General features: G+C 73.1%; 48 protein-coding genes, 1 tRNA gene, 2 pseudogenes and 1 riboswitch (2 of these 52 cut by a window edge). Of the genes and pseudogenes, 25 read left to right on the top strand and 26 right to left on the bottom strand.

The genetic code is table 11. The features are described from left to right. Positions 1-339, bottom strand: partial view of a DedA family protein gene (locus ACIQZO_RS20905; RefSeq protein WP_403628079.1) — the 5' portion only. Its footprint begins 288 nt before the window's first position; the window shows 339 of its 627 coding nt (coding positions 1-339); it begins with the start codon at positions 337-339; the stop codon falls past the left edge of the window. Further along, a complete protein-coding gene (locus ACIQZO_RS20900; RefSeq protein WP_403628077.1) occupies positions 336-1,112 on the bottom strand; it encodes an MBL fold metallo-hydrolase in 777 nt (258 codons plus the stop codon). Before ACIQZO_RS20900 ends, ACIQZO_RS20905 begins: the two co-directional genes overlap by 4 nt. A gap of 189 nt (positions 1,113-1,301) precedes the next feature. Here ACIQZO_RS20900 and ACIQZO_RS20895 point away from each other — a divergent pair, with 189 nt between their 5' ends. From ACIQZO_RS20895 to ACIQZO_RS20875, 5 genes and pseudogenes are all read left to right on the top strand, one after another. Further along, positions 1,302-1,706, top strand: coding sequence for a hypothetical protein (locus ACIQZO_RS20895; RefSeq protein ID WP_403628075.1), 405 nt, complete (start codon positions 1,302-1,304; stop codon positions 1,704-1,706). Positions 1,707-1,852: 146 nt separating this feature from the next. Beyond that, the gene (locus ACIQZO_RS20890) at positions 1,853-4,084 is read left to right on the top strand and encodes a phage holin family protein (protein ID WP_403628073.1); all 2,232 of its coding nucleotides are present in this window, start codon (positions 1,853-1,855) and stop codon (positions 4,082-4,084) included. 75 nt (positions 4,085-4,159) lie between these two features. Then, complete coding sequence (locus ACIQZO_RS20885) at positions 4,160-5,545, top strand: amino acid permease (RefSeq protein ID WP_403628071.1); 1,386 nt, start codon at positions 4,160-4,162, stop codon at positions 5,543-5,545. Positions 5,546-5,585: 40 nt separating this feature from the next. After that, positions 5,586-6,026 carry an SRPBCC family protein gene (locus ACIQZO_RS20880; protein ID WP_403628069.1) on the top strand — a complete coding sequence of 147 codons (441 nt, stop codon included), beginning with the start codon at positions 5,586-5,588 and terminating at the stop codon, positions 6,024-6,026. After that, a pseudogene (locus tag ACIQZO_RS20875) lies at positions 5,965-6,525 on the top strand (hypothetical protein); the annotation flags it as partial. The gene ACIQZO_RS20880 and the pseudogene ACIQZO_RS20875, both read left to right, overlap by 62 nt. A 4-nt stretch (positions 6,526-6,529) precedes the next feature. Here ACIQZO_RS20875 and ACIQZO_RS20870 read toward each other — a convergent pair. Further along, positions 6,530-8,116, bottom strand: coding sequence for an RNA polymerase sigma factor (locus tag ACIQZO_RS20870; RefSeq protein WP_403628067.1), 1,587 nt, complete (start codon positions 8,114-8,116; stop codon positions 6,530-6,532). A 214-nt stretch (positions 8,117-8,330) separates the two neighbouring features. After that, positions 8,331-9,092: a methyltransferase domain-containing protein gene (locus tag ACIQZO_RS20865; RefSeq protein ID WP_403628065.1), complete on the bottom strand. Its 762-nt coding sequence runs from the start codon at positions 9,090-9,092 to the stop codon at positions 8,331-8,333. Positions 9,093-9,149: 57 nt separating this feature from the next. Continuing rightward, positions 9,150-9,250, top strand: a riboswitch (ZMP/ZTP riboswitch). A gap of 108 nt (positions 9,251-9,358) precedes the next feature. Between ACIQZO_RS20865 and ACIQZO_RS20860 the strand changes: the two genes are divergently transcribed. After that, a complete protein-coding gene (locus tag ACIQZO_RS20860; protein ID WP_403628182.1) occupies positions 9,359-10,204 on the top strand; it encodes a bifunctional 5,10-methylenetetrahydrofolate dehydrogenase/5,10-methenyltetrahydrofolate cyclohydrolase in 846 nt (281 codons plus the stop codon). A 68-nt stretch (positions 10,205-10,272) separates the two neighbouring features. Here the strand turns inward: ACIQZO_RS20860 and ACIQZO_RS20855 are convergent, their stop codons facing one another. The 4 genes from ACIQZO_RS20855 to ACIQZO_RS20840 are packed head-to-tail and all read right to left on the bottom strand — an operon-like array spanning position 10,273 to position 14,639. After that, a complete protein-coding gene (locus ACIQZO_RS20855) occupies positions 10,273-11,442 on the bottom strand; it encodes an MAB_1171c family putative transporter (RefSeq protein WP_403628063.1) in 1,170 nt (389 codons plus the stop codon). Next, positions 11,439-12,968, bottom strand: a complete 1,530-nt coding sequence (locus ACIQZO_RS20850; protein ID WP_403628061.1) for an NAD(P)/FAD-dependent oxidoreductase — start codon at positions 12,966-12,968, stop codon at positions 11,439-11,441. Before ACIQZO_RS20850 ends, ACIQZO_RS20855 begins: the two co-directional genes overlap by 4 nt. Before the next feature lie 16 nt (positions 12,969-12,984). Further along, the gene (locus tag ACIQZO_RS20845; protein WP_403628059.1) at positions 12,985-13,617 is read right to left on the bottom strand and encodes a toxin-antitoxin system, toxin component; all 633 of its coding nucleotides are present in this window, start codon (positions 13,615-13,617) and stop codon (positions 12,985-12,987) included. Then, on the bottom strand, positions 13,614-14,639 hold the full coding sequence (locus tag ACIQZO_RS20840; protein ID WP_403628057.1) for a hypothetical protein: 1,026 nt from the start codon (positions 14,637-14,639) through the stop codon (positions 13,614-13,616). Before ACIQZO_RS20840 ends, ACIQZO_RS20845 begins: the two co-directional genes overlap by 4 nt. Before the next feature lie 256 nt (positions 14,640-14,895). Between ACIQZO_RS20840 and ACIQZO_RS20835 the strand changes: the two genes are divergently transcribed. Continuing rightward, the gene (locus ACIQZO_RS20835; RefSeq protein WP_403628055.1) at positions 14,896-15,318 is read left to right on the top strand and encodes a hypothetical protein; all 423 of its coding nucleotides are present in this window, start codon (positions 14,896-14,898) and stop codon (positions 15,316-15,318) included. Here ACIQZO_RS20835 and ACIQZO_RS20830 read toward each other — a convergent pair. Beyond that, complete coding sequence (locus tag ACIQZO_RS20830; protein ID WP_403628053.1) at positions 15,304-16,089, bottom strand: helix-turn-helix domain-containing protein; 786 nt, start codon at positions 16,087-16,089, stop codon at positions 15,304-15,306. The two genes, ACIQZO_RS20835 and ACIQZO_RS20830, sit on opposite strands and share 15 nt — an antisense overlap. Before the next feature lie 388 nt (positions 16,090-16,477). On the opposite strand from ACIQZO_RS20830, the gene ACIQZO_RS20825 reads away from it, so the two are divergent. Next, complete coding sequence (locus ACIQZO_RS20825; protein ID WP_403628051.1) at positions 16,478-16,783, top strand: 4a-hydroxytetrahydrobiopterin dehydratase; 306 nt, start codon at positions 16,478-16,480, stop codon at positions 16,781-16,783. 29 nt (positions 16,784-16,812) lie between these two features. After that, on the top strand, positions 16,813-17,547 hold the full coding sequence (locus tag ACIQZO_RS20820; RefSeq protein ID WP_403628180.1) for a class I SAM-dependent methyltransferase: 735 nt from the start codon (positions 16,813-16,815) through the stop codon (positions 17,545-17,547). A gap of 32 nt (positions 17,548-17,579) precedes the next feature. Here the strand turns inward: ACIQZO_RS20820 and ACIQZO_RS20815 are convergent, their stop codons facing one another. The 6 genes from ACIQZO_RS20815 to ACIQZO_RS20790 form a co-directional block, all read right to left on the bottom strand. Then, positions 17,580-18,428 (bottom strand): aldo/keto reductase, encoded by an 849-nt coding sequence (locus tag ACIQZO_RS20815; RefSeq protein ID WP_403628049.1) that lies wholly within the window; start codon positions 18,426-18,428, stop codon positions 17,580-17,582. A 114-nt stretch (positions 18,429-18,542) separates the two neighbouring features. Continuing rightward, positions 18,543-19,319 carry an ABC transporter ATP-binding protein gene (locus tag ACIQZO_RS20810; protein ID WP_403628047.1) on the bottom strand — a complete coding sequence of 259 codons (777 nt, stop codon included), beginning with the start codon at positions 19,317-19,319 and terminating at the stop codon, positions 18,543-18,545. After that, a complete protein-coding gene (locus ACIQZO_RS20805) occupies positions 19,316-22,033 on the bottom strand; it encodes an ATP-binding cassette domain-containing protein (protein ID WP_403628045.1) in 2,718 nt (905 codons plus the stop codon). The genes ACIQZO_RS20810 and ACIQZO_RS20805 overlap by 4 nt, the downstream gene beginning before the upstream one ends. Positions 22,034-22,042: 9 nt before the next feature. Further along, positions 22,043-23,311 (bottom strand): ABC transporter substrate-binding protein, encoded by a 1,269-nt coding sequence (locus tag ACIQZO_RS20800; protein WP_403628043.1) that lies wholly within the window; start codon positions 23,309-23,311, stop codon positions 22,043-22,045. Between the two features lie 167 nt (positions 23,312-23,478). Further along, entirely contained in the window at positions 23,479-25,302 is a 1,824-nt protein-coding gene (locus tag ACIQZO_RS20795; RefSeq protein WP_403628041.1) for an AMP-dependent synthetase/ligase, read from the bottom strand. 103 nt (positions 25,303-25,405) lie between these two features. After that, entirely contained in the window at positions 25,406-26,263 is an 858-nt protein-coding gene (locus ACIQZO_RS20790) for a LysR substrate-binding domain-containing protein (protein ID WP_403628039.1), read from the bottom strand. 127 nt (positions 26,264-26,390) lie between these two features. Here ACIQZO_RS20790 and ACIQZO_RS20785 point away from each other — a divergent pair, with 127 nt between their 5' ends. Then, positions 26,391-27,431, top strand: coding sequence for a bile acid:sodium symporter family protein (locus ACIQZO_RS20785; RefSeq protein ID WP_403628037.1), 1,041 nt, complete (start codon positions 26,391-26,393; stop codon positions 27,429-27,431). Positions 27,432-27,440: 9 nt separating this feature from the next. Next, positions 27,441-27,872 carry a (2Fe-2S) ferredoxin domain-containing protein gene (locus ACIQZO_RS20780; protein ID WP_403628035.1) on the top strand — a complete coding sequence of 144 codons (432 nt, stop codon included), beginning with the start codon at positions 27,441-27,443 and terminating at the stop codon, positions 27,870-27,872. Positions 27,873-28,123: 251 nt separating this feature from the next. Here the strand turns inward: ACIQZO_RS20780 and fdhD are convergent, their stop codons facing one another. Next, positions 28,124-28,951 carry a formate dehydrogenase accessory sulfurtransferase FdhD gene (gene fdhD / locus ACIQZO_RS20775; protein ID WP_403628033.1) on the bottom strand — a complete coding sequence of 276 codons (828 nt, stop codon included), beginning with the start codon at positions 28,949-28,951 and terminating at the stop codon, positions 28,124-28,126. A gap of 217 nt (positions 28,952-29,168) precedes the next feature. Between fdhD and ACIQZO_RS20770 the strand changes: the two genes are divergently transcribed. Together ACIQZO_RS20770 and ACIQZO_RS20765 are read left to right on the top strand one after the other, a co-directional pair. Then, on the top strand, positions 29,169-30,110 hold the full coding sequence (locus ACIQZO_RS20770; protein WP_403628032.1) for a beta-ketoacyl-ACP synthase III: 942 nt from the start codon (positions 29,169-29,171) through the stop codon (positions 30,108-30,110). A gap of 381 nt (positions 30,111-30,491) precedes the next feature. After that, positions 30,492-30,576: transfer RNA gene (locus tag ACIQZO_RS20765), tRNA-Leu, on the top strand. Between the two features lie 522 nt (positions 30,577-31,098). Here the strand turns inward: ACIQZO_RS20765 and ACIQZO_RS20760 are convergent. Further along, positions 31,099-31,818: pseudogene (locus ACIQZO_RS20760) on the bottom strand (IclR family transcriptional regulator C-terminal domain-containing protein); the annotation flags it as partial. An 821-nt stretch (positions 31,819-32,639) separates the two neighbouring features. Continuing rightward, positions 32,640-33,188 carry a sigma factor-like helix-turn-helix DNA-binding protein gene (locus ACIQZO_RS20755; protein WP_403628030.1) on the bottom strand — a complete coding sequence of 183 codons (549 nt, stop codon included), beginning with the start codon at positions 33,186-33,188 and terminating at the stop codon, positions 32,640-32,642. 596 nt (positions 33,189-33,784) lie between these two features. On the opposite strand from ACIQZO_RS20755, the gene metG reads away from it, so the two are divergent. From metG to ACIQZO_RS20740, 3 genes are all read left to right on the top strand, one after another. After that, positions 33,785-35,533 carry a methionine--tRNA ligase gene (gene metG / locus ACIQZO_RS20750; protein WP_403628028.1) on the top strand — a complete coding sequence of 583 codons (1,749 nt, stop codon included), beginning with the start codon at positions 33,785-33,787 and terminating at the stop codon, positions 35,531-35,533. A 166-nt stretch (positions 35,534-35,699) separates the two neighbouring features. After that, a complete protein-coding gene (locus ACIQZO_RS20745) occupies positions 35,700-36,374 on the top strand; it encodes a hypothetical protein (RefSeq protein ID WP_403628026.1) in 675 nt (224 codons plus the stop codon). A 41-nt stretch (positions 36,375-36,415) separates the two neighbouring features. After that, positions 36,416-38,977 carry a bifunctional serine/threonine protein kinase/MFS transporter gene (locus tag ACIQZO_RS20740; protein ID WP_403628024.1) on the top strand — a complete coding sequence of 854 codons (2,562 nt, stop codon included), beginning with the start codon at positions 36,416-36,418 and terminating at the stop codon, positions 38,975-38,977. On the opposite strand, the gene ACIQZO_RS20735 is transcribed toward ACIQZO_RS20740, so the two are convergent. Together ACIQZO_RS20735 and ACIQZO_RS20730 are read right to left on the bottom strand one after the other, a co-directional pair. Next, positions 38,974-39,408 (bottom strand): sensor domain-containing protein, encoded by a 435-nt coding sequence (locus ACIQZO_RS20735; protein WP_403628023.1) that lies wholly within the window; start codon positions 39,406-39,408, stop codon positions 38,974-38,976. The two genes, ACIQZO_RS20740 and ACIQZO_RS20735, sit on opposite strands and share 4 nt — an antisense overlap. A gap of 247 nt (positions 39,409-39,655) precedes the next feature. Beyond that, entirely contained in the window at positions 39,656-41,335 is a 1,680-nt protein-coding gene (locus ACIQZO_RS20730) for a protein kinase (RefSeq protein WP_403628021.1), read from the bottom strand. Positions 41,336-41,449: 114 nt separating this feature from the next. On the opposite strand from ACIQZO_RS20730, the gene ACIQZO_RS20725 reads away from it, so the two are divergent. Together ACIQZO_RS20725 and ACIQZO_RS20720 are read left to right on the top strand one after the other, a co-directional pair. Then, positions 41,450-42,043: a hypothetical protein gene (locus ACIQZO_RS20725; protein WP_403628019.1), complete on the top strand. Its 594-nt coding sequence runs from the start codon at positions 41,450-41,452 to the stop codon at positions 42,041-42,043. A 72-nt stretch (positions 42,044-42,115) separates the two neighbouring features. After that, positions 42,116-42,898, top strand: a complete 783-nt coding sequence (locus ACIQZO_RS20720; protein ID WP_403628017.1) for a hypothetical protein — start codon at positions 42,116-42,118, stop codon at positions 42,896-42,898. Positions 42,899-42,990: 92 nt separating this feature from the next. On the opposite strand, the gene ACIQZO_RS20715 is transcribed toward ACIQZO_RS20720, so the two are convergent. The 3 genes from ACIQZO_RS20715 to ACIQZO_RS20705 form a co-directional block, all read right to left on the bottom strand. Next, on the bottom strand, positions 42,991-44,166 hold the full coding sequence (locus ACIQZO_RS20715; protein WP_403628015.1) for an MAB_1171c family putative transporter: 1,176 nt from the start codon (positions 44,164-44,166) through the stop codon (positions 42,991-42,993). Next, entirely contained in the window at positions 44,163-44,720 is a 558-nt protein-coding gene (locus tag ACIQZO_RS20710; RefSeq protein WP_403628013.1) for a toxin-antitoxin system, toxin component, read from the bottom strand. The genes ACIQZO_RS20715 and ACIQZO_RS20710 overlap by 4 nt, the downstream gene beginning before the upstream one ends. A gap of 64 nt (positions 44,721-44,784) precedes the next feature. After that, complete coding sequence (locus ACIQZO_RS20705) at positions 44,785-45,453, bottom strand: helix-turn-helix domain-containing protein (protein ID WP_403628011.1); 669 nt, start codon at positions 45,451-45,453, stop codon at positions 44,785-44,787. A gap of 334 nt (positions 45,454-45,787) precedes the next feature. On the opposite strand from ACIQZO_RS20705, the gene ACIQZO_RS20700 reads away from it, so the two are divergent. The 4 genes from ACIQZO_RS20700 (at position 45,788) to ACIQZO_RS20685 (ending at position 51,075) form a co-directional block, all read left to right on the top strand. Next, on the top strand, positions 45,788-46,657 hold the full coding sequence (locus tag ACIQZO_RS20700) for a helix-turn-helix domain-containing protein (RefSeq protein ID WP_403628009.1): 870 nt from the start codon (positions 45,788-45,790) through the stop codon (positions 46,655-46,657). A gap of 135 nt (positions 46,658-46,792) precedes the next feature. Then, the gene (locus ACIQZO_RS20695; RefSeq protein ID WP_403628007.1) at positions 46,793-48,175 is read left to right on the top strand and encodes a 6-phospho-beta-glucosidase; all 1,383 of its coding nucleotides are present in this window, start codon (positions 46,793-46,795) and stop codon (positions 48,173-48,175) included. Between the two features lie 150 nt (positions 48,176-48,325). Then, the gene (locus ACIQZO_RS20690; protein ID WP_403628179.1) at positions 48,326-50,308 is read left to right on the top strand and encodes an MDR family MFS transporter; all 1,983 of its coding nucleotides are present in this window, start codon (positions 48,326-48,328) and stop codon (positions 50,306-50,308) included. 104 nt (positions 50,309-50,412) lie between these two features. After that, entirely contained in the window at positions 50,413-51,075 is a 663-nt protein-coding gene (locus ACIQZO_RS20685) for a GPP34 family phosphoprotein (protein ID WP_403628005.1), read from the top strand. A 90-nt stretch (positions 51,076-51,165) separates the two neighbouring features. Here ACIQZO_RS20685 and ACIQZO_RS20680 read toward each other — a convergent pair whose 3' ends face one another. Together ACIQZO_RS20680 and ACIQZO_RS20675 are read right to left on the bottom strand one after the other, a co-directional pair. After that, on the bottom strand, positions 51,166-51,657 hold the full coding sequence (locus ACIQZO_RS20680) for an NUDIX hydrolase (RefSeq protein WP_403628003.1): 492 nt from the start codon (positions 51,655-51,657) through the stop codon (positions 51,166-51,168). Then, positions 51,654-52,271 carry a helix-turn-helix domain-containing protein gene (locus tag ACIQZO_RS20675; protein WP_403628001.1) on the bottom strand — a complete coding sequence of 206 codons (618 nt, stop codon included), beginning with the start codon at positions 52,269-52,271 and terminating at the stop codon, positions 51,654-51,656. The genes ACIQZO_RS20680 and ACIQZO_RS20675 overlap by 4 nt, the downstream gene beginning before the upstream one ends. Positions 52,272-52,337: 66 nt before the next feature. Between ACIQZO_RS20675 and ACIQZO_RS20670 the strand changes: the two genes are divergently transcribed. Both ACIQZO_RS20670 and ACIQZO_RS20665 read left to right on the top strand, forming a co-directional pair. Next, a complete protein-coding gene (locus tag ACIQZO_RS20670; RefSeq protein ID WP_403627999.1) occupies positions 52,338-53,312 on the top strand; it encodes an NAD(P)/FAD-dependent oxidoreductase in 975 nt (324 codons plus the stop codon). 108 nt (positions 53,313-53,420) lie between these two features. Continuing rightward, positions 53,421-54,821, top strand: a complete 1,401-nt coding sequence (locus ACIQZO_RS20665; RefSeq protein WP_403627997.1) for an NAD(P)/FAD-dependent oxidoreductase — start codon at positions 53,421-53,423, stop codon at positions 54,819-54,821. 16 nt (positions 54,822-54,837) lie between these two features. Here ACIQZO_RS20665 and ACIQZO_RS20660 read toward each other — a convergent pair whose 3' ends face one another. Next, entirely contained in the window at positions 54,838-56,028 is a 1,191-nt protein-coding gene (locus ACIQZO_RS20660) for an ATP-dependent DNA ligase (protein WP_403627995.1), read from the bottom strand. Positions 56,029-56,103: 75 nt separating this feature from the next. Here ACIQZO_RS20660 and ligD point away from each other — a divergent pair, with 75 nt between their 5' ends. Then, a protein-coding gene (ligD, locus tag ACIQZO_RS20655) for a non-homologous end-joining DNA ligase (RefSeq protein WP_403627993.1) crosses the window boundary here: on the top strand, positions 56,104-56,269 show its 5' end (the start). Its footprint extends 854 nt past the window's final position; the window shows 166 of its 1,020 coding nt (coding positions 1-166); it begins with the start codon at positions 56,104-56,106; its stop codon lies beyond the right edge, outside the window.

Raw genomic sequence — 56,269 nt, 5'->3', positions numbered from 1 at the left:
TTGCGCCTGCTCCAGCCGCTCCGGGGTGGCCCGGCCGCGCAGCGCCTCGAGCCAGCGCGAGCCGCCCCGCGAACGCACCCCGCGGTGTCCCAGCCAGTACAGCGCCATGTCGCCGGTGAACGCCGCCAGCGCCGACACCCCGAACACCATCAGGACTCCGTAGGGCGACTGGTGGTGGAACGCCACCACCGCCGCCGAACTCACCAGCGCACCCGTCGGGATGACGGGCACCAGCGCGCCCAGGGCCACCAGCAGGAACAGCGCCGGGTAGCCCACCGCCTGCCGGGTGGTCTCCGGCGGCACCTGGCCGGCCGCCGCCGCGAGCTCGCGCCAGGTCATGGCAGCCGCACCCGCTCGCCGTGCCGCGGCACCCGTACGGTCACCTTCGGTGCGAACGACCGCGCCAGCCGTTCGAACTCCTCGCCCGGCGCGTGGAATTCGTGCGGCCGCACCGCGTCCATGCCGAGCGGCCAGTACGTCCCGTAGTGCACCGGGACCGCCGCAGCGGGCGCGAGCCGCGCCAGCGCCTGGGCCGCCCGACCCGCGTCCAGGTGGCCCGGCCCCAGGTACGGACCCCAGCCGCCCACCGGCAGCAGGGCCACGTCCACCGGCCCGACCTCCTCGGCCATCGTGTCGAACAGTCCGGTGTCCCCGGCGAAGTAGGTCCGCTCCGCGCCCCGCACCACGTACCCGAGCGCCGGGCACAGGTGCGGTCCGAACGGCAGCCGCCGTCCGTCGTGCCGGGCGGGGACCGCCCGGACCCGTACCCCGTCCCGTACGTCGACCTCCTCGCCCGCCGCCAGCTCCGTCACCGCCAGAGCGCGCAGCCGGGCGACCCGGGCCAGCCCCGGCACCGCCCGGCGCGCCCCGCGCGGCACCAGCAGACGGGTGCCGGGCGCGAGCCGTGCCAGCGACGGGAGGTGCAGATGGTCGGAGTGCAGGTGCGAGACCAGCACCGCGTCCGCCACCACGGCCTCGGGCGGGGGCACCGCTCCGCGCCGCCGCCGCAGGTGCGCGAGCCGTCGCGCGAACAGCGGGTCCGTCAGGAGCCGGACCCCGGAGTCCTCGACGGTGCACGTGGCATGACCCCACCAGGTGATCTCCACCGGCACCCGGCCCTCCCTCCTTCGCGCCCCGCTCCCGAGCTTAGGGGTGTCCCACCGATCGGGCCGGGCGCACGGCGCGTTCCGGTCCGGCCCGCTCGGTGGGACGCCCCCTGGACTCTGCCCCGTGCGGACGCTCGGAACCGGATCCCGCCGCCCCCTCCTCTCCGGCGGCGGATCGGAGTAGGGTCCGGCGGCATGGAAGAGTTGCGCGTGGCCGCGATCGCCAGTCTGGCCCCGCTCGAGGACCTGGACGCCGACCCCTTCGCCGTGGACACCCGCAGCCAGCAGGCCATGTGCGCGCGCTGGGCCGCCGACCGGGGCTACGTCGTGACGAAGGAGTTGCTGGTCTACGGTCTGCGCGCCGACCACTGCGGGCTCTGGTCCGACATCGACACCGGGCAGGCCGACCTCTTCGTCGCCGCCAACGACCGGGTGCTGGCCCGCGCGCTGAGCTCCGTGGAGGAGTTCACCGCCGAGTGCGAGCGGCGCGGCGTACGGCTGGAGACCGCCGGGGGCGAGGAACCCCGGTACACCTCCGCGATGAAGGCCGAGGTGCACCGCCGGCTGTCCATGCCGACCGCCGGCTACGACGGCACCTGACGCGACCGGCTCCGGCCCTCCCCGGCCCGACGCGCACCGCCCCGACCTGCCCGCTTCGCACTGCTGTGCGCCGACCCCTTCGCCCGACCGGGTTCGCCCGGCTGTGCGAGCCTGGAGGCGGGACGGGGCTCGCGGGAGGTGGCGGCGTGGGGCGAGAACGGTGGCGGACCGCGGGCAGTGCCCTGGTGCGCGTCCTGCTGGTCTGGGCGGTGTCCACCCTCACGATGCTCGCGCTCGCCGGCATCCTGCCGGACTTCCGCCTCCAGTCCGACGACGGCGACAGCATCACGCAGATCGGGCTGACCGCCGCCTGGGCGGCCGGGGCCTTCGGCCTGCTGAGCGCGCTGGTCTGGCCGGTGCTGGTCCGGGCCCTGCTGCTGGTGCCCGCCCTGGTGCTCGGGCTGCTCGTCTTCTTCCTCAACGGCTCGCTCCTGCTGATAGCGATCGGCCTGACCCCGGACGGGCGCAGCGAGGTCGCCCCCGAAACGGCAGTGCTCGTCGCCGCCGTGATGTCCGCGGTGGCGTCGGCCACCTCCACCGCACTGGCCGTGCGCGACGACGAGGCCTACCGGCGCCGGCTCTACCGGCTCGCCGCCCGGCACCGCCGCAGACAGGGCGGTGAGGGCCCGCCCCGGGACACCGAGGCCCCGCCGGGGCTGCTCCTGCTCCAGCTGGACGGGGTGGGGTACGAGGTGCTGCGCCACGCGTGCGCCGCCGGGCTGATGCCGACGGTGGCCGGCTGGCTGGACCGCGGCCACCGCGCCCGGTCCTGGCGTACGGACTGGTCGAGCCAGACCGGCGCCAGCCAGCTCGGCATCCTGCACGGCTCCAACTTCGACGTGCCCGCCTTCCGCTGGTACGAGAAGCACACCGGCGAGGTGATGGTCTGCAACCGGCCGACCAGCGCCGCCGAGCTCCAGCGGCGGGCCATCGAGCGCACCGGGGACGGCGGACTGCTCACGCTGGACGGGGCGAGCCGGGGCAACCTGTTCAGCGGCGGCGCCGACCAGCTGGCGCTGGTGCTCTCGGTCTCGGCCCGGCGCGGGCGGGCGAACCGGTCCCGCGCGGGCTATTTCGCGTACTTCTCCGATCCGGCGAACGCCGTCCGCACGGCCGTGTCCTTCGTGGCCGAGGTGGTCCGCGAGATCGTCCAGTCCCTGAGGGCGCGGATCCGCGGGGAACGGCCGCGGGTCTCGCGCGGCGGGCTGTACCCGCTGATCCGGGCCTTCGCGACGGTGGTCGAGCGGGACGTGGTCGTCGCGGCGGTGATCGGCGACATGCTGGCCGGGCGCTCCGCGATCTACGCCGACCTGGTGGCCTACGACGAGGTCGCGCACCACTCGGGCCCGCTCGGCCGCGACACCGACCGGGTGCTGGAGCGCCTGGACCGGAGCATCGCGCTGATCGCCCGGGTCGCCGAGCACGCACCGCGCCGGTACCGGATCGTGCTGCTATCGGACCACGGCCAGAGCCCTGGGGAGACCTTCCTCAGCCGCTACGGGCTGACCCTGAAGGACCTGGTCCGGGCGGGCTGCGGGCTGCCGGTCTCCCGCCGGGCAGGGGGTACCCGCAGCGGGGCCGAGGCCCGCGCGGCCGTGCTCGCGGCGCTCCACCGGCCGGTGGAGGAGGGCGAGGACGCCCACCCGGGGCGGGGCTCCGAGCCGGTGGTGCTGGCCTCCGGCAACCTCGGGCTGATCTCCTTCCCGGACATCCCCGGCCGGGCTGCGCGGGCGCTCGTCGAACGCAGGCACCCCGCCCTGCTGACGACCCTGGCGAACCACCCGGGCGTGGGATTCCTGCTGGTGGACGGCGTGGTGCTGGGCCGGGACGGGGCCGTGGCCCGGCTGGACGTACCCGGGGAGGCGGAGGAACTGCTGGCCCCTTTCGGTCCGGGCGCGGCGGAGGCGGTCCGCCGGACCGACTCCTTCCCGCACGTGGCCGACGTGATGGTGAACTCGGCGTACTACCCGCGGACCGGCGCGGTGCACGCCTTCGAGGAGCAGATCGGCTCGCACGGCGGGTTGGGCGGGGAGCAGGGGCACCCGTTCCTGATGTGGCCCAAGGAGCTGTCGGACCCGGATCCGGATGCGAGCCCGGACCGGGATGCGGGCCCGGATGCGGATGCGGATGCGGACCTCGGGCGGGAGCTGGTCGGGGCGGAAGCGGTGCACGCCGTGCTGCGGCGCTGGCTGCGCGAGGCGGACGGGCCGCCGGTGCCGGTGGCTGCGCCGATGGGCGAGCCGGTGCCGGGCGGGGCAGCCCCGGGACGGCCGGCGACGGTCCCTGCCGAGCCTCCGCTGAAGGAACCTCCGCCCGGGGACGGAAAGAGCGGAAGCTTTCCTTCCGCAGGGGTGCCCGCACGGGACGAAATCCGCTGATTTTGTGCCGTCTTCGCAGTGGTCAACCATGTGTTGACCTGCCCAGCATGTGAGACATCCAGAGGCGCACCACCGATGACCAGCACCGTAACCCTGCCTGCCGAGACTTCCGCACCCCCCGAGCAGGGCCGGGACCGGCACGCGCGCCGCTTCGGCCTGCCCGTCGCGACCTGCCTGGTCATGGGCAACATCATCGGCGGCGGAATCTTCCTGCTCCCCGCCTCGGTGGCCCCCTTCGGCACCATCAGCCTCGTCGCCTTCGGCGTCCTCACCCTCGGCGCGATCGCCCTCGCCCTGGTCTTCGGCCGGCTCGCCGAGCGCCACCCGCAGACCGGCGGACCCTACGTCTACGCCCGCGCCGCCTTCGGCGACTTCGCCGGCTTCCTCGCGGCCTGGAGCTACTGGATCACCGCCTGGGTCTCCAACGCGGCCCTCGCCGTCGCCGCCGTCGGCTACCTCACGGTGCTCTTCCCCGCCGCCGGCGAGCACAAGTGGTCCATGTGCCTGGCCGCCCTCGCCGTCCAGTGGCTCCCGGCCCTCTCCAACCTGGCGGGCACCCGCTACGTCGGCGCGGTCCAGGTCGTCGCCACCGTCCTCAAGTTCGCGCCGCTGCTCCTGGTGGCCGTCGGCGGGCTGTTCTTCTTCGACCCCGCCAACCTCGGCCCCTTCCGGGCCACCGACCAGAGCGCGGTCGGCGCCGTCTCCGCCTCCGCGGCGATCCTGCTGTTCAGCTACCTCGGCGTCGAGTCCGCCACCGTCAGCGCCGGCGAGGTCCGCGACCCGGCCCGCAACGTCGGCCGGGCCACCGTCCTCGGCACCGTCGGCGCCGCCACCGTGTACCTGCTCGGCACCGTCGCCGTCTTCGGCCTGGTCGCCCACGACCGGCTGGTCTCCTCCACCGCCCCCTTCACCGACGCCGTCAACGCCATGTTCGGTGGGACCTGGGGCGGCACCGTGGTCGCCTGCGCCGCCGTGATCTCGATGCTCGGCGCCCTCAACGGCTGGACCCTGCTCAGCGCGCAGACCCCGTACGCCGCCGCCAAGGACGGGCTCTTCCCCAAGGCCTTCGGGACGAAGAAGCGCGGGGTCCCCGTCGTCGGCGTGATCGTCACCGTCGCCCTGGCCTCCGCCCTGACCGTCTACAACTACACGGCCGGTACCCAGGGCGTCTTCGAGAGCCTGGTGCTGATCACCACCTTCACCGCGACCGTCCCCTACCTGCTCGCCACCGCCGCCCAGATCTACTTCCTGCTCTCCGGGCAGCGCGAGCGGGTCCACCCCGGCCGCCTCGCGCGCGACGGCATCCTGGCCGCCCTCGCCTTCGGCTTCTCGATGTGGCTGGTCGCCGGCTCCGGCTACGCGGCCGTCTACCAGGGCGTGCTGTTCCTCTTCGCCGGCGTCCTCGTGTACGCCGCCATGTCCGCGAGGAAGCACCGCGCCGCCGCGGCCCGCGCGCAGTAGCGTGGAGGAGGGGGCCGGCAGGGGGCGCCGAAGGATCGACATGTCCGCGATGAGGAAGAGCATCGACATCGACCGCAGGCCCGAGGACGTCTACTCGTACCTGACGGACCCCACGCACCTGCCGGAGTGGCAGGACAGCGCCGTATCCGCCGTCCCGATCGGGGATCTCCCCGTCCACGTCGGTTCGAAGATCCTCGTCACCCGGCAGGTCGGCCGCCGCAGGGTCCCGACGACGATGGAGTTCGTGGAGCTCGACCCGCCGCGGAGCTGGCACGTGCACGGCATCGACGGGCCGGTACGGCCCGATGTGCGCGGCACCGTCGAACCCCTCGACGGCGGCACCCGCTCCCGCGTCACCCTGGACGTCGACTTCGAGGGCCACGGCCTGGGCCGGGCGCTGGTACCCCTCGTGGTCAGGCCCATGGTCCGCAAGGAGCTGCCGCGGGGCGAGGAGAAGCTCAAGCACCTCCTCGAGACCTGAGCGCCGCCGGGCGAGCGCCGCGATCGGCGCGCGCCCGGCGCGCCGGCAGGCCTCCACCCCGGACATCCCGCGGGCGGGCCGCTGGTTTCCGCCCGAGGAGACCGCCCGCTGCACCTTCGGGGTGGTGCTCGACACCTCGGGGTCGATGAACCGCGAGCTGCTCGGCAAGGCGCTGGGTGCCATCGCCTCGTACGCGCAGGCCCGCGACGTACCGGCGGCACGCGTCGTCTTCGGCGACGCGGCCCCGTACGACGCGGGCTACCTTCCGCCGACCGAGATCGCGGGCCGGGTACGGGTCCACGGGCGCGGCGGGACCGTGCTCCAGCCGGGCATCGACCTGCTCCAGCGGGCGCGGGACTTCCCGCCCGGAGCCCCGGTGCTGGTGATCACGGACGGGTGGACCGGCACCCTGCGGATCCGGCGCGAACACGCCTTCCTGATCCCGCAGGGTGCCTCCCTGCCGTTCACACCCAAGGGGCCGGTCTTCCGACTGGCCTGACCTCTTAGTCGAGGTAGTCGCGCAGCACCTGCGAACGCGACGGGTGGCGCAGCTTCGACATGGTCTTCGACTCGATCTGGCGGATGCGCTCACGGGTGACCCCGTACACGCGGCCGATCTCGTCCAGGGTCTTCGGCTGGCCGTCGTTGAGGCCGTAGCGCATGGAGACCACGCCCGCCTCGCGCTCCGAGAGCGTGCCCAGGATGGACTGGAGCTGCTCCTGGAGGAAGGTGAAGGAAACCGCGTCCGCCGGCACGACCGCCTCGGAGTCCTCGATGAGGTCACCGAACTCGCTGTCGCCCTCCTCACCCAGGGGGGTGTGCAGGGAGATCGGCTCACGGCCGTACTTCTGGACCTCGATGACCTTCTCGGGGGTCATGTCGAGTTCCTTGCCCAGCTCCTCCGGGGTGGGCTCACGGCCCAGGTCCTGGAGCATCTGGCGCTGCACTCGGGCGAGCTTGTTGATGATCTCGACCATGTGCACCGGAATGCGGATGGTGCGCGACTGGTCGGCCATGGCACGCGTGATCGCCTGGCGGATCCACCAGGTCGCATACGTGGAGAACTTGAAGCCCTTGGTGTAGTCGAACTTCTCCACGGCGCGGATCAGACCGACGTTGCCCTCCTGGATCAGGTCCAGGAAGAGCATGCCGCGGCCGGTGTAGCGCTTGGCGAGGGAGACCACGAGACGGAGGTTGGCCTCCAGCAGGTGGTTCTTCGCACGGCGGCCGTCCTCGACGAGGATCTCCAGCTCGCGCTTGAACGCGGGCTTGTGGTCCTCCTCCTCCTCGAGCTTGTACTCGGAGAAGAGACCCGCCTCGATGCGCTTGGCGAGCTCCACCTCCTGCTCGGCGTTGAGGAGCGGCACCTTGCCGATCAGCTTCAGGTAGTCCTTGACGGGGTCGGCGGTGGCGCCGGCCACCATGACCGTCTGCGCCGGGGCGTCGTCCTCGTCGTCGTCGGACAGGACGAAGCCCTGGGTGCCGCCGGCCTTGGGCGCCTCGTCCTCGGCCTCGTCGGCCGGGTCCTCGGCAGCCCAGTCCTCGCCCTCGGCTGCGGGGGTCTCGCCCTCGTCGGCGTCCTTGGCGCTGGTCTTCTTCGCCGCGGCGGTCTTCTTCACGGCGGTCTTCTTGGCGGCGGTCTTCTTGACCGTGCGCTTCTTCGGCTCGGCGGCGGCCTCGGCCGACGCGTCGTCGTCGATGGCGGCGGCCGACGAAGCGGATATCGCCGTGGCGGTGGCCGTGGCCGTCGTGGCGGCCGTCTTGCGCGCGCCGATGGGGCGCGGCGCCGGGGTGGCCTTCTTGGCGACGGTACGGGCCGGGGCGGCGGCAGCCTTGCGGGGCTTCTTCGCGGCAGCCTTGGTGGCGGGGGCCGCGCTGACGTGAAGGGCGACACCCTCCTCGTCCAGGACCTGGTTCAGGCTGCGCAGGACCCGCTTCCACTGGTCCACCGGGATGCGGCCGGCCTCGAAGGCCTGGCGCACGTCGTCACCGTTGATGTGACCCTGCTCGCGGCCGCGCTCGACGAGCGTGACGAGGGCCTCCGATTCGGCGATCTCCGGAGGGAACGTACGGGACGGGCTGAGCGACACAAGGAGCCTCTCGTTGCGAACAAATAAATGGTGGGCGGGACATCATCGCGCGAACTCGGGAAACAGACCCGAGGGGGGTCTGTATTCCGGGCCGCGCGAGGACACCTGTCGGTTCATCGCATGCCCGAGTCGATTCGTTACGCGCTGAATTGAGTGACCTGCGCCACGCTGTGGCCGCGCAACCGATTCGGCGCAGATCCGTCCGCCCTTCGCGTCAGCCCTTTTTGCGGGCTTCGACGAGGAAGCGGGCCGTGTGCGCGACGAACGGACCTTCGCGTTCGATCTGTTCGTGCAGCTCGCGCAACCGGTCCCGGTACTGCCCGACCGTGAAGCCGGGCACCATCCAGATCACCTTCCGTAGAAAGTAGATCACGGCTCCGATGTCGTGGAACTCCGTGCGCAGTCGTTCGGAGCGCAGATCCACCACATCGAGTCCGGCCCGGGCGGCGTCGGCGACTGCGTCGTCGGGGTGCCGGGCGCGCCGGATTCCTTCCGGCTGAGGGCCGAGGAAGTACTCGACGAGCTCGAAGACGCTCGCCGGACCGACCTGCTGCGAGAGGTAGCCGCCGCCCGGCGCCAGCACCCGTGCGATCTCCTCCCACCAGACGGTCACCGGATGCCGGCTGGTCACCAGCTCGAAGGCTTCGTCTCCGAAGGGCAGCGGCGGCTCGTCGGAGTCGGCGACCACCACCGCGCCCAGCGGGTGCAGCAGCCGCGTCGCCTTCTCGATGTTGGGCGGCCAGGACTCGGTGGCCGCCGTCAGCGGCGGCAGCGGACCGGACCCGGCCAGGACCTCGCCGCCGCCGGTCTGGATGTCGAGCGCGGACCGGACCCCGGCCAGGCGCTCGGCCATCAGCCGCTGGTAGCCCCAGGACGGACGCTGCTCGGTGGCTCTGCCGTCGAGCCAGGAGAAGTCCCAGCCGTCCACGGAGACTGACTCGGCCTCGGCGACAAGATGGTCGAAAGTACGCGTCATGCCTTGATCGTCCCAGGTCGGACGCCCGGCGACCACCGGATATGTCGACTACAGTGGGCGGCGGGTCGTGACTGGCGTTCGGGTGGATCACCACCGGGGAGCGGCCCGGCGTACTGCGCACTCCGGTACGTCGACTGCCGCGCGCCTGGGCGATCCGCGATCCGCAGCGACGTTCAGGAGACCCCGTGACGACTGCCCAGACTGCCACCGCCACCGCCACCGCCACCGCCACTGCCACCGCCACCGCCACCGCCCGAGCCCGGCTGATGGACGGCACCGCCCTCGCCCGCCGCATCTCGGAGCAGACCGCCGCCGACGCGGCGAAGATCACCGAGCGCACCGGTACGGCTCCCTGTCTCGCGACCGTGCTGGTCGGCGAGGACCCGGCCTCCGTCACCTACGTCCGCATGAAGCAGAACCGCTGCGCCAAGGCCGGGATCACCTCCCGCCACGTCGAGCTGCCGGCCGAGACCACCACCGAGGAGCTGGTGGCCGCCCTCACCGCGCTCTCCGAGGACCCGCAGATCAGCGGCATCCTGCTGCAGCACCCCGTCCCGCACCACATCGACGAGCGCGCCGCCTTCGAGGCCATCGCCCCGGGCAAGGACGTCGACGGGGTCACCATGCACTCCTTCGCCGCCATGGGCTTCGGGCTGCCGGGCTTCGTCTCCTGCACCCCCGGCGGCATCATGCGCCTCCTCGCCGCGTACGACGTGGACCTGACCGGCAAGCACGCCGTCGTCGTCGGCCGCAGCGCGATCCTCGGCAAGCCGGCCGGGATGCTGCTGCTGGAGCAGAACGCCACCGTCACCTACTGCCACTCGCGCACCCAGGACCTTCCCTCGATCGTGCGCCAGGCGGACGTGCTGGTCGCCGCCGTCGGCAAGGCCGAGTTCATCCGGGGCGAGGACATCAAGCCGGGCGCCGTGGTCCTGGACGCCGGCTACAACGAGGGCAACGTCGGCGACGTGCACTTCGAGTCCGCCGCCGCGAGGGCCTCGCTGATCACCCCGGTACCGGGCGGAGTCGGCCCGATGACCATCGCCGTCCTGCTGGAGCAGACCGTGCAGGCGGCCGCCGCGCAGGCCGGGCTGGACCTCGCCGGGCTCTGACTGCGCGAGAAACGCCCCGGGCCCTTGGGTCCGGGGCGTTTTCCGTTCCGGGCCCCGGCCGGCCTGCCTCAGGCCCCGGCGGCCGAGCGGGCGGCCGTGGCGACGATGGGGGAGACGCGGAACTCGCGCGCCAAAGCGGTCAGCGGCTGGTCGGAGAGCCGCGGCGGCTCGGGGCGCTGCGGAGGCCGGGCGGCCGCCTCGGAGGCGCTCCGGCGCCCGCACGCGGCGGCGAGCATGGCCGCGTCGGCCACGGCCGAGGCCCGGGCCTCGCTCGCGCCCTGCCCGCGCGCGGCCTCGTACGCGGCGCTGCGCACGGCGGGGTCGAACCAGCCGGCCAGCGCCAGGATGCCGTCGTCGATCACCGACTCGCGGTGCAGGAGCCGGATCCCCACCGGGGACCACCAGGCCAGCGGGACGGTCCGTCCCTGGCCCGCGGCGAATCCGCGCAGCGCCTTCCACAGCGGGTGCAGCCGCCGGTACTGGCCGAAGGCCTGCCACGTCGCCGACCCGCCGACCAGCGGTACGACGAAGCCGGCGCCGAGCAGCAGCGCGGACGCCGAGGCCAGCGGCGGAGCCACGTCCGTGGACAGGAACACCCAGTCGCGGCCGGCCCAGCGGGCCACCACCGAGGCCCACTTGGCGGCCAGGTACGCCAGGTCCATCAGCCCGGCGACCACGATCAGGGCCAGCCCCGTGCGCAGCGGGCGCAGCCTGCGGTCGGCGCGCGCCAGCCACTTGCCGCACAGCCAGGTCAGTGCCGAGCTGCCCAGGGTGTGCGCCACGAGGAAGCAGACGATCATCTCGCGGATCCAGGGCGTCGTGGCGTAGTACGTGTCCAGGTCCCGGAGCCGTTCCACCGGAGCGTCGCCGATCACGAACAGGGCGACGATCGCCGCGGTCGCCGTGCCGAACAGGGCCGTGGTCAGCCGGGTGGCCCGGCGCACGGCCGCGGGCGGCCCGCCGCGCCACTGCAGGACCAGGACGACGCACAGCCCGGAGAACACGGTGAGCAGACCGAACACCAGCGGCGCGGAGAAGTTGACCACGCCGGTGAGCCGGTTGACCGCGGCGATGGTCGGCGGCGAAGCCAGGAAGGTGATGGGAGAGCCGACGAGGAGCAGCCCGCACGCGGTGCGGTTCAGCGGGCTGTCCCGGACCCGGCGCAGCATCGGAGCTTTGATCAGCAGCGCCAGGACCATCAGGGAGCCGGGCAGGAGCAGCAGCAACCTGCCGCTCATCGGACCTGTCCGACGGGGCCCACGGGGTCGGCGGGGCCGACCGGGTCGGCTGCCGGTCCGATGGGGGCGGCGCCGCCCTTCCCCGGCCCCACGGGTCCGGTTCCGCCTCCGGTGCCGGGAGTCCTGCCGGGCACCGGGTCGAGCCCGGCGACGGCCCGCTCGGCGGCGGTCAGCGGCGGCGCCTTCAGGGCGCCCCGGTCCGAGGCGCGCACCACGTGCCAGACCACCGAGGGGAGGAGCCAGTGGGTGGGAGCGGTGCTCATGGTGAGGACCTTGAACAGGGCGGCGGTGAGCTCCTCGTCGGTGGTGGCCCCCGTCATCAGTCTGTTGACGTACCCGTTGAGCAGCCCGGTGCCGGTGCGCGGCTTCATGCCGGTGGCCCCCGGGTACAGGATGTCCTGCGAAGTGGCCAGCTCCCAGGCGGTGCTGACCTGGGGTGCTATGACGCGCTGCGCCTCGCGGCCGATCCCGGGGTGCGCCAGGCCCTTCGCCCGGAGCAGGGTGCGTACGGCCAGCAGACCCTGGGCGGCGACGGTCATGCCCTGCCCGTACAGCGGGTTGAAGGTGGCGACGGAGTCGCCGACGGCGAAGAAGCCGTCGGGCAGTTCGGCCTTCTCGAAATAGATCCGGCGGTTGGCGGTGCCCTGGGTGACGGCCACGTCCGTCAGGGGCTTGCGGCCCTCCAGGAGCTCGCCGACGATCGGGTCGCGGACGGCCTTGGCGAACGGGATGAACGCGTCGGGGTCGCCGGTCGGCTGGCCGCCGCGGGTGCCGGACAGGGTGGCCTGCCACTGGCCGTTCTCGATCGGCACGATCGTGGCCGTCTGCCCGGGCACGGGCACCCGGGGGTCGGACTGCACGTTGACGATGGGGAAGCCCATCTCGTGCGCGCCCTCGGGGGCCTCGAAGATCCGGGTCGCGTAGACGAGACCGGAATCGACCTCGGCCTGCCGGATGCCGCTCACGCCGAGCGCCTGGAGCCAGGTCCGGGCCCGCGAGCCGCGCCCGCTGGCGTCGATCACGAGGTCGGCGCTCAGCAGCCGGCCCTCTTCCTCGGCGGTGTCGACCAGGACGCCGGTGACCCGGGCCGCGGTGCCCTCCAGGGCGCGGACCCGGCCCTGGAGGGTGGACACCCCGTCCAGGGCGGTCACCCGGGCGCGGATCACGGAGTCGAGGAGGTCGCGGCTGCAGGAGATGTTGAACTGCTTCTCCCCGCAGCGCGGGATCCAGCCCTGGGCGGTCTTGGTGACGAGGTCGGTGGGCAGGCTGCGGCGGATGGCGCCGGCCTTCGTCCAGTCGGCGGTGATGCCGGGCAGGATCCGCTCGATGGCCCGGGCGCCGCCCGACCACAGGAGGTGGGTGTGCCGGGCCTGCGGGAGCCCGCGGCGCGGGGCCGGACCCTCGGGCAGCGGGTCGGCGTCGACGACGGTGACCGTGGCGTGCTCGGCGAGGACAGCGGCCGCGAGGAGGCCGGCCAGACTGCCGCCTATGACGACGGCGTGGCGGGGCGGGGAGGACTGGTTCATCGTGGCGGGCTCTCTGTCAGGGCCGTGCTGAGGGCATCGGCGTGAGGGATGCGGCGACCGGCTGGTGCAGGTCGCGGCGTGGCACGGGGCTTCCCCAACCGAGTGAGGACTTGATGCGCTCGATCGCCTCGGGTAACTGCTGCTCCCGGGGCGACGGCAGGTAGGAGCGCAGGGTGTTGCCGAGGTGCAGACCGAAGGTCTCGGCCCGGATCTCCGCCGGATCCCCCTGGTCGGCGCGCGCGGCGGCCTGCCGGACCACCGCGTCCAGCCCGGGGCCGGCCAGCAGTTCGGCGAGGCGGCCGGGGCGTCCCGCCAGCCGGGCGGCCACCAGCATGCCGGGACCGACGCTCTCGCAGGTCCCCTCGTCCAGGTGCCACAACTCGTGGCACGCGATGACGAGCTGGTGTTCGGGCCGGGTGTGCTGCTCGACGACGATCAGGTCGACGTCGTCCAGCTCCAGCCACAGCCCGCTTGCCGTTCCGGGCGGAAAGGAGGTGAAGTGGAAATCAACCTTCCGCTCTTCGCCGCGCCGTTCGGCGTAGGCGGTGCACAACGCCCCGATGATCGCGCCGACATCGGTCGGCGGCGTCAGGCGCGCGCCCTCCAGCAGTTCGGAGCCCAGCTTGCGCATGGCCCGTGTGGTCCTCATGGTGTTTCTCCCTCGGCGGCGTCGCCCTCCGTCGGCGTCCCGCCTTTCGTGCCCGGAACTCCGAGCTGCCCCTCGCGTGCGAGGAGGTCGTCCAAGTGATCGGCCAGCGACTTCCAGCCCTGGGGCGACAGCCGGCCGGCGCGTGCGACGATGCTCCGCACGTCGTGCCCCCGCATCACCGCCAGCATCGGGTTCTCCCGGTCCCGCACCGCCGACTCCAGTTCGCCCTCGATCAGCGCGAGGGCGGTGGACAGGGCCTCGGTGTCGTCGGCCAGCAGGAAGCCGCCCTCGACGCCGTAGAAGCGCTGGATTCCCGCCGCCGCGGCGAGGTTCGGCAGGCCCTCGCCCTGGGCGAGGCGGGTCAGCGACTGGCCCGACGCGCGGAAGGACCGGGCGACGGCCGCCAGCGAGTGCGGCTGGCCGTCCTCCCGTACGCGGGTACGGCGCAGGTGCTCGAACCGCAGGTGCACCTGCTCCTTCAGCGGCAGCCGGGGCGGCCTGCCGTCGAGTGTGAGCCGGATGGCCTGCGGGGTCATGCCCGTCAGGTACGACAGGTGCTCCAGGTCGTCCCGGCCGTCCGAGACGGTGGTCGCCGACAGGGCGAGGGCCCGTTCCACGGCGCTCTTGCTGTCGGCCAGGAGGAAGCCGGCGTACACGCCGAAGAACCGCTGCACCCCCGCCGCGTGGCCCATCCGGGGCAGTCCGGTGCCGGCGTTGAGCGGCCCGAGGGAGGCGCCGGGGGCGGCGAAGTCCTCGGCGATGGCGGCCAGCGGCCACTCCCGGCCGTGCTTGTCGCGCCGGGTGGCACGCAGCCGCAGGAACCGCTGGTGCACGCGCCGCTCCAGCGGCGCTTCGACGGCGGTGCCCGCCACCACCTGCGGTATGCGCCCGGGTTCGACTCCGGAGAGATGGCTCAGCCGTTCCGCCGCCAGTACGTCGGCCGGATCCTGCCCGTGCTCCTGCGACAGTGCCCAGGTGCGACGCCAGATCGCGGCAAGGTCGGGTCGGGCGGCGGCTCGCACCGGCGGATTCTCCATTTGTCGACAAGGCGTTCGAGTTGATCGGGCTCCGTGAAGCCTAGCCTCCCGCCTTTGGCCGAACCAGGGGAACCCCAACGTTTCCTGCCGTACAGCTCAAGAACGGTTGGCATGACCTCTCAAGTAATCGATCCCCTCCAAGGTCCCCGGCACAGTGGACACATCGGGTCCCGGGGCCGCGCACTCGGTCCCGGAACCCGTGTCCCACCAGGCCGTTCGACCTCGATGGAGGATGATTGCCATGTCCGCGACCCCGCTCGCCGGCTTCGCCCGCACCCCTGTCCCGCAGACCGCGCTGCGCCGCCTGCTCGCCCTCGACTGTGCGGTCACCACCGCCAACGGGCTCGCCTACGTCGCCTTCTCCGCCCCGCTCGGCCGGCTGCTCGGCATCGGGCAGGGCCTCCTGCCGGCACTCGGGATCCTGCTCGCCGCGTACGGGGCCGCGGTCGGCGCCCTCGCCTCCCGGCGGCAGCCGCCCGCGCTTCCCGTGAAACTGGTCGTCGAGGTCAACTACGCCTGGGCCGCACTGAGTCTGGTGTCACTGGCGCTCTGGTTCGACCCCACCACCGCCGGCCTGGTGTGGATTCCCGCGCAGGCCGCCACCGTGGCCGGCTTCGCCGTGTTCCAGCAGCTCGCCCTGCGCTCGCGCTCAGCCGTCCAGTGAGCGCAGGTACTTCACCGTCGCCGGGTCGGCCGGGAGCAGCGTCTCGATGGCCAGCTCGGCGACGGTCACGTCCATCGGCGTGTTGAAGGTCGCGATGGAGGACACGAAGGACAGCACGTGTCCGTCGTGCTCGATGACCAGCGGCAGCGCCATGTACGCGGCGGGCCCGTCCGGTCCGCCGTCGCCCGCCCGTTCGGCGACCGGATAGGCCGACACCTCCTCGTGCAGGGCGCGCAGCGGCTCGGACCGGGCCAGCGCGATCTGGCGCTCCATCTGCGCCAGCAGGTGCCCGCGCCACGCCGCGAGGTTGCGGATCCGCGGGGCCAGGCCCTCGGGGTGCAGGGTGATCCGCATGGCGTTCAGCGGCGGGGTCAACAAGTGCTCGGGCAACGCGTCCAGCAGCATCGCGATGCCCCGGTTGGAGGCCACGACGTCGTACGTGGCGTCCACGATCAGCGCCGGATAGGGCTCGTACCCCGTCAGCAGCCGCTCGAGGCCCTCGCGCAGCGTCTCCATCGCCGGGTCGTCCAGTGCGGTGTGCGCGTAGCGCGGGGCGTAACCCGCCGCCAGCAGAAGGGAATTGCGCTCCCGCATCGGTACGTCCAGATGGTCTGCGAGCCGCAGCACCATCTCCTCGCTCGGCCGGGACCGGCCCGTCTCGATGAAGCTGATGTGCCGGGACGAGGACGTGGCGCGGCCCGCCAGCTCCAGCTGGCTGATGCCGCGCCGCTCCCGCCAGGCGCGCAGCAGAGTGCCCACACTCGTCGTCATGCGCACGACGGTAGCCGAGGAGCCTCATCCCAGGTCGAAGACGTTCCGCAGGCCGAGCCGGTGGCGCCGTTCGGGACCGTCGCCCCGTCGCCCCGTCGCCCCGTCGCCGCGGTCGGCCGGCGTGCTCGGCGGGCGTGCTCGGCGGGCGGCGGTCGGCGGCCGCCGCGCCCGCTCCCGCGGTGGAGGTGTGCCCGGAACCTCCTGTGCCCGCCATGCCGGATGCCCTCTCATTACCGCTGGTAACGGCCTGTCCGGCGCAGGAGCACATGAGGGGCCGGACGGGCGTGGAAGGCGTAGAAGTACCCGAGCGCACTATGGCGCGAAAGGATTGTTCCGGCGTCCACTGTGGGAACCTTGACTACACGTCACGGGGAAAAGGAGCCGGTGCATGCCGAGTGAGCCGCTGTCACAGAAGGAGATCGAGGACCGGTTGCGGGAACTCCCCGGCTGGGCCTTCGAGGACGACCGCATCCTGCGTACCTACCGACTGGACACGCACTTCGCAGCCAGCGCCCTCGTCGCCCATATTGCCAGCGTCCAGCAGGAGTTGAACCATCACTCCGACCTGACGCTCGGCTACAACACGGTCCGGCTCTCCGTGAACAGCCACGACGCCGGCGATGTGGTGACGGAGTCCGACTTCGCCCTCGCCGAACGCGTCGAAGCCCTCGCCCCGGCCCACGGCGCGAGCTGATGACCACGCACATACCGTCCGTGAGAACCCTGCTCGACTACGACGCGGAGGCCGGGGCCTACGACGCCACCCGCGGCGGCGAACCGCGCGCCGAGGCGGCGGCCGCGGCCGTCCTCGACCTGCTCCCCGCACACGCGCGCACCCTCCTGGACCTCGGCTGCGGCACGGGCATCGTCACCAGCCGGCTGAGGCGTTCCGCCCTGCGGGTCCTGGGCGCCGACGCCTCCCACGGCATGGCCGCGGCGGCGCTGCGCCGCGGCGTGCCGGTGGCCCTGGCCGACGCGGCGCGGCTGCCGGTCCGCCCGGAATCACTGGACGCGGTCAGCGCGGTGTGGCTGCTGCACCTGCTGCGGGAGCCGGGACTGGTGCCGGCCGTGATCGCCGAGGCTGCGCGGGTGCTGCGGCCCGGCGGGGTCTTCCTCGCCACCGTGGACAAGGACTCGGCGCACGACGTCGGCAGCGACATCGACGCCGTCTTCGCCGCGCACCTGACCCCGACCCCCGCGGACGCCTCCGGGGAGGTCGAGGCATACGCCGCCCGGGCGGGCCTGCTCCCGGTCGGCGAGGCCCGCTTCACCGGCCACGGCCAGGGCCGCACGCCGCGCGGCTCCGCCGAGGCCCTGCTCGCGGGCCGGTACGCCTCCCGGATCGTGCCGCGCGGCATCACCGCGCGGGAGCTGGCGGCCCGCCTGGAGCTGCTGCCGGACCAGGACGTCCCGCGCGCGGAGCCCACGTACCGCATACGGAGCTTCGTACGCGTCTGACCCGCGGGACGGGACGCCCGGATCCGGACCGGTCACACGTCGAACTCGGCCGGGTCCGGCCCGATCCGGCGGCCCGCCGCGCCCGCGCCCAGGGCGTCCAGCGCGGCGAGGTCGGCGGCCTCCAGCTCGAAGCCGAACACGTCCAGGTTCTCCCGGATGCGGGCGGGGGTCACGGACTTCGGGATCACGATGTTCCCGTGCTGCAGGTGCCAGCGCAGCACCACCTGCGCGGCGCTGCGGTCGTACTTGGCCGCGATCGCGGTCACGGCCGGGAGCGTCAGCAGCTCCTTGCCCTGGCCCAGGGGGGACCAGGCCTCGGTGGCGATCCCGCGCTCTGCGTGCACGGCGCGCAGCCCGGCCTGCGGGAAGAGCGGGTGCAGCTCGACCTGGTTGACGGCCGGGACCAGCTCGCTCTCCGCGGCGATCCGCTCCAGGTCGGCCGGGCGGAAGTTCGACACGCCGACCGCCTTGGCGCGGCCGCTCGCCGCGATCTCCTCGAAGGTCTTCCAGATGGCGACGAAGTCGTCGCGCATCGGACGCGGCCAGTGGATGAGGTACAGGTCGACCTGGTCGAGGCGCAGCTTGGCGAGGGAGTCGTCGAAGGCGCGCAGCACCTGGTCCCGGCCCCACCTCTGCTTCGGGCCGTTCCACAGCTTGGTGGTGACGAACAGTTCCTCGCGCGCCAGCCCGGAGGCGGCGACGGCCCTGCCGGTGCCCGCCTCGTTGCCGTAGACGGCGGCCGTGTCGATGCTGCGGTAACCGGCCTCCAGAGCCGTCCCGACCGCGCGCTCCGCCTCCGCGTCCGGCACCTGCCAGACGCCGTAGCCGAGCTGGGGCATGAGCGTGCCGTTGTTGAGCTTGATGGCGGGGGCCTGGTTCACGTCTGGTCGTTCCCTCACGTCGTCGGTGCGTAGGTGCGGTGGCCGAAAAGCGTCGCACGAGGGGCGATAACCGGCCCCTCGTGCGACGTATTCCCGCCATCCGGACGCACTCCCTCAGGTGGTCCCGAGGTACGCCTCACGCACCAACGGGTCCGCCCGGACCGCGGCCGCCGTGCCCTCGGCCAGCACCGTTCCGAGGTCCAGGACGACGACCCGCGTGCAGACCTCCATCACGAAAGCCACGTTGTGCTCGACCAGCAGCACCGCGCAGCCCTCCCGCTCCGCCAGCCGCCGCACGACCTCCGCGAGCCGGTCGCGCTCGGGCGCGGACATGCCGGACGCGGGCTCGTCCAGCAGCAGCACCCGCGGCGGATCGGCCACCGCGCGCGCCACCTCCACCATCCGGGCCTGCCCGACGGGCAGGCCGCCGGCGTACGAGGCCCCCAGCGCGCCGATCCCGCAGTCGGCCAGCACCCGCTCGCCGCGGGCCCGGCGCTCGCGCTCCCGGGCCCGCCGGGACGGCAGGGCGAGCAGATCGGCGGCCGGGCCGCCCCCGCCGCCCCGCCACTCCTGTGCCACCAGCACGTTGTCGGCCACGCTGAGCTGCCCGAACAGCTGCTGCCGCTGGAAGGTCCGGCGGATCCCGTGCCGGGCCCGCCAGACGGGGGAGCGGCGCGTGATGTCCGCCCCGTCCAGCAGCATCCGCCCCCGGTCGGGGCGCCGGATCCCGGAGAGGACGTCGAACAGGGTGGTCTTCCCGGCGCCGTTCGGCCCGATCAACCCGCACACCTCGCCCGCCCGGACCCCGAGGTCCACTCCGGCCAGCGCCCGGACGCCGCCGAAGCGCACGCCGATCCCGCGCGCCTGAAGTACGTACCCGCCCTCGCTCATGTCGCCATCCCCAGGTAGGCCTCGGTGAGCCGGTCCGCCTCCACCTCGGCCCGGGGACCGCACCAGGACACCCGCCCCTGGGAGAGGTAGGCCACGGTGTCCGCGATCCCGAGGATCTCGGCGGCCTTCTCCTCCACCAGGAGCAGCGCGGTCCCGGCGTCGCGGAGCTCGGTGAGCAGCGCGTACACCTCCTCCACCACGCGCGGGGCGAGCCCGAGCGAGGGTTCGTCGGCGATCAGCACCGCGGGCGGCCGCTGGAGCAGCGGAGCAAGCGCCAGCATCTGCTGCTCGCCGCCCGACAGCGCTCCGGCGGGAATCCCGCGCCGCTCCGCGAGCCGCGGGAAGCGCGCGTAGACGGCGGCGCGCGCGTCGGCGTCCTTGAGGTAGAGGGCCAGATTCTCCTCGATGGTGAGCGCGGGGAAGATCCCGCGCCCTTCCGGGGCGAGCAGTACCCCGGCCCGCGACCGCCGTACGGCCCCGTCCCGCGTCGCGTCCCGCCCGCCCACGTACACCGTTCCCGAGCCGGCGGGCAGCAGTCCGGCGGCCACCCGGCAGGCGGTGCTCTTCCCGGCCCCGTTGGGCCCGAGCACGGCGAGGATCTCGCCCGCGCGGACGGCGAGATCCACCCCGTGCAGCACGAGCCCCCCGTCGTACCCGGCGGTGACACCGCGGAGCTCGAGGGCGGCTTCGCCCGGCAGACCCGGCCCCGCCGGCGTTTGAGGCGCGGGGTCCGGCGCGGAGCCCCGGGAGACGACGGCGCGCTGTGCCGTCGGCCCGGGTTGAGCGGGGATCCGGGCCGGCCGTCCGGCGGCGCGCCGCCGCGCCCACCGCACCGGAACCGCCGCGCAGTACCCGTCCGGGTCATTGGCCAGGGCCAGCCCGGCCAGGCCGAAGAGGATCACCGGCAGGTGCGCGGACTCCGTCACATAGTCGGACAGCAGCCGCGGAGCGACGGCGAACACCAGCCCCGCCACCACCGCGTACTGCGGCCTGCGCACACCCGCCGCCACGACCACCGCCAGCCACACCAGCCCGGTCATCGCCGTGAAGTCGGTCGCCGTGATCCGCGTGTTGTACGAGGCGTACAGCACGCCCCCGAAGCCGGCCAGCCCCGCCGACAGGGTGAACAGCAGCAGCTTCGTGCGCAGGACGGAGACCCCCGAGGCGACCGCCGCCGCCGGGGCGGACCGCACCGCCAGCATCGCGCGCCCCGACGGGGAGTTGCGCAGCGCGCCGAGCCCGGCGGCCACCAGCGCGACCAGTACCACCAGGGCCACTCCCAGCGCCCGGTCGTCCGAGAGGTCCACGGGTCCGAACACCGGCCGCGGGATCGACCACCCCGCGTCGCCGTTGCGCAGCCACCGCAGCTGGAAGAGCACCTGGTCGGCGAGGAAGGCCAGCGCGAGGGTGGCCAGGGCCAGGGACCTGCCCCCCAGCCGCAGGGCCGGCAGGGCGACGAGCGCCCCCAGCAACGCCGCGACGCACGTGCCGACCATCAGCGCCGCCACGAAGGGCCAGCCCCGGCTCATGAGCAGCCCGGCCACGAGCGCGGCGCCGGTGACGAAGGTGCCCTGTGCCAACGAGACCATCGCCCCGAGCCCGGTCACCACCGTGAACGACATGAAGACCAGTGCGATGGCCAGCCCCTGCGCCAGCAGCCCGCTCCAGAAGGGCGTGGTCACGGTGTAGAACGCCACGCACAGGAGCGCCGCGCCCGCCGCCCACACCCCCCACCGGCGCGACCACGGGGCACCGGCCAGATGGTCGACCGGCGGCGCGTCCACGGCCGCGACCCCCGCCGTGCGCGCCCGACGGGTGAGCACCAGCAGTCCGCCGAACAGGATCAGGAAGGGCACGGCCGTGCGGAAGCCGGTGACGGACTCGGCGAAGGACGCGTACCCGGCCACGAGGTTCTGCAGCACCCCCAGGCCCAGCCCGCCCGCGAAGGCCAGTGGCACGGACGCGAAGCGTCCGATGACCGCCGCCGTGGCCGAGACGAACAGGAACAGGGTGAAGTCGTGCGCCGAGAGCCCGAGCAACGGGGTCGCCAGTACACCAGCCAGCCCGGCCAGCCCCGAGGCGATCATCCACGCCACCGACGACAGCCGGTCGGCGCTGATGCCGCGCAGTTCGGTCAGCGAGCGGTTGTCGACGGCGGCCCGCAGGTGCAGCCCCAGCCGCGTGTGCCGCATCAGTACCCACAGGGCCACCGCCACCAGCGCCGTCACCACCCAGGTGATCAGCTGGTCGGAGTCGATGCCGACGCCCTCCGTGAGCTGCCAGGACTTCGCGGGGCTGGGCCCCACTCCCGGCAGCCCGAACTGGTTCTCCGCCGGCTTCACCGGCGCGCCCGCGTCCGCCAGCAGCCCCACCGCCCACAGCCCGGCGGCCGGCAGCGCCACCAGCAGCCCGATGGTGGCCACGATCTGCGCGGTCTCGCCTACCCGGGCGAGCCGACGGAACATCAGCCGGTCGAGCCCCCGGCCGAGGCCGGGGGCCAGGACGAACACCACCAGCAGCGCGGCCGGAACAGCGGGCCAGCCCAGGCCCGAGTGCAGCTCGTAGAAGGTGAGCGCGCACAGGTAGGCGGTGGCCCCGTGCGCGAAGTTGAACAGTCCGGACGCCGAGTACGACAGCACCAGCCCGGTGGCCAGCAGTGCGTACAGGGCGCCGGAGACCAGACCGCTCAGCACGAAGACGAGCAGATCCCCCATGCCGCTGCCCTACTTGAAGGGGATCGGTTCGTGGCACTTGAACGGTACGGAGACCTCGTACGCGCCGTTCTTGAGCTGGACGAGCGCCCCGCAGCCGAAACTGTCCTTCTGCCCCTTGGGCTCCGCGCGGTCGCCGACGAGCGTGCCGGTGTCGGAGAAGCTCTGCGCGGCGCTCTGGAAGGACTCGACGGTCAGGTCCTTGCCCGCCTCCTGCGCGATGGAGACGAAGAGGTCGGCCGACATGTACCCGGTCAACATATGCATGTTCAAAGGCACTTCCTGACCGCCCGCAGCCGCCTTGATATCGGCCTTGAACTGCGCCATTTTCGGGTCGGCGGACTCGAAGGGCTGGAACTGGAGCAGCACGTGCACCCCGTCCAGGGCCTGCTTGGTGGCGTCCTTGGCGAGCAGCCCGGGGTCGTAGTCGGTCGGGTCGGAGATCAGCCCCTTGTAGCCGCTGCGCTTGAGCGCGGTGAAGAGCCCGATGTTGTTGGGGGTCTGCATGACGGAGACGACGGCGTCCGGGGCCTTGCCGTCGTTGCTGGAGAGGATCTCCTTCACGTACGCGGACCAGTCGCTCGGGACGGCGGTGCCGGGCACGGAGGCCTTGGCGTAGGAGACCTTGAACCCGGCGCTGGTGAAGCCCTGCTGGAAGGTGCGGATGCCGAACTTGCCGGCGTCGCTGTCGTTGGCGATGATCGCGACCGATTTGCCCTGGGCCCCGCCCAGGATCTGGCCGATGCCCTCGGGCCAGGTCTGGTTGAGGGTTCCGCCGGGGGTGGGGACCAGGCAGCCGTTGAAGCCGTAGATGTGCTTGGGTCCGCAGAAGGAGGGCAGGGTGCCCCAGCCGAAGGTGGGGACCTGCTCCTGCTCCAGGAAGTCGGCGCCGGAGAAGGTCACCGAGCTCATGGGGGAGACGGCGAAGACCTTGTCCTGCTGGACGAGTTTGCGGGCGGCCGCCAGGTTCTTGGCGGGGTCCTGGCCGTCGTCCTCCGCACCGAGGTAGTCGATCTTGCGTCCGTGGATTCCGCCCTCGGCGTTGGCCCGGAGGTAGCGGGCCTTGGCCCCGAGGTCGGTGTCCTTCTTGCTGTAGCCGCTGGCGCTGGTCATCGACACGATCCCGCCGACCTTGATCGATGCGGCGGTCACCCCGCGGGTGTTGCCGGGCGCGTCACCGGGCTTGCCCGGACCGTTGCCGTTGGTGGAGGCGGAGTTGCAGGCGGAGACGAGCGCGAGGGCCGCCGCCGCGGCGGCCAGGGTGCGGATCGGTCGCAACATGTCGGGGATCCCCTCCGTTGGAATGCCCGCATTCTGTGCGCGACCTGACGGATCGTCAATATTGCTGACACGTGGAAGTGACGATCCGTCAGTTGTGTTCACCACCAGCTGGGACGCCGACCGGGGCATCGGCCGGACCTGTCGTGACGGCCGCGGCCGGACCCGGCTCAGGAGGAGTAGAGGGCGGCGACCTCCTGCTCGTACGCCTTCTCGATCGCCCGGCGCTTGAGCTTCAGCGAGGGGGTCAGCAGCCCCCGCTCCTCGGTGAACTGCTCGCCCAGCACGCGGAAGGTGCGGATCGCCTCAGCCTGCGAGACCAGGGTGTTCGCGGCCACCACCGCCCGGCGGACCTCCGCCGTCAGATCGGGGTCGCCCACCAGCTCCGACGCCGGCATCTGCGGCCGGCCGCGCATCGACAGCCAGTGCGCTATCCCGTCCATGTCCAGCGTGAGCAGCGCCGCGATGTACGGCCGGTCGTTGCCCACCAGCACGCACTGCGACACCAGCGGATGCGAGCGGACCCGCTCCTCCAGGGCGGCGGGCGCGACGCTCTTGCCGTAGGAGGTCACCAGGATCTCCTTCTTGCGCCCCGTGATCGTGAGGTAGCCGTCCTCGTCCAGCCGGCCCAGGTCCCCGGTCGCCAGCCAGCCGCCGCGCAGCACCGCCTCCGTGGCCTCCGGGTCGTTCAGGTATCCGGAGAAGATGTGGCTGCCGTGCAGCCAGACCTCCCCGTCCTGCGCGATGTGCACCGTACTGCCCGGAATCGGTCGCCCCACCGTCCCGTACTTGGTCGCCCCCGGCGGGTTCGCGGTGGCCGCCGCGCACGACTCGGTCAGCCCGTACCCCTCGAACACCGTGATCCCGGCCCCGTCGAGGAACAGCCCCAGCCGTCGCGACATCGCCGACCCGCCCGACATGGCGTGCCGCACGCGCCCGCCCATCGCCTCGCGGACCTTCCCGTAGACCAGCCGGTCGAAGAGCTGGTGCTCCATCCGCAGAGCCGCCGAGGGCCCCGGCCCGGTACCGAAGGCCTTGCGCTCGCGCGCCTCCGCGTACCGCACGGCCGTTTCCACCGCCCGTTCGAAGGGGCCCGTACGCCCCTCCGCCTCCGCCTTGCGGCGGGCGGCAGCGAAGATCTTCTCGAAGACGTACGGGACGCCCAGCACGAAGGTCGGCCGGAAGGCGGTGAGATCCGGCAGCAATTCGGCCGCCGCCAGCACCGGCTGGTGCCCGAGCTTGACGCGTGCCCGGACGGCGGCCACCTCCACCATCCGCCCGAACACGTGCGCAAGCGGAAGGAAGAGCAGGGTGGACGGCTGCTCGCCCTGCCGGGCCTGGAACACCGACTCCCAGCGGTCGACCAGGGTGTCGGTCTCGTACATGAAGTTGGCGTGCGTGAGCACGCACCCCTTGGGGCGGCCGGTGGTCCCGGAGGTGTAGATGACCGTGGCGGTCGCGTCGGGCGTCACCGCCCCGCGATGGCGGTGCACGACGTCCTCGGCCACCCCGCGGCCGTCGGCGACGAGGTCGTCCACCGCCCCGGCGTCCAGCTGCCACAACCGGCGCAGGTGGGGGAGCCGGTCGATGACCGAACCCACCGTCATGGCCTGGTTCTCGTCCTCGACCACGCAGGCCGTGCAGTCGGTGTCGAAGAGGATCCAGTGCACCTGATCGGCGGAGGACGTCGGATACACCGGAACGGGCTGCGCGCCGATCGCCCACAGGGCGAAGTCGAAGAGCGTCCACTCGTACCGGGTACGGGACATGATGGCGACCCGGTCCCCGAAACGCACCCCCTGGGCCAGCAGCCCCCGGGCGAGCGCGAGCACCTCGGCGGCCAGCTCCCGCGACGTCACGTCCCGCCAGACCCCGTCGGTCTTGCGGCCCATCACCACCCGGTCCGGTTCCTCACGGGCGTGCTGGAAGACGATGTCGGCCAGGCCGCCGACGGGCGTGCCGGTGACGACGGGTGGGACGGTGATCTCGCGCAAGGCCCCGCTCCTCTCCGCGCGCCGCGGTGAACGTACCTCAGGGTCAACAGGGGTGAGTCGGCCATCCGATACCTCCACAAGACCTCCCCAGTGATCACAGTGTTCACGCCGTTGACGTGCGACTGAGCCGGTCCGCACCGGACAGCACGGCCGCGGCCAGGGCCTCGGCCGCTGCCGACGGGCGCGCCCCGCGGAGCAGCGCGAACTCCACCGGCCCCAGCTCCGGCAGCCCGCCGACCCGCACCAGGCCCGGCGGGATCAGCCCCCGGGTGTGCGCCATCACGCCGAGCCCGGCCCGGGCCGCCGCGATCAGGCCGCTCAGGCTGCCGCTCGTGCACGCGATCCGCCAGGCCCGCCCTTCCCCCTCCAGCACCTCCAGCGCCCGGGCGCGGGTGATGCCCGGAGGCGGGAAGACGATCAGCGGAACCGGGCGCCCAGGATCCACCCGCAGCCCCTCCGCCCCGATCCACACCATCCGGTCCCGCCAGACGAGCCGGCCCCGCTCGTCCCCGGGCCCCCGCCGCTTCGCCAGCACCAGGTCCAGACGCCCCGCGTCCAGCCGCTCGTGCAGCGTCCCCGAGAGCTCCACCGACAGCTCCAGATCCACCTCGGGGTGCTCGTGCCGGAACCCTTCGAGGATCTCCGGGAGGCGCGTCAGCACGAAGTCCTCCGAGGCCCCGAACCGCAGCCGCCCGCGCAGCCGGGTCCCGGCGAAGAAGGCCGCGGCCCGCTCGTTCGCCTCCAGGATGGTCCGCGCGAAGCCGAGCAGCGCCTCGCCGTCCTCCGTCAGCCCCACGCTGTGCGTGTCCCGGACGAACAGCGGCCGCCCCGTCGCCTCCTCCAGCCGCCGCACGTGCTGGCTGACCGTGGACTGCCCCACCCCGAGCCGCCCCGAGGCCTGAGTGAAGCTGAGCGTCTGGGCCACCGTGAGGAACGTCCGCAGCTGGACAGGGTCGTACATACCGCCCACGCTAGTCCCCTTCATCACGATCCGCGATAACAGTGAGTGCGGTGTGTGGGTTTCCCGATGACCGCCGCCCGCCGACCATGGGGTGAGCCCCCGCCCCGACAGCAAGTGAGCACCCCCGATGCGCCGCCCGCACCTGCCCGCCCGGCTGCCCCTGGACCCGTACATCCTGGCCCTGCTCGCCACCGTGGGCATCGCCGTCCTGCTCCCCGCGCGCGGCCCGGCCGCCACCCTCGCCGACGGCGCCTCCACCGCGGCGGTGGCCCTGCTCTTCTTCCTCTACGGAGCCCGGCTCTCCACCCGTGAAGCCCTCGACGGCCTGCGCCACTGGCGCCTCCACCTCACGGTGCTCGCCTGCACCTTCATGCTTTTCCCGCTCCTCGGCCTGGCCGCCCGCGGCCAGGTCCCGAGCCTGCTCACCGCCCCGCTCTACGGCGGCCTGCTCTTCCTCTGCCTGGTCCCCTCGACCGTGCAGTCCTCCATCGCCTTCACCTCGATCGCCCGCGGCAACGTCCCCGCCGCGATTTGCGCCGGCTCCTTCTCCAGCCTCGCCGGCATCGTCGTCACCCCCCTCCTCGCCGCCCTCCTGCTCGGCGGCGACGCGGGCGGCTTCTCCCTCGGCTCCCTTCTGAAGATCACCCTCCAGCTCCTGCTTCCCTTCCTCCTGGGACAGGCCCTGCGCCCCCGGGTCGGCGGCTTCCTCGTCCGCCACAAGCAGGTCCTCGGTCACGTCGACCGCGGCTCGATCCTGCTCGTCGTCTACGCCGCCTTCAGCGCGGGCGTGGTCGCGGGCATCTGGCACCGAGTGAGCGCTGCCCAACTCGCCGCCCTGATGCTGGTGGAGGCCGTACTCCTCGCCGCCATGCTCCTCGCCACCTGGTACGGCGCGGCCCGCCTCGGCTTCGGCCGGGCGGACCGCATCGCCATCCAGTTCGCCGGGTCGAAGAAGAGCCTGGCCGCCGGACTCCCCATGGCCAGCGTGCTGTTCGGGGCACACGCCGCCCTCGCCGTGCTGCCGCTGATGCTCTTCCACCAGATGCAGCTGATGGTCTGCGCGGTCATCGCCCGGCGTCGCGCCCAGGATCCGGCGCCCGAACTCGCCGCCGACCGTGTGGTGGACGTCTCGCCCGCGCCCGGCCGGCCCGTGCCCCGGGCCCGTTAACGTTCGGTGGTGACCTGGATACGCCCGCTCGCCGCCCACGCCGAACGTCCCTGCACCCTGGTCGTCTGCCGCGGTTGCTGCTGCGGCGACCCCCGCAAGAACCCCGGCTCCGACCACGCCGGTCAACTCGCCCGGCTGCGCGAAGCGGCCGCCGCCTCCGCGGGCCGACTGGCCGTCCGTACGAGCGAGTGCCTCGGCCCCTGCGCGCAGGCCAACGTCATCGTGGTCCAACCCACCACCGAGGCCCGCCGCCGCGGTGCCCGCGCGACATGGTTCGGCTGGGCGCTGGACGACACCGCGACCGACGAGATCATCGCCTGGGCCGAATCCGGCGGCCCGGGCACCACCCCGCTCCCGCCCACCCTGGACCTCCACCGCATCGACCCCCCGGAACCGAAGCCGGCCGAGGCCTCCCCCCGCCGTGGCCGCCGGGGGCGCTGACGTGCAGAACCTCGCCCGCGCGGTGCTCGTGATGCTCGGCGTGCTGGTCCTGGCCGTTGTGGGTCTGCCTTCTCCCTCGAAGGCGGCAAGCCCTCCCCGCCGCTGACGGCGCAGGACGTCATCGGCACCTGGCAGGGCGACCACGGAGCCCGGCTCGAAGTGCCGGCCGACGGCCGGGCCCACCTGACAGACGCCTCGGGCCGGCAGCGCGTCGCAGACCGGCCGCCGGCCGCGTCCCTCGTCGAGGACCGCTAGAAAGTGATCCGCTCCTCGCCCGCGTAGATGTTCATGTCCGGCCCCCGCAGGAAGCCGACCAGGGTCATCCCCGACTCCAGCGCCAGGTCCACCGCCAGCGAGGACGGCGCCGAGACGGCCGCCAGCACCGGGATGCCGGCCATCACGGCCTTCTGCACCAGCTCGAAGGAGGCCCGGCCCGACACCAGCAGGACCGCGCCCATCAGCGGGAGCCGGCCCCCCTGGTGGGCCCGGCCCACGATCTTGTCCACGGCGTTGTGCCGGCCCACGTCCTCCCGCAGGTCGAGCAGCTCGCCCTGCGCCGTGAACAGCCCGGCCGCGTGCAGCCCGCCCGTACGGTCGAAGACCTTCTGGGCCTCGCGCAGCCGGTCCGGCATCGCGCAGAGGACCTCCACGGGGACCCGTACCGGATCGGAGTCGATCCCCGGGAAACGGGTCGCCGTACGGACCGCGTCCAGGCTGGCCTTGCCGCACAGGCCGCACGAGGAGGTGGTGTAGACGTTCCGCTCCAGCGTGATGTCCGGCACGGGGACCCCGGCGGCCAGCTGCACGTTCACCACGTTGTAGGTGTTCGATCCGTCCTCGGCAGCCCCCTCGCAGTAGGTGACGGCCTGCACGTCCGAGGCGGCCGCGAGTACCCCCTCGCTGACCAGGAAGCCCACCGCCAGGGCGAAGTCGTCGCCCGGTGTGCGCATCGTGATGGCCAGCGGTTTGCCGTTCAGACGTATCTCCAGCGGCTCCTCGGCCACCAGTGTGTCCGGCCGGACACCCGCCGCGCCGTTCCGGATCCGGACGACACGACGACGCTCGGTGACCCGTCCCATGGCGATCAGCCCACCCCTTCTGTTTTTGCTTCTGTTTCCGCCGGTATCCGACAACCTCATTGTCCCGGTTCCGCTTCCGGCGACGCCCCCGGCAGGTGGATCCTCGGGAAGCTCCAAAATCCGGGGGCGGAATCCTGTCGGGTCACACGCACACGTACCCACCAGTAGCAGGCGAAGCTGGGTGATCCTGACTTCCGTACAAGGGGGGACCCCGCCCATGACCGGTTCACGCGTGGTGGCGCTAGGGCACTACCAGCCCGCGAAAGTGCTCACCAACGAGGACCTCGCGGCCATGGTCGACACCACCGACGAGTGGATCCGGTCCCGCGTCGGCATCCGCACCCGCCACATGGCGGGCCCGGACGAACCGGTGGACGAGCTGGCCTACCAGGCGGCGGGCAAGGCGCTGGCCGGTGCCGGCCTGACCCCCGACGACATCGACCTCGTCCTGGTCGCCACGTCGACCGCGATCGACCGCTCGCCGAACATGGCCGCGCGCGTCGCCGCCAAGCTGGGCATGGGCGGCGGCCCCGCCGTCATGGACATCAACGTCGTCTGCTCGGGCTTCACGCACGCCCTGGCCACCGCCGACCACGCCATCCGGGCCGGCTCCGCCACCCGTGCCCTGGTCATCGGCGCCGACAAGATGACCGAGATCACCGACTGGACGGACCGCACCACCTGCGTGCTCACCGGCGACGGAGCGGGCGCGGCCGTCGTCGAGGCCTGCGAGGAGCCCGGCATCGGCCCGGTGCTGTGGGGTTCCGTCCCGGAGATGGGCAACGCGGTGCGCATCGAGGGCTCGCCGCCGGTCTTCGCCCAGGAGGGCCAGTCCGTCTACCGCTGGACCACCAGCCAGCTCCCGCCGCTCGCCCGCAAGGTCTGCGAGAAGGCCGGAATCACCCCGGAGGACCTGGCCGCGGTCGTCCTCCACCAGGCCAACCTGCGGATCATCGAACCGCTCGCCGCGAAGATCGGCGCCGTCAACGCCGTCGTCGCCCGCGATGTGATCGAGTCCGGCAACACCTCGGCGGCCAGCATTCCCATGGCCCTGTCGAAGCTGGTCCAGCGCGGCGAGATCCCCTCCGGCGCCCCGGTCCTCCTCTTCGGCTTCGGCGGCAACCTCTCCTACGCGGGCCAGGTCATCCACTGCCCGTGACGGCTCGCGCCACCGCTCCCCGCGCCGGCCCGGCGCGGGAGCGGCCGCCCTCCACCACCAGCGCGCCGACCAGCACGCACGCCAGCGCCCCCAGCAGACGATGATCCGCGTCACAGCACCTCCCGCCCGTGCGCCTGCGTGAACAGAGTGCGCGGCCCCCGGATGTGTGCGCAGCCGTCCGACCGCCCGGCACCCCCCCCAATGTCCAGCCGGTATCACCACCCCGTGGCGAGACGGTCCGTCCCGCCATAGGTCGTCCGTGCATGCGTGCAGGTCAGCCCGGCGTGGCGGACGATCGCCGCCCGGATATGTGGTCGGAACCCCGCCGATCCTTTGCTATTGTTGTCCATGTCGCCACGGGAAACCGGGGCCGACCACCTGGTCCGGGTGGCGGAATGGCAGACGCGCTAGCTTGAGGTGCTAGTGCCCTTTATCGGGCGTGGGGGTTCAAGTCCCCCCTCGGACACACAAGCGAGAACCCCACTTCGGTGGGGTTTTTGTCGTTCCTGGGGGTGATGGGCCGAGCCGAAGGCCCCTCGGCGCGGCCCGGGGTCGGATGGCCTCCGGGAGTCCCGCACCCGGCCGTTCCACGGAGGAACCGCCGCTCCCGGGCACTGAGCCGGGGCCGGCCCCGCACCGCTCACGGGCCCAGGACCACCAGGCCCGTCGGGGTGGTCAGGCTGCCCGGGGCGACCGACGTGAAGGTGTGGGGGAGCGAGAGCCGGGGTTGGCCGCCGTCCGCGGCGGCTTCGAAGAGGTAGGCCGCGGCGGCCGCGGTGTCACTGACCAGGTGCGGTCCGCCGGCCGCGGTCGTGCCTCCGGTGAGCGGGGTACGGAACACGCGCCGCAGGTGGCGCAGGGTCTCCGGGGTGACCGGGGCCCGCATCGGCCGGGGCCGGCCGGCCGGATCCTCCGCCGGGACCGCGGCCCCGGCAGACACGTCCGGGGTATTCGGGGCATCCGGGGCGTCCGGGGGGATCGCCCCCGTCAGGAGCAGCGCCAGGAGCACCGGGACGGCCTTGCGGCGCAGGGCCTCGGTGGCCGCGCCCAGCCGGTGGGCGTGCGACGCGGGCAGCGAGAGGGCGAGGCTCCCGGCGGCATGCCCGGTGGCGATGGGGACCGCCGAGCAGACGACCCCGGGGGAGTACTCGCGCAGGTCGAACACGGGCGCCCCCGGAGCCACCGCGTCCAGGGCGCTGAACAGCACCCGGCTGTCGGTGATCGTCCGCGGGGTGAGCCGCGCGGGCCGGTGCCGGGCCACATGGTCGGCGCGGCGGTCGGGGTCGAGCTGGGTCAGCAGGCACTTGCCGACCGCGCTGGCGTGCGCGGCGGCCCGGAAGTCGACCCACTCCCGCACCGGCGGGGTCGCGGGCCCGGCCGCCATCTGCGTGATCCGGACCTCGCCCTCGGCGTACCGGCTGAGGTACACCGCGGCGCCCGCGCTGTCCCGGGCCAGCGCCAGGGTGCGCTGGAGCTGGCCGGCCAGGGCGTGGCGGCCGGGGGCGGCCAGCCGTTCCAGGGCGGGGCCGCGCCCGTAGACCCCGAGGGCCGGGCGCATCGCGTACTCCTCCTCGCACAGCATCGCCAGCAGGGGCCGCAGTTCCCCCTCGGCGAGGCCGGACTCCCGGGCGAGCCGGTCGGCCCGGACCCCCAGCGGGTGCCGTTCCAGGACCCGTACGACGGCCAGCGCGCGGCGTGCCTCCGCCAGGGCCCGGCTCGTCCCGGCGGGGGCCGCGGCGCCGCGGGCCGCCGCTGTCAGCGCCGGGTGGCGCAGCGGTCCGGCGGCCGGCCGGAGCGCGGTCACCGGCGGCGACGCCGAGGCCGACACCGTGACCGGCGGCGGCAGGAAAGTGGTCAGCACCCCCGACAGCCCGGGCCTGGGCAGCGGCACCGGGCCCAGGTCGGGATCTTCGAACTGGTCGACGTAGCGCAGGACGGCCGCCTGCGCGCACAGCCGGACCTCCCGCAGATCACGCCGGCCGCCCGGCCGGAAGCCGCGCCGGCCCAGCTCGCGCGCCCAGTGCCGGGCGTCGTGGTGCTCGCCGCGCCGGGAGTGGTCGAGGAAGAGGCAGTACGCGGCCGCGGACGTGCGCGGGCTCCCGGACCCGGCGGCGAACTGCCACCAGAACCGGGCCCCTTCGCGCAGCCCGGCCAGGTGCAGCAGGCAGCCGAAGACGACGGCCCCGGCCAGGTCGGTGTGTCCGTCGGTGAGGAAGGAGTCGAGGTGCGCCCCGGCCTTCGGCGCGCACGTGGAGGCCAGGCAGACGGCCTTGAGGTCGCGCCGGGCCCGTTCGGCGTCGAGCGGGCAGTCCCGCGTGGGGTCGCTCCAGCCGTGCACCGACCGCCGCCGGGCGCGGTGTCCCGAACCGGGCGCGTGCGGGGTGGCGCGCAGCAGCCGGGCCTCGGCGGCGCCGAGGTCGTAGTGCCGGTAGCGGTCGCGGACGCCCGCCCGGGCGAGGAGCTCGGCCAGGGGGCGGGGGATCGGGTCGCCGTCCTGCCGCTCCTGTCGCTCCTGCCGATCGAAATGCCTCATGACTCGGCTGATTCCGGTGCCGCGGCGGCCGTGTCGAGCAGACGGGCCAGCCGCCGGTGGGCCTGTCCCAGGTAGGAGCGGACGGTGGCCTCGTCGACGCCCATCACGGCGGCCGCCTCACCGGGGGTGCACTGGAGCCCGTACCGCAGGAGCACCGCGTCGCGTTGCCGCTCGACGAGCCGGGAGACGGCGGAGTAGAAGCGGATGGTGTCGGTCAGCACCTCGTACCGGTCGGCGTGGGCCTCCTTGAGGGCGGCCTCGAAAGCGCTGATGTCCATCGGCTCGGGCGGTGGCTGGCAGGGGTGGCGCCGGCGCTGGCGGTCGACCAGGCACTGCTTGAGGACGGTCCAGGCGTAGGCGTCGAGGCGGTCCATGTGGAGCATCCGCAGCCACTCACCCATGATCGAGTCGAAAGCGGCGTCCACCGCCTCCTCCGCCGCCCCGTCGTCGCCCAGCTGCAGATAGGCGAAGCGCATGTACGCGGGCCGCCGATTGGCGTGGAAGGCCCAGTACGACAGGCGCGCCGTCGGATTCCACTGGCTCATGGGAGTCGGCCGCCGACGCCGGCTCGGTAGTCCCACGGCCCCACCGGACTCCTCCGGTCCGCCATCGTTCACCGCTCCACCTCATCCCCTGTGCGCTGAACAGGAAAGCAGCGCGGGCGCACTCGGAGGGCGCAGAGAAGAAACCTGGAAGCAATGCGTCGTGGATGATCGGCCCGTGATCGATCTCGATCATGCGCGGCTCCAGCCAGCACGTATGCATATGCCCGGCGCCGATGCCGGTGCGCGGCCGTTGATCACGTTCAGTCCGGGCCCCGTTCCGGCTCCGTCCCGGCACCGTTCCGGCCCTGTCCGGGCCTCGTTCCAAGCCCCGTTCCAAGCCCCGTTCCGGCCCCGTCCGGACGCCGTTCCGGCATCGCTCGGACATCCCCCGGAGGCCGGCCGGTCGCCGCTCGATCACCGCTCGGACGCCGGTCCGGTGCGCCGCCGTCCGGCTGTAGCATGGGCCTGATCGCGAGGGCCGTGACGGAGAGGTCACTGCCCTCGCTTTTGCGTTACGTCCACCCATGAACAAATGCGGCGCGTGGCCTTTCGGCGGTTCGATACGATGAACCGCATTCACAGTCCGTCACGTCACGTTGTACCGCACAGAGGAAATGGAGCATCCGAGGATGGCTCGACACCTGATCACCAGCGCGCTTCCGTACATCAACGGGATCAAGCACCTGGGCAACATGGTCGGGTCGATGCTTCCGGCGGATGTGTACTCCCGGTACCTCCGCCAGCGCGGCCACGACGTCCTCTACATCTGCGCCACCGACGAGCACGGCACCCCCGCCGAGCTCGCCGCCAAGGAGGCCGGCATCTCGGTCGCCGAGTTCTGCGCGCAGGCCCACGACGCCCAGAAGGCGGTCTACGACGGCTTCGAGCTGTCCTTCGACTACTTCGGCCGCAGCTCCTCCGCGCAGAACCGGGAGATCACCCAGCACTTCGCGCGCAGGCTCCAGGAGAACGGCTTCATCGAGGAGCGCGCGATCCGGCAGGTGTACTCGCCGGTCGACGGCCGCTTCCTGCCGGACCGCTACGTCGAGGGCACCTGCCCGCACTGCGGCTACGACAAGGCCCGCGGCGACCAGTGCGAGAACTGCACCCGCGTCCTGGACCCCACGGACCTGATCGAGCCCCGCTCGGCCATCTCCGGCTCCACCGAGCTGGAGGTCCGCGAGACCAAGCACCTCTTCCTCCTGCAGTCCAAGCTCCAGCACGAGGTCGAGGCCTGGGTCTCCGAGCACGAGGAGGAGTGGCCGCAGCTCGCCTCCTCCATCGCCCGCAAGTGGCTGACCGAGGGCCTGCACGACCGCGCCATCACCCGCGACCTCGACTGGGGCGTTCCGGTCCCGGCCGACACGTGGCCCGAGCTGGCCGCCGAGGGCAAGGTCTTCTACGTCTGGTTCGACGCTCCGATCGAGTACATCGGCGCGACCAAGGAGTGGTCGGACCTGGACCCGGCGAACCGCGACTACAAGTCGTGGTGGTACGAGGCCGAGGACGTCCGCTACACCCAGTTCATGGCCAAGGACAACGTCCCGTTCCACACGGTGATGTTCCCCGCCACCGAACTGGCCACCCGTGAGCCGTGGAAGAAGGTCGACTACGTCAAGGCCTTCAACTGGCTGACGTTCTACGGCGGCAAGTTCTCCACCTCGCAGAAGCGCGGCGTCTTCACCGACCACGCGCTGGAGATCCTCCCGTCCGACTTCTGGCGCTACTTCCTCATCGCCAACGCGCCCGAGTCCGACGACTCGTCCTTCACGTGGGAGCACTTCCAGGCCACGGTCAACAAGGACCTCGGCGGCACCCTCGGCAACTTCGTCAACCGCGTGCTGACCTTCTCCCGCAAGCGCTTCGGCGACGACGTCCCCGCGGGCAGCCCCGCCGGAGAGGCCGAGGCCAAGCTGGGCGAGCAGATCGCCGAGCTGCTGGCCGAGTACGAGGGGCACATGGACTCCCTCCAGTACCGCAAGGCCGCGGCCGCGCTGCGCGCCCTGTGGTCGGCCGGAAACGCGTACCTCGACGAGAAGGCCCCCTGGACGGAGGTCAAGACCGACCTGGACGGCGCCGCGCTCACCCTGCGCACCGCGATGAACCTCATCCACCTCTACTCGGTGGTCTCCGAGCCGTTCATCCCGGCCTCGGCGCGCGCCATGCGCTCCTCGTTCGGGCTCACCGACGACACCGCCACGTGGGTCACCCCGGAGCAGGCGCGGTCCCTGGACGCCGTCCCGGCCGGCACCCCGTTCACGGTGCCGCCGGTGCTGTTCGCCCGGGTCGCCGAGGAGGACCTGGAGTCCTACCGCGAGCGGTTCGGCGGTTCCCCGGAGGCCTGAGGCTCCGTCAGGGCCCAGTGACAACCGCGTGAGGGGCGCGACCCGGTGAGGGTCGCGCCCCTTTCGCATGCCCGCGGGGGGAGCGGTCCGGGGTAGGGAAAACCCCACCGCGGACCGTCCACCTGACCGTGCAGACCCGGCCGGGCCGCGCGGCTGGAATGGGCCCATGACCCTTTCCCGTACCGCCCGGTGGACCACCGGCTGGCTGCTCGCCGCCGCGTGGGCGCTGTCCTTCCCCCTCTTCTCCTCGCTGGGGCCGCACCGGCTCTGGGGCTGGTGCGCCGCCGCCGGATACCTCGGGGCCGCCGCGGCCACCGCCCTCGGCAGCCGGCGTACGGCGCTCGCCGCCGCCCTGCTGGGCGCCGTCGGCGTACCGCTGCTGTGGCTGGTGCTGCCCGGCGCGCTGCTCCAGCCGACGGAGCTGTGGCGGCAGGTGTTCGCCTTCCCCACCGGGCGGGCGGAGGTGCCGACCCCGGCGAGCAGCCCGCTGCCCGGCCACCTGCTGGCCGAACTGGGCTTCTGGGGCTGGTATCTGACGGCAAGTCTGCTCATGGTGGCGGGCCTCGCGGTGGCGTTCTCGCTGTGCGTCCGGCCCCCGCGCACGGTGGTGGCGGCCGCCGACCGCCTCGCCCTTGGCCTCACCCTGGCCTTCCTGCTGGCTCCGACGGGCCGCTTCGGCTACCTGGCGCTGCCGGTCCTGCTGGTGGTCCGGGCCCGCTCGGTGGCGGTACCGGGTCGCTCGCGCGTGGTGACGGGATCCTCCCGGCTCCGGCTCCGACTCCGGCCCTCGGGCGGGCGGCCGAAGGCGCCGAACGAGCCGTCGGGAGGGCATTTCGCCTGACCAGGCCCCGAACATTGGATAGTTGCACTATCCTTCCGTTCGTGGATCAGCTGATCGCCGAAGACCCGAGCCGTATTGGACCGTACCGCCTGATCGCCCGGCTGGGCGCGGGAGGTATGGGCCTGGTCTATCTGGGTCGCTCCGAGGGCGGCCGTACCGTCGCCGTGAAGGTGGTCCAGGCGGAGTTCGCCGGGAACCCCGAATTCCGCAGGCGGTTCGCCCGCGAGGTGGCTGCCGCCCGCCGGGTGGGCGGCAGCTGGACGGCCGCGGTGCTCGACGCCGACACCGAGGCCGCCGTGCCCTGGGTGGCGACCCAGTACATCCCGGGGCCCGACCTGCAGACCGTGGTCGCCCGGCAGTTCGGACCGCTGCCGCAGGACTCGGTGCGGACCCTCGCCAACCGTCTCGCCCTCGCCCTGCGGGCCGTGCACGAGGCGGGGCTGATCCACCGCGACCTGAAGCCGTCCAACGTCCTCGTCACCGTCGACGGGCCCCGCGTCATCGACTTCGGCATCGCGCGGGCGATGGACAGCCTGACCGGGGACAGCCTGCACACCCGCACCGGCATGCTGATCGGCTCCCCGGGGTTCATGTCCCCGGAACAGGTCCGCGGACTCGAACTGACCCCCGCCAGCGATGTCTTCTGCCTCGGCGCGGTCCTCGTGTACGCAGCCACCGGGCGGATGCTCTTCGGCGCCACGGACACCGGTCTGAACGCCCATCTCTTCCGGATCGCCGAGGAGGAGGCTGACCTGACCGGCGTACCGGAGTCGCTCGTCGACCTCGTCGGCGCGTGCCTGCACAAGGACCCGTCCCGGCGGCCCACCCCCGAGGAGGTCGCGGCGCGTACGGCGGCGGACGCCGCCGGGGAATGGCTCCCGGGGGCGGTACTGGCCCAACTGGGCCGGCATGCGGCGCGGTTGCTGGACTACGCCCCGGCCTCTCCCGCGGGAGCCGGAGCCGGAGCCGGCGCAGGAGCCGAGGTCGGAGCCGGAACCGGAGCCCCGGCCGGGGCCCCGCCCGCCGGGACCCCGGACCCCCGCCTCGTCCCGGCGCAGTCCCGGCAGGACGCCTCCCCGTACGGGACGCCGCCCCCGCCACCCGCGTACGCCCCCGCGCCCCCCGGCCACTTCGGCCCCGCCGACGGATTCGGCCCGCCCCCGGGTCCCGCACCCGGCGACCCGTCCGTTCCCGCGCCCCCGCATCCCCGGCGGTGGTGGGGCCTCGCGGTCCTCGCCCTGACACAACTGGTGGTGCTGGTCGACGCGGCGCAATTCAGCCTGCTGGTGCCGCAGGTCCAGGCCGAGCTCGGCGTCGGCGCCCACGGCCTGAGCCCGCTCTTCAGCGCCTACCTGGTCGCCCTCGGCGGACTGCTGCTGCTCGGCGGGCACCTCGCCGACCTGCTCGGGGCCCGGCGGATGCTGGTGGCCGGCCTGATCGGTTTCGCGGCGGCCGCCGTGCTCGGCGGCGCGGCCTCCGGCTCCGTCCTGCTGATCACTTCCCGCGCCCTGCAGGGCGCCTCCGCCGCCCTGCTGGTCCCCGCCGCGCTGTCCCTGGTGGCCACCGGGTTCACCGACCGACGGGAGCGCGGCCGGGCCTTCGGGATCTACGCGGCGGTCGCCGCGGGAGGCAGTGCGCTCGGGGTGTTCACGGGCGGGTGGCTCGCCGAGACCCTGGCGTGGCGCTTGGCCCTGTGGTCGGTCGTTCCGCTCGCCGTGCTCGCCCTGATCGGCGCGCTCACCCTGCTGCCCGACCGTCCGGGCCGCACCGGAGCCCGGTTCGACGGATTCGGCGTGCTCGTGGGTTCGGTGGGATCCGCCGCCCTGACCTACGGGCTCGCCGAGGCCGAGACGGCCGGCTGGGCCGTCGCCCGGAGCCTCCTCCTGATCGTGGGCGGAATTGCCCTGCTCGGCACCTTCCTGTGGTGGCAGACCAGGACGTCCGGCTCGCTGCTCCCGGCGTACGTCCTCGCCGACCGGAGCCGCCTCGCCTCCCTCCTGGCCGTCCTCGCCACCGGCGTCGCCCTGGTCGCCCTCCTCCCGGCCCTGGGCTTCTTCGCCCAGCAGATCCGCGGTGAGGGCCCGGCCGCGGCCGGGACGAGCCACCTGCCCCTCGTCGCCGCGGCCCTGGTGACGGCCACCCAGGTCTCCGCCCGGCTGCAGTCCCGCCTCGCACCGCGCGTCCTGATCCTGCCGGGCCTGGTGGCGACGGCCATCGGGCTGGCCCTGCTGGCCGGTGTGGGGGGAGCGACCAGCTACGCGACCGGGGTACTGCCCGGCATGCTGCTCATCGGAGTCGGTCTGGGCCTCGCCCTGGTCCCGCTCTACGCCACCGCCACCGCCGGGGTGGCCCCGCAGCACGCCGGCGGGGCCTCGGCCGCCCTCGCCGCCGCCCACCACCTGGGGCAGTCGATCGGCGGGGCCGTGCTCGGCACCGTCCTCGTGAGCCGCCTGGACCGGGTCTCGGACGACACCGACGTGTTCGCCCGGATGCTGGGTTCCTACACCACCACCCTGTGGTGCGCGGTCGGCGCCATCCTGCTCGTAGCCCTCCCGGCCGCCCTGCTGATCAGGAACAGGCCCCCGAGCCAGGGCGTTTCTTAGCACGGTGGCGTCGGCCGACTCCGAACTGCCGCGTCCCGGAAGGTGACGCCACGACCTCGGGAGGCATCCCGCCCTGCGGCCCCAGCGCTGGGCAAGCCCTTCCTGCGGTGGGCTTGCCCAGCTACGGGCAGGGGTTCCACGCAGCGCAGCCGCCGGCGCTCCAGCGTCCCCAGCGGCACCGCGGCGAGGACCGCACCGGTCAGGAGCAGCAGCCCGATCCCGACCGGGGCCAGCGCCACCCCGAGTCCGACGAGCAGCGCCAGGACGACCAGCACGGGGTAGCCGATGAGGAATCCGCTGCCCAGGTACGCCCAGGAACGCCAGGGCCACCACGAGCCCAGGAACCGCAGGGGCCGACGTAGCACCGCGAGGACGGCGACCGGCGGCGCGTCGGCCGGTTCGGGTCCGAGGAGGGCGGGGGAGTCGGGCATGGCTCCTGAGCCTAGGCGAGGTGTCCGTCCGTGATCCCGGAGGGATCGGTGACATCTCGTCATATGGCCGCGCCCGGGGCCAGGAAGCCGCAGATCAGCATGAGCGGGACGGCCAGTCCGCTCCCCGGTCGTGGAGCGGGGCCGGGGCGGATGCCGTGGTGGACTGCGCCCGGCGGGAGAACCGGGGCGCGGCGCCGGCCGGCGCCTCCCAGGGTGCGGGGCCCGGGTGCGGGCCGGGTGCGGCGCCTCAGCCGCCCGTGCGGACGAAGGTGCGTACCGCGGTGTCGAAGTAGCCCCGGGCCTCGTCGCTCTGGCGCACCGGCGACGACACCCACACGTCGTACATGCGGCCGTCCTCCTCCCAGCACAGGTCGCGGGTGTGCCGGGGGCCCTCGACCGTCGAGAAGCCGTCCCAGGTGAACAGCCAGAGGGCGGCCTGCCGGTCCCGGTGCGAGGTGGCCACCACCTCGGCCCCCCGGTAGCCGGGGTTGTTCGCCGGGCCCTGGACGTGGGCGCGCTGATGGACGGCGACCGGACCGCCCGACTCGGGCTCCGCCACCTTGATGCCGATGCGGAAGGTCTCACCGGGGGACATGTAGAAGATCCGCGAGCCCTCCACCTTGCGGGTGAACCCGAGGGGGACGGCGAGCGCGAAGCCCTCCGGGTCGGTGACGACGCGGTACCCGGCCGGGGCGGCGGCCTTGTCGTCGGACGAGGGGGAAGGCGTGGCGGAGGGCGTGGGCGAGGGCCCGGAACCGGCCGGGTCCGCGGGTGCGGTAGGCCGGTCGGCCGCGCCGCTCGCGGAGGACTGGCCTGCGCGTTCGTCGCGGTCCATGAGCAGCGCTGCGGACACGCCCGCCCCGGCGATCGCGGCCACCAGCAGCGCGGCGATCAGCGCCGCCCCCGGCCGCCGCTTCCCGGGTGCACGTGGCGTTTCCGGCCCGGTCGCCGGGGTCGCACCCGGCGCGCTGCCCGGCGCGGTCCCTGATACGGGCGCCGCCGCGGGTGTCGGCCCGGCCGCGGCGGCCGGGCCGGGCTCGGCCCTGGTGACGCTGCGCTGCGTCGGGCTGTACTGCGCCGGGGTGTGCCGCGTCGCCGACTCCGCGCAGTCCCGCAGCAGTTGCTCCGCCCGCTCCCCGCCCAGCCGTTCGGCCGGATCGCGCTCCAGCAGGCCGCGCACCACGGGCAGCAGCGGTCCGCACGCGTCGGGCGGCCGGATCTCGTCGAAGACCACCGCGTGCAGGATCCCGCCGAGCGAGTCCCGCCGGAAGGGCGAGGCGCCGCTGAGGGCCGCGCACAGCAGGGCGCCCAGCGACCACAGATCGGCCGCGGGCCCCGTCGGGCTCTGCCCCGACATCCGTTCGGGCGCGGTGTACTCGGGGGAGCCCACGAAGGACCCGGTGGTGGTCAGCGTCGTCGCGCCCGACACCTGCGCGATGCCGAAGTCGGTGAGCACGGGCCGCCCGCCCGGCGCCTCCAGCAGGACGTTGGCGGGCTTGATGTCCCGGTGCAGCACACCGGCCGCGTGCGCCGTCCGCAGGGCGCCGATCAGCGCGATGCCGATCCGGGCCGCCTCGGCGACGTCCACCGGGCCGCTGCGTGAGAGCCGGTCCGCGAGCGAGCCGCCCTCGACCAGTTCCATGACGATGTAGGGCAGTTCGCCGTCCTCGACGATGTCGTGCACCACGATGATGTGGGGGTGTTTGAGCTGCGCGGCGGCCCGTGCCTCGCGGAGCGTGCGCTCACGCTGGTGGCGGGCCTCCTCCGCGGACAGCGCGGGGTCGAGCGAGACCTCCTTGACGGCGACGCCGCGGCCGAGCAACTGGTCGGTGGCGCGCCACACGATCCCCATGCCACCGCGTCCGAGCTTGGCGTCCAGCCGGTAACGCCCTGCGATCAGGCGGGCGTCCGCCCCCTCGGTCCCCATGGCGCCATCATGCCGCATCGGCGATCCCCACCCGTCCGCGGCGTGTCGAAGCGGCGCCTTGATCGTTTCTTCAGCGGTAACCCTTACATCTGCTGCGATTTCGGGAGGCGCGCGGTGACCGCTTGGCAGTACTTCGCCGGGGCGGGCCTGGTGGCGGCGCTCTGTCCGCTGCACGGCCACGTGGCGGTCGCGGGCGACGGCCACGGCCGCGGGGCGCGCGTCGACCTGTGCGTGCCGGCCGGGCAGCCGGACCGGCCGGTCTTCCGGCCGCCCTCCGGGCAGCCCTCGGTACGGGCGGCCGTGCCCGGCGCCGACCGGCCGACCGTGCGCCACCCGGGCCGGCCCGCGGCACCGGTCGCCCCGGCCCAGCGGCCCGAGTGGGTGGCGGAACCGCGGCCGGAGCCGCCGCGCGCGGTGGACGCCGTGGAGCCCGCGGCGAAGGCGGGGGCCGGGGAGTCGCAGCCGCCGCCGCCCGCGCCGGGGCCCGGGGGCGAGGCCGCAGCGGCCTCGGTCGAAACACCCGCCCCGCCCGCGGCCGGAGCCGCCGTCGCGCGGGTGAGCGCCTTCCACGTGCGTCCGTACCGCGCGGTGGCCCTGGAGCGGCGCGGCCCGGGCGGGATGTCCACCGTGATGATCATGGTCGTCGTCACCACCCCGGCCGTACTCGCGGCAGCCGCCCTGCGCCCCCGCTCCAAGAGCCGCGGCTGACCGCCGCCGCCACCGCACACCCCCGACCACCGACCCCTCATCGATCCACCGATCCGCACCGGGAGAATCCACGTGTCCGAATGGCTGGTCCTGGCCATTGCCATGGCGCTCGTCTGCGCCGTCGTCCTCGCCATCACCGCGATCCGGCACCGCCGGGTCGCGGACGACGAGGACACCAGCGAAACCCCTGACGTCATCGAGTACATGACGATGATGGTGGGCGTGGTCTACGCGATCGTGCTGGGCCTGGCCATCGCCGGTGTCTGGGAGGCGCGCGGCGCCGCCGAGGACAGCGTGCGCCGCGAGGCCCAGGCCCTGTACGAGGTCACCCAGCGCGCCGACGTCTACCCGGCGCCGGTCCGCGACCGCATCCGGGGCGAGGTGGACGCGTACGTCTCGCACACCGTCGCCGTGGACTGGCCGCTGCTGACCTCCGGCGACGGCGCCTCCGCCAAGGGCGGCGTGCTGCTCGGCAAGCTGCGCAGCGACGTCACGCACCAGAGCCCGTCCACCGAACTCCAGGCGCAGGCCTACCAGCCCCTGTTGGACCACATCGCGGCGGCGGACGACGCGCGCCACTCGCGGACGCAGAGCTCCGAGTCCACGCTGCCGGGCGTGGTGTGGTTCGGGCTGCTGGTCGGCGGGGTGGTCACGGTCGGGCTGATCTTCACCCTGCAGATCCGCCGGTCCGGGCGGGAGCTGCTGCTCGCCGGACTGTTCAGCGCGCTGATCGTGTTCCTGCTCTTCATGGTGTGGAGCTTCGACGCGCCCTACGGGCGGGACGGGATCGACTCGGCCGGACCGTTCCAGGACCTGTTTCCGGCGACGGCGACGGTCGCGGCCGGGGCCCGCTGAGTGGCGGCCGGCCGTGCGGCGGCCGGCCGTGCGGTGCCCCGCGGTGCGGTGCCCCGCCGTGCGGCGGCCGGCCCGGCGCACGGCACGTCACCTCACCGCTGTGCGCTCACCTGCCGCCTGAGCGGCTGCACCACGGGTGAGTGCCGCAGCGCGTGGGAGATCCGCAGCAGGTCGCGCGGACCGTCGGCGGTGTCGAGGAAGGTCTCCTCATCCTCTCCGATGATCTTCCCGTCGGGGTCGGCGGACCGGGCCCGCACGGCGGCCGCGACCATGGCGGCGTCGGCGACGGCGCGGGCGGCCTCCGCGTCGGCCCCCTCGGCGACGGCGCTCTCGAAGGCGCCGTCGCGCAGACCCTTGTCGAAGTACGGCCCGAGGTGCAGGAAGCCGTCGTGGATGTCCGACTCGCGCTGGATCACCCGCAGCTCCGCCGCGGACCACCAGGCGATCTGTACGGAGGGCGTGCCGGCGGGTGCGGAGATCTGCACCTCCTGCCAGAGCGGGCCGAGCTGGCGGTACGTCGCCCAGGTCTGCCAGTGGTCCGACAATCGCTGGCAGACCAGCGGCACCACGAAGCCCATCGCGCTGATCAGCGCGCCGAGGGAGGCGAGCGGCGGGGCGGCGTAGGTGCTGAGGCCGTCCAGGTTGTGCCCCGACCAGCGGGCGACGACCGCCGTCATCTTGGTGGCGTCGTAGGCGAGGTTGAAGACGTAGCCGATGACGATGATCACCAGACCGACCCGCAGCCAGCCGCGGACCTGGAGCGACCAGCGCCAGCACAGGACCACCATCACCACGGCGGCCACGTGGTGCGCCAGCAGGTAGAGGGCGATCATGTGGCCGATGTAGGGCGTGTTCGCGTAGTAGGTGTCGAAGTCGCGCAGCCGCTCCACCGGGGTCTCCCCGAGGGCGAAGAGCACGATCAGCGCCACGATGACCCCGCTGTAGCCCAGGATCCAGCGGCGCGAGACGCGGCGGGTCTGTTCGGGCGGTCCGCCCCGCCAGTTGACCATCAGGACCAGGCAGGACGCGCTGAACGCGGTGATCAGGCAGTACACCAGCGGGGCCGAGAAGTTGGCGATCCCGGTCCAGCGGTTGACCGCCTCGATGGTGGGAGGCGCGGCGAAGGCGAACACGGCCCCCGCCAGGGTCAGCAGGGCGACGACCGACCGCAGGAGCGGGTCGTTCCAGTTGTGCCGCAGGGCCGGCAGCTTGAAGGCGAGCGAGATCGCCATCGCGGCCGCCGGTATGTAGTAGTCCTCGCCGTTCAACGGTCGTTCCTGTGCCCCCGGTAGCCCAGCGAGGCCTCGATGCGGCCCGCCAGTTGATCGCGCTGGACCGGAGGCCGGTGACTCGCCGAACCGGCGAGCCAGTTCCGGCATCGGCTGCCCAGCAGTAAGCCGAAGGTTTCAGCCTCCGTTTCCTCCTGCACGTCGGCGCGCGTACGCGCGGCGACGCGGCGGACCGTCTCACCGATGTCGGCCTCGTCCGTCAGCAGCCGCGCGGCGACGGCGGCGCCGTCGACGTGATGACTGCAGTGGCCGGCCTTCATGTGCCACAGCTCGTGGCCCAGGATCACCAGCTGGTGGTCCGGCGCGGTGCGTTCCTCGATGACCACCAGATCGCGGTCCGCCATGTCGAGCCACAGGCCGCTGGCCGTCCGCGGCGGGAACGAGGCCATCCGGAAGTCCACCCGACGGCCGCGGTGTCTGCTCATGCCCTCGCAGAGGGCAGCGTAGAGGTCCACGGGTTCCACGGGTGCGGTCAGCCGGATGCCGGCCACCAGCTCCCCGCACAACCGCCGCTGCTCTCTGCCTATGCTCACCGTTCTCCCCGTCGGCGCGGATCCGGATCAGGACTCAAGGATCAGACCCAGACTTTCGCCTGGGTCAGGATTCGTTCGGTTTGACGCTCTCGAGAAGCATGTCCAGCCATTCGGTCACCTTGTCCCGGTGCTTGTCGCTGGGCAGTTGGGCGGCGCGCCAGGCGATGCCCCGTACGCCGTGGTTCTGCAGGAGTCTTGCCAGCGGATCCCCGGACGATGCGCCCGAGGCCGGTACGGTTTCCCGCGCCCGCCCCGCGAAGTCCTGGAGCAGTTGTTGCTCGGTCCGCTGGAGGGCATCCGTCAGGGCGTCGGACTCGTGCGCCGTGAGGAACCCGGCGTGCACTCCGAAGAACCGCTGGATCGCGTCGCAGTGTTCCATGGTGGGGCGTCGGTCGCCGTTGATCAACGCTCCGGCCTGCTGCCGCGACATGCCGGCGCCGTCCGCGATCTCCTGCTGCGTGTAGCGGCGGCCGTTGGTTTTGACACGTGTCCGCCGGAGCAGGTCGAGACGCTGGAGGAACCGCGTCTGCAGATCGGGTTCGCCGGCCGGTCTGCCGTCGAGCAGGGTCCTGACCACGTCCGCGGGTACGCCGGAGGCCTCGGAGAGCCGCCGCAGGTCGAAGACCTGGTTCAGATCGCGGCCCATCTTGCCCGCGAGTTCGGCGACACGCGTGATGGTGGCTGCCAGGGGTGCGTTGGCTACCGCGACGGGAGCCGGGAAGCCGTCTGTCACCAGTGGTTCTCCTAGATCGCGCGAAGTCGGCATGGGCACATGGTCGGCTTCTGGAATCTAGCCGCTCTCGCCCGGAAGGGCTAGAACGTGCCACAGCTGTGGCGGGAATGAGCTGTCAAGAGGCTGGAATTGCCACAATAGTTGACACTCGAATGAAGTCGGTAGCAGGATCGCCACACGGAAATGAAGATCCAGACCGGAGGAGGGGGAGCTCTCAGTGCCACATCTCGCAGCGGTGGGCCCGTCCGATGGACTCGCCCGAGCCGGTGAAGAGCGTCTGGCGGGCGAGGAATCCGCTCGCGGCGCCGTCCGGTCGGAGCGACGCAAGGAGATTTTGCGCCAGCGCCGCGAGGAGTTGGGCCTGAGTCAGGAAGACCTCGCCGCCCGGCTGCGCATCAGCGTGCGTGCGTACGGGAACTGGGAAAGAGGCCTGGTCAAAGAGTGGACGGACCGTAAACTCCTTGCCCTGGCCGAGGCCTTGGAGATGAGCGAGCGCCAGTGCTTCTGGCTGTTCCGCGTCATGGTCGACCGCGACCCGCCGCCCACGTGGCGCGCCGCAGCGGAAAACCGGCTGCCCGAGGACCCGGCGCAGCGCGACTACCTGTGCGACTACGCGGCCCTGATGGAGTCCGTGCCGTACCCGAGCTTCCTGGTGGACCACCGCTGGGACGTGGCCCTGACGAACTCGGCCTTCGACCAGCTCTTCCAGTCGGTGAGACCGCACCCGACAGCGCTGCCGGACGACAACTTCCTGCGCTTCGTGCTGTTCCACCCGGACGCGGCGGCCGTGCTGGAGGACCACGAACCGGCCTGGTGCGTACCGCTGCTGGCCCAGTTCGCGACCGCGCTGGCCGGGGCTCCCGAGGACGAGGGGCTGCGCAGCATCCGCCAGGAGGTGGCCCGTGACCCGTTCATGGAGGCGGCCTACCGGTACGGCGTGCCGCACTGGCTGAGCACGCACGGGACCGACGCCGCCGAGCTGGACGGGGCGGTGCGCACCGTGCGCCACCCCGACCCGCGGTGGGGCCCGGTGCGCTGCCGGATGGTGGCCGAGACCAGTCGCATGCTGGGCGAGATGGGGCTGACCCGGATCACCCTGATCCTCTCGACGCCGACGGGCACGCCGCGGGGTCCGGTCCAGGGCGGCGGCTTCACGCACCAGCAGGGCGCCAGGCTGCGCGCCGTGCCGTCGCCGGTGGAGTGACCGGCCGGGGCAGACTGGTGCCGGCGGACGTGTGCCGTGGCGTGCGTGTCACCGATCGTGTCACCGATCGTGGCATCGGCCACCACGGCGGCGGCGTCGGCCACGGGATCTGCACTGGCGAAAGGCGGTAGGGGCGTGCGGCTGACGATCCTCGGCGGAGGCGGCTTCCGGGTACCGCTCGTCTACGGAGCCCTGCTCGGCGACCGCGCCGAGGGCAGGGTGTCCCACGTGACGCTGTACGACGAGGACCCGGCGCGGCTCACCGCCATGACCCGGGTGCTGCGGGACCAGGCCGCCGTCGCCGCCGCGCACGACCTCGCGGGGAACGGCCCCGCCGTGCGGGCCCCGGCCGTCACCGCCACCGGGGACCTGGACGAAGCCCTGCGCGGGGCCGATTTCATTTTTTCCGCCCTCCGCGTCGGCGGTCTGGAAGGGCGCGCCTCGGATGAGCGGATCGCCCTGGCCGAGGGAGTCCTGGGCCAGGAGACGGTGGGCGCGGGCGGGATCGCCTACGGCCTGCGGACCGTGCCGGTGGCGCGCGAGATCGCCCGCCGGATCGCCCGGATCGCCCCCGGGGCGTGGGTCATCAACTTCACCAACCCGGCCGGACTGGTCACCGAGGCGATGGCCGAGGAGCTCGGCGGGCGGGTGATCGGCATCTGCGATTCCCCCGTGGGCCTGGGCCGGCGCATCGCGCGGCTGCTGGGCGCCCGGCCCGAGGAGGCCTGGATCGACTACGTCGGGCTCAACCACCTGGGCTGGGTCCGCGGGCTGCGCATCGGCGGGCGCGACGAGCTGCCCCGGCTGCTGGCCGATTCCGAGGCCCTGGAGTCCTTCGAGGAGGGCCGGCTCTTCGGGGCCGAGTGGCTGCGCTCGCTCGGCGCGATCCCCAATGAGTACCTGCACTACTACTACTTCAACCGTGACACCGTACGGGCCTACCAGGAGGCCGAGCAGACCCGCGGGGCCTTCCTGCGCGACCAGCAGCGCGGCTTCTACGCCGAGGCGGGCCGGCCCGCGGCGCCGGCCGGGGCCGCGCTGGCCGCCTGGGACCGTACCCGGGCCGAGCGCGAGGCCACGTACATGGCCGAAAACCGTGAGGCGGCGGGCGTCGGCGAACGAGACGAGAGCGACCTGGAATCCGGCGGCTACGAGAAGGTCGCGCTCGCGCTGATGCGGGCCATCGCCCGGGACGAGCGGGCCACGCTGATCCTGAACGTGCGCAACGGCTCGACGCTGTCCGTCCTCGACGCCGAGGCCGTCATCGAGGTGCCCTGCCTGGTCGACGCGAACGGCGCCCACCCGGTGGGCGTCGAGCAGCTGCCGCTGCACGCGGTGGGGCTGGTGACGTCCGTCAAGGCGGTCGAACGGGAGATCCTGGCGGCGGCCGCGAGCGGTTCGCGGGCGTCCGCGGTCAAGGCCTTCGCCCTCCATCCGCTGGTCGACTCGGTGGGGGTGGCCCGGCGGCTGCTCGACGGGTACGCGGCGGAGCATCCGGGGCTGGCCTACCTGCGCTGACCCGGGCGCGCGGTTTCCCCGTACGGCGCAGCGCCGCATGCGCGGCGCCGGGCGCGCTGTGACAGTGCGAGGGTGACCACCACCCCCGCCGCAGCCGCCGCACCCCCCGAGATCGACCGGCGGCGGCGCAATGTCATCTTCGGCACGATCATGCTCGGCGTGCTGCTGGCGGCGCTCGACCAGACGATCGTCGGTACCGCGCTGCCCACGATCGTGGGGGACCTGGGCGGCGGCGACCACATGTCGTGGGTGGTGACCTCCTACCTGCTGGCCGAGACCGTGACGACGGTCCTGGTCGGCAAGTTCGGTGACCTCTTCGGCCGGAAACTGATCTTCCAGATCTCGGCCGTCGTCTTCATCAGCGGCTCCTTCCTGTGCGGCCTGTCCAGCAACATGACCTTCCTGATCGTGTGGCGCGGCGTCCAGGGCATCGGAGCCGGCGGCCTGATGGTCACCGCGATGGCGCTGATCGCCGATGTGGTGCCGCTGCGCGAACGCGGCAAGTACCAGGGCATGATCGGCGCCGTCTTCGGCGTCGCGACCGTGATCGGACCGCTGCTCGGCGGGTTCTTCACCGACCAGCTGACCTGGCGGTGGTGCTTCTACGTCAACGTCCCGATCGCGATCCTCGTCGTCGTCGCGGCCGCCAAAACGATCCCGTCGGTCCGGGCCTCGGGCAAGCCGGTCATCGACTACCTGGGCATCGCGCTGGTCGCCGTCGGCGCCAGCGCGCTGATCCTGGGTACCAGTTGGGGCGGCAACGAGTACGCCTGGACCTCGCCGGTCATCATCGGGCTGTTCGTGGGAGGCGTGGTCGCCCTCGCGCTGTTCTGCCTGGCCGAGACGCGGGCCGCGGAACCCATGCTGCCGATGCGGCTCTTCCGCAACCCGGTCTTCTCCGTGTGCTCCATCCTGAGCTTCGTCGTGGGATTCGCGATGCTCGGCGCGATGACCTTCCTGCCGACCTACCTCCAGTACGTCGACGGGGACTCGGCCATGATCTCGGGCGTCCGGACCCTGCCCATGGTCATCGGTCTGCTGATCGCCTCCGTGTTCAGCGGCAACGTGACCAGCAAGACCGGGCAGTACCGGATCTTCCCGATCGTCGGTAACGCGGTCATGGGCGTCGGCCTGTACCTGCTGTCGCGGATGGGACCGGGGACCAGCACCCTGCTCGAATCGCTGTACATGTTCGTGCTCGGCGCGGGCATCGGCCTGTCCATGCAGGTGCTGATCATCGCCGTGCAGAACACCGTCGACTACGCCGACCTGGGCACCGCCACCTCGGGCGTCACCTTCTTCCGCACGCTGGGCAGCGCCTTCGGGACGGCGGTCTTCGGAACGATCTACGCCAACCACCTCGGGCCCGAACTGAATGCGGCGTACGCGGAGGCAGCGCGGCTCACCGGGCAGGATCCGGAGCAACTTGCCAGGGCCGCGTCCACCCCGGAAGGGGTGCACCGGCTCGATCCGCAGGCCGCGGCCCCGGTGATCGACGCGTACGCGCAGGCCCTGCATACCGTGTTCCTGTACACCGTTCCGGTCGCCGTGTTCGGTTTCGTCGTGGCGCTCTTCCTCAAGCAGGTGAAGCTGCGCGACAGCGCCCGGATCGGGTCCACGGACATGGGCGACGGATTCGGCTCGCCGGCCACGGCCTCGGGGGATTCGGCCAAACTTCTGGAGCTGGCCGTCGGCAAACTGGTACGGAACATGGGCGCGGACACGGCGCGGGGGATCGTCGAGGGCTCCGACACCCGGCTGGACATCGCGGGCGCCTGGGCGGTGATGCAGGTCGACCTGATGACCCGGACCGTCGGCCACGCCAGCCTCGGAGTGATCGCCGGCCGCCGGTCCCTGCCGCCGGAGGTGCTGGTCCCGGTCTACGAGCGGATGACGGACGAGGGCTTCCTCACCCGCGAGGGCAGCTTCTTCACCCTCAGCGCGGCCGGGCAGCGGGAGGCCGACGTCATCTCGAAGGCGTGGGCCGAGTGGCTCAAGGACCGGTTGGAGAAGGACCGCGGGCGGCCGCGGAGCGAGGAGCTTCGGGTGGCGGCGGACGCGATCGCCAAGCGACTGCTCGCGGAGGACCTCGGGGACGGAAACTTTGCGCCAAAGGTGGTGGTGCGGCGGTAGACCCGGGCCCGGAACGGAACCTCGCCGGATTCCCGCTCGTCCTCCCTCGTGAGGCAGTAGGACAGCCGGACCGGCAGAGGAACAACGGACGACGGGGGCCGCTCGTGAGGATCGCACTGGCCGAAGAGATCATGCTGTTGTCCCTGGACGACGAGTCCGGGGCGGCGCGGCAGCGGCAGTCGGCGGGCTGGGCCGTGGCGGGAGCGATCCTGCTCGAGCTGGTCATGGCGGAGCGGGTGTCGGTGTCGGGCAAGTACCTGGAGCTCAGGAGCACCGAACCCACCGGGGAGCAACTGCTCGACGGCCGGATCCGGTTGATGGAGGACTGGCTGCGGGGCCGAAGCAAGCGCCGCGTGACGGACTGGCTGACGAAGGACCAGCCCAAGGCGGTCGGCGCCGCCCTGGAGAGCCTGGGCGAGCGCGGGCTGGTGGTGGCGCAGGTGCACAAGGTGTTCGGCGTGTTCCCGCAGCGCCGCTATCCCGAGGCCGATGGCACCGTCGAGCGCGCCCTGCGCGAGCGCCTGCACGCCGTCGTCCTGGACGGTGCGCAGCCGGACGAGCGGACGGCCGGCCTCATCGCCCTGATCCACTCGGCCAAGCTGCACCGGCTGGTCTTCCCCGACCGGCAGCCCGGCGAGGTGGCCGCGCGGATGGCGGAGATAGCCGCCGGCCAGTGGGCGGCCGAGAGCGTACGGGCGGCGATCCGCGATATGCAGGCCGCGATGGTGGCGGTGACCGCCGTGACGGTGCTGACGGCCACCGCGTAGGCGTGCGCGCGGGGGCGGGGGGCGGGGGCGCGGACCCCGCGGCCCCCGGGCGCTCGCCGGGGTACTGCCGGGTTGCTGACCGGGTGCCGCTCAGGCGGTGCCCGTGATCCGGTAGGCGTACGAGGGGACGCGCGGCAGCGGCGCGAGGTCCGGGCGCCAGGCCTGCAGCACCGCTGCCGACGGCACGTAGAGGGCCGCGGGGATCTCGGACGGGTCGAACCACTGCCAGCGGGCGATCTTGTGCGGCTCGGTGACGGTGGGGACGCCCTCCGCCGAGGTGGTGACGGCCGCCGCCGTCAGCCGCGTCAGGCCGGCGTGCGCCTCGATCTGCACGGACAGGAGGCGGATCGCCTCGGGGTCCGCCCGCAGGGCCGTCTCCTCGGCGAGCTCGCGGGCGGCGGCCTGCTCGAAGCCCTCCCCGGGGTCGACCTTGCCGCCGGGCAGTTCCCAGCGGCCGTCGTGTGCCTGGCCGAGCAGTACCCGGCCGTCCGGGGCCAGGACGACCAGCCCGACGCCGACGACGGCATGGGGCTGAGGCGCGGCCCGCTCGGGGCGTTCGGGGCGCTCGTCGGTGGTGCTCATGGACGTCCTTCCGCTGGAGGGGTGGGGCGGGCCCGGACATGGATCCGTTCGCCCTGGGGGCCGAAGAGGCTGAGGAACTCGGCCGGCTGCGAGCCCGCGTTGAAGAAGGCGTGCGGGGTGTGCGTGTCGAACTCGGCGGCCTCGCCGGGGCCGAGGACGAGGTCGTGCTCGCCGAGCAGCAGCCGGACGCGTCCGGAGAGCACGTACAGCCACTCGTAGCCCTCGTGGACCTGCAACTCAGGCTCGGGCGGCGGACCTTCGAGGGGCGGGAGGATCTGCTTGAAGGCGTGCACCCCGCCGAAGTTCCGGGTCAGCGGCACGTAGGTGCTGCCGTGCCGGACGAAGGGGCGCGGGCGGATCCGGGGATCCCCGGTCTCCGGGGCGCCGACCAGCTCGTCGAGCGCCACCCGGTGCGCCCGGGCCAGCGGAAGCAGCAGCTCCAGCGTCGGTCTGCGCTGCCCGGACTCCAGCCGCGAGAGGGTCGAGAGCGAGATCCCGGTGCTCTCGCTGAGCTGGGCCAGCGTGGTGCCGCCCCGGCGCCGCAGGGCGCGCAGCCGCGGGCCCACAGCGGTCAGCACGCCGGCGAGTTCCTCGTCCTGCTCCTCGGTGGCCATGACTCCATTTGCCGGTTCGGCAAGAACATTTGTCAAGCGTGCCGCCGTGGGCAGACCCTCACGGACATGGACAACGCTGACAGCTCTTTCGACGTGGTGGTCGTGGGCGGTGGGGCCGCCGGGCTCGCCGGAGCCCTGACCCTGGTCCGGGCCCGCCGTTCGGTACTCGTGATCGACTCCGGCAGCCCGCGCAACGCCCCGGCCGCGCACCTGCACGGATACCTCGGCCAGGACGGGGAGAGTCCGGCCGCCCTGCTGGCCAGGGGGCGGGCCGAGGTGACCGGCTACGGCGGCCAGGTGCGCGCGGGCACGGTCCTGGCCGCCGACCGGCTGCCCGACGGGAGCTTCCTGGTGCGCTGCGGGGACGGCACCACCGTGCGGGCGGGCCGGCTGCTGGTCGCCACCGGCCTGGTCGACGAGCTGCCCGCCGTACCGGGCCTCGGGGCGCGCTGGGGGCGGGACGTGCTGCACTGTCCGTACTGCCACGGCTGGGAGGTCCGGGACCTGCCGATCGCGGTGCTGGCCGACGGCCCGATGGCCGTGCACCAGGCCCAGCTCTGGCGGCACTGGAGCGAGCGCACCACCCTGCTGGCGCACACCTGGCGGCTCACCGCCGAGGACCGGGAACTGCTGGCCGCCCTCGGTGTCGATGTCGTCGAGGGCGAGGTGAGCGGCCTCGCCGTCCAGGACGACCGGCTGACCGGGGTGATCCTGGCGGGCGGCGCCGAGGTGGGGTGCCGGGCCCTGGTGGTGGCCCCGCGGTTCACCGCCCGTTCGGGAGTCCTGAGCAGCCTCGGCCTGCCGACCGTCGTGATGGAGCGCGACGGCCTGGCGGTCGGCACGTGTGTCGAGTCCGATCCGGCCACGGGGGCCACCGCGCTGCGCGGGGTCTGGGTCGCGGGCAATGTGACCGCACCGATGGAGAAGGTCGCGGGCGCGGCCGCACAGGGCGCGCAGGCGGCCATGGCCATCAACACCGACCTGATCGAGGCGCGGACCCGGCGGGCTCTGGAAGCTCACCGCGAGGGTGTCGATAGGTGAGCACCAGTACGACTGTCGGACAATTGTGCGGGTTTCGGGCGGCTCTCGTTCGCGCAGGCTCTTGGCGGTGTGATCGTCGTACGGATCAACGGCTCGGGGGGACGCTCCATGGCACATGTGCTGGTCATCGGCGGAGGTGTCGCGGGGCCCGCCACCGCCCTGCTCGCGGCGCGGCGCGGACACACGGCGGAGGTCTTCGAACGCGACGCGCGGGCCCCGGGCACCGCGCTCGACCATGACTTCTTCGGTTGGCGGCGGCCGACCGTACCGCAGGCGGCCCAGCCGCACGTGCTGCTCGGGGCGGCCCGCAACGTCCTGTGCGGGGACCTGCCCGACGTCCACGAGGAGATGCTGCGCCTCGGCGCCCGCGAGCGGCACGAGCTGGACTGGTTCGACGTGCGCCCGCCGGCGCTGCCCGGCGACGACGACCTCGTGATGCTGCAGGCCCGGCGCATCGTGCTGGAGAGCGCGCTCGCCACGGCGCTGCGCGTGGAACCGGGGGTCGTCGTCCGGTACGGGGAACCGGTCACCGGACTCATCACCGCCCCGCGACCGCCCGGGGCCAACGCGATCCAGGTGCAGGGAGTGACCACCGAGACCGGGAGCTACCGCGGCGACCTCGTCGTGGACGCCTGCGGGCGGCGCGGGGGCACCGAGCGCAGGCTGGCCGAGGCGGGCTGCCGGCCGCCCGTCGTGGAACGCCACCGCACCGGGCTCGCCTACTTCTGCCGCTGGTACCGGCTGCCCGAGGACATGGACGAAGGCCCGCGCAGGCCGTGGGCGGTGACCGGCGGGTCCTTCGCCGGGTGCGCCGTCTTCCCGGCCGACAATCGGGTCTTCGCCGTGACGCTGTTCGTGCACACCGCGGATACCACCCGGTCGGCGCTGCGCGATCCGGCCGTCTTCGAGGCGGCGGCGCGCGCCTTCCCGCCCGGCGAGGCCTGGCTGGCCCTGGACGCCGAGCCGCTGTCGGGTGTGCTGGCCACGGCGAGCCTGGACAACCGGTGGAGCGCGCTGGTCGACGAGCAGGGCCCGGTGGTGACCGGGCTGGTGCCGGTCGGTGACTCGATCACGCACACCAACCCGACGCTGGGGCAGGGCGCGTCGCTGGCCCTGTGGGCCGCGCGCAGGGTGGCGCGTACGGCGCACCGGGACCCGGGATCGGCCCGGTACGCCGTCGAACACCACGCCTGGGCGGAGCGCACCCTGAAGCCGTGGTTCGACTTCCAGGTGGTCGCCGACGCGGCGATCGGGGAGCGTTTCGCGACGCGGGCCGGGCGCGGTACGACGGCGCGTGAGGTGTCCGCCCTGTTCGACTGCGCGCTGGAGGATCCCGAGGTGATGCGGGCGCGGGCGAGGGTCCGGCACCTGGTGGAGCCACCGGAACGGGCGTACGCCGATCCGGAGATCCGCGCGCGGGTGGCGCGCTGGCTGGCGGCCCGGCCGGACTACGTGCCGAACGTGGCGGGGCCGGACCGGGAGGAGTGGGAGAAGCTGACGGCAGGGTGAGGCCGGTGCCGGCCGCTCATTCGGCGGATCCGGTGGGCGAGGCGTGCGCGGCGCTTTCGGCGGTACCGGCGGTACCGGTGGTGTCGGCGGTACCAGCGCTTTCGGCGGGTCCGGCGGTGGTACCGGTGGTGTCGGCGGGTCCGGTGGCCGGGCCGAGGACTTCGGCGAGGTTGTAGCCGACGACCTCCTCCAACTGGGCGTAGGTGCAGCTCCCGGGCTCCCGGTCGGTCCGCCAGCGGTGGAACTGGGCGGTGTGCCGGAAGCGGTCGCCCTCCATGTGGTCGTACTTCACCTCGACGACCCGCTCGGGGCGCAACGGGACCCAGGAGAGGTCCTTCTTGCCGGTCCAGCGGCTCTGTGCGCCGGGCAGCCGGGCGCTCTCGTGGGCGGACTCCTCGGCCCAGGCGGCCCACGGATGGCCGGTGGGGTCGGACATCCGCAGCGGTTCCAGTTCCTCGACGAGCTCGGCGCGGCGCTTCATGGGGAAGGCCGCACACACGCCCACGTGTTGGAGGGTGCCGGCGGTGTCGTACAGGCCTAGCAGCAGTGATCCGACAATCGGACCGCTCTTGTGGAAACGGAAACCCGCGACGACGACGTCGGCCGTACGTTGGTGTTTGACCTTGAACATGAGGCGGGCATCGGGCCGGTAGAGGAGATCGAGCGGTTTGGCGATCACCCCGTCGAGCCCGGCGCCCTCGAACCGCTCGAACCACTCCTGCGCGAGCGCGGGATCAGTGGTCGCGGGCGCGATGTGCACGGGGGGCCGAGCAGTGGAGAGGGACCGGACGAGGGCGGTACGGCGGTCGGCGAGCGGGGTGTCGAGGAGTGACTCGTCGCCGAGCGCGAGCAGATCGAAGGCGACGAAGCTGGCGGGGGTGGTCTCGGCCAGCAGGGCGACGCGGGACTGCGCGGGGTGGATCCGCTCGGTCAGCCGGTCGAAATCGAGCCGCCCGCCCTGCACGATCACGATCTCGCCGTCCACGACGCAGCGGCTCGGCAGATTGCTCTTCAGAGCCTCCACCAGTTCGGGAAAGTACCTGGTCAGGGACTTGCCCGTGCGGCTGCCGATCTCGACCTCCGCGCCGTCGCGATACACGATGGCCCGGAAGCCGTCCCACTTGGCCTCGTACTGCATCCCGGGCGGGATCTTTGCGACGGACTTGGCGAGCATCGGCTTCACGAGCGGCATCACTGGCAGATCCATGTCTTCGATTCTGCGGTGGTACGTCCGGACCCGCCCGGTATGCACGCATGGCCGGGCCCGCCTACCGTGGCGCACATGGGTGCTGCCGGTAATGCGATCGAGCTGGATGCGGGCGGACGGACGGTTCGGCTGTCCAGCCCCGACAAGGTGTACTTCCCGGAGCGCGGCCTCACCAAGCGGCACGTGGCCGAGTACTACCTGGCGGTCGCGCCCGGCATCACGCGCGCCCTGCGCAACCGGC

The sequence above is a fragment of the Streptomyces sp. NPDC097617 genome (assembly GCF_044761485.1).
Classification (GTDB): Bacteria; Actinomycetota; Actinomycetes; order Streptomycetales; family Streptomycetaceae; genus Streptomyces.
This window is presented reverse-complemented; position numbering and strand designations above follow the sequence as displayed.

Bases quoted from the DNA above. Each gene is read 5' to 3' on its own strand.
- ACIQZO_RS20895 (WP_403628075.1), top strand. From the start codon at position 1,302: ATGGAAGAGTTGCGCGTGGCCGCGATCGCCAGTCTGGCCCCGCTCGAG.
- ACIQZO_RS20885 (WP_403628071.1), top strand. From the start codon at position 4,160: ATGACCAGCACCGTAACCCTGCCTGCCGAGACTTCCGCACCCCCCGAG.
- ACIQZO_RS20880 (WP_403628069.1), top strand. From the start codon at position 5,586: ATGTCCGCGATGAGGAAGAGCATCGACATCGACCGCAGGCCCGAGGAC.
- ACIQZO_RS20865 (WP_403628065.1), bottom strand. From the start codon at position 9,092: ATGACGCGTACTTTCGACCATCTTGTCGCCGAGGCCGAGTCAGTCTCC.
- ACIQZO_RS20860 (WP_403628182.1), top strand. From the start codon at position 9,359: ATGGACGGCACCGCCCTCGCCCGCCGCATCTCGGAGCAGACCGCCGCC.
- ACIQZO_RS20855 (WP_403628063.1), bottom strand. From the start codon at position 11,442: ATGAGCGGCAGGTTGCTGCTGCTCCTGCCCGGCTCCCTGATGGTCCTG.
- ACIQZO_RS20850 (WP_403628061.1), bottom strand. From the start codon at position 12,968: ATGAACCAGTCCTCCCCGCCCCGCCACGCCGTCGTCATAGGCGGCAGT.
- ACIQZO_RS20845 (WP_403628059.1), bottom strand. From the start codon at position 13,617: ATGAGGACCACACGGGCCATGCGCAAGCTGGGCTCCGAACTGCTGGAG.
- ACIQZO_RS20835 (WP_403628055.1), top strand. From the start codon at position 14,896: ATGTCCGCGACCCCGCTCGCCGGCTTCGCCCGCACCCCTGTCCCGCAG.
- ACIQZO_RS20830 (WP_403628053.1), bottom strand. From the start codon at position 16,089: ATGACGACGAGTGTGGGCACTCTGCTGCGCGCCTGGCGGGAGCGGCGC.
- ACIQZO_RS20825 (WP_403628051.1), top strand. From the start codon at position 16,478: ATGCCGAGTGAGCCGCTGTCACAGAAGGAGATCGAGGACCGGTTGCGG.
- ACIQZO_RS20810 (WP_403628047.1), bottom strand. From the start codon at position 19,319: ATGAGCGAGGGCGGGTACGTACTTCAGGCGCGCGGGATCGGCGTGCGC.
- ACIQZO_RS20805 (WP_403628045.1), bottom strand. From the start codon at position 22,033: ATGGGGGATCTGCTCGTCTTCGTGCTGAGCGGTCTGGTCTCCGGCGCC.
- ACIQZO_RS20800 (WP_403628043.1), bottom strand. From the start codon at position 23,311: ATGTTGCGACCGATCCGCACCCTGGCCGCCGCGGCGGCGGCCCTCGCG.
- ACIQZO_RS20790 (WP_403628039.1), bottom strand. From the start codon at position 26,263: ATGTACGACCCTGTCCAGCTGCGGACGTTCCTCACGGTGGCCCAGACG.
- ACIQZO_RS20785 (WP_403628037.1), top strand. From the start codon at position 26,391: ATGCGCCGCCCGCACCTGCCCGCCCGGCTGCCCCTGGACCCGTACATC.
- fdhD (WP_403628033.1), bottom strand. From the start codon at position 28,951: ATGGGACGGGTCACCGAGCGTCGTCGTGTCGTCCGGATCCGGAACGGC.
- ACIQZO_RS20770 (WP_403628032.1), top strand. From the start codon at position 29,169: ATGACCGGTTCACGCGTGGTGGCGCTAGGGCACTACCAGCCCGCGAAA.
- ACIQZO_RS20755 (WP_403628030.1), bottom strand. From the start codon at position 33,188: ATGAGCCAGTGGAATCCGACGGCGCGCCTGTCGTACTGGGCCTTCCAC.
- ACIQZO_RS20745 (WP_403628026.1), top strand. From the start codon at position 35,700: ATGACCCTTTCCCGTACCGCCCGGTGGACCACCGGCTGGCTGCTCGCC.
- ACIQZO_RS20735 (WP_403628023.1), bottom strand. From the start codon at position 39,408: ATGCCCGACTCCCCCGCCCTCCTCGGACCCGAACCGGCCGACGCGCCG.
- ACIQZO_RS20730 (WP_403628021.1), bottom strand. From the start codon at position 41,335: ATGGGGACCGAGGGGGCGGACGCCCGCCTGATCGCAGGGCGTTACCGG.
- ACIQZO_RS20690 (WP_403628179.1), top strand. From the start codon at position 48,326: ATGCTCGGCGTGCTGCTGGCGGCGCTCGACCAGACGATCGTCGGTACC.
- ACIQZO_RS20680 (WP_403628003.1), bottom strand. From the start codon at position 51,657: ATGAGCACCACCGACGAGCGCCCCGAACGCCCCGAGCGGGCCGCGCCT.
- ACIQZO_RS20675 (WP_403628001.1), bottom strand. From the start codon at position 52,271: ATGGCCACCGAGGAGCAGGACGAGGAACTCGCCGGCGTGCTGACCGCT.
- ACIQZO_RS20670 (WP_403627999.1), top strand. From the start codon at position 52,338: ATGGACAACGCTGACAGCTCTTTCGACGTGGTGGTCGTGGGCGGTGGG.
- ACIQZO_RS20665 (WP_403627997.1), top strand. From the start codon at position 53,421: ATGGCACATGTGCTGGTCATCGGCGGAGGTGTCGCGGGGCCCGCCACC.
- ACIQZO_RS20660 (WP_403627995.1), bottom strand. From the start codon at position 56,028: ATGGATCTGCCAGTGATGCCGCTCGTGAAGCCGATGCTCGCCAAGTCC.